Origin of the sequence: Synechococcus sp. BMK-MC-1 (assembly GCF_014279955.1) — a bacterium.
GTDB lineage: Bacteria > Cyanobacteriota > Cyanobacteriia > PCC-6307 > Cyanobiaceae > Synechococcus_C.
Map to the genome: position 1 here is coordinate 1,178,886 of NZ_CP047939.1, position 54,283 is coordinate 1,233,168.

Annotated in this window: 61 protein-coding genes and 1 other RNA gene (1 of these 62 running past the window's edge); 19 read left to right on the forward strand and 43 right to left on the reverse strand. The window is 55.5% G+C overall.

Going from position 1 to position 54,283, the window contains the following annotated elements; genetic code table 11:
- Window positions 1-26: 26 nt before the first annotated feature.
- Together SynBMKMC1_RS06695 and SynBMKMC1_RS06700 are read left to right on the forward strand one after the other, a co-directional pair.
- Complete coding sequence (locus SynBMKMC1_RS06695) at window positions 27-623, forward strand: PCC domain-containing protein (RefSeq protein WP_186473162.1); 597 nt, start codon at window positions 27-29, stop codon at window positions 621-623.
- Complete coding sequence (locus tag SynBMKMC1_RS06700; RefSeq protein ID WP_011933084.1) at window positions 620-832, forward strand: DUF6737 family protein; 213 nt, start codon at window positions 620-622, stop codon at window positions 830-832. Before SynBMKMC1_RS06695 ends, SynBMKMC1_RS06700 begins: the two co-directional genes overlap by 4 nt.
- Here the strand turns inward: SynBMKMC1_RS06700 and SynBMKMC1_RS06705 are convergent.
- Genes SynBMKMC1_RS06705 through SynBMKMC1_RS06715 form a run of 3 tightly spaced genes read right to left on the reverse strand, consistent with a single transcriptional unit; the run spans window position 820 to window position 3,383 of the window.
- Complete coding sequence (locus tag SynBMKMC1_RS06705; RefSeq protein ID WP_041428482.1) at window positions 820-1,017, reverse strand: hypothetical protein; 198 nt, start codon at window positions 1,015-1,017, stop codon at window positions 820-822. The genes SynBMKMC1_RS06700 and SynBMKMC1_RS06705 overlap by 13 nt on opposite strands.
- Before the next feature lie 48 nt (window positions 1,018-1,065).
- A complete protein-coding gene (locus SynBMKMC1_RS06710; RefSeq protein WP_186473163.1) occupies window positions 1,066-2,535 on the reverse strand; it encodes an iron uptake porin in 1,470 nt (489 codons plus the stop codon).
- Between the two features lie 38 nt (window positions 2,536-2,573).
- Entirely contained in the window at window positions 2,574-3,383 is an 810-nt protein-coding gene (locus SynBMKMC1_RS06715; protein ID WP_186473164.1) for an ABC transporter ATP-binding protein, read from the reverse strand.
- 35 nt (window positions 3,384-3,418) lie between these two features.
- Here SynBMKMC1_RS06715 and SynBMKMC1_RS06720 point away from each other — a divergent pair, with 35 nt between their 5' ends.
- Window positions 3,419-3,634 carry a transcriptional regulator gene (locus tag SynBMKMC1_RS06720; RefSeq protein ID WP_186473165.1) on the forward strand — a complete coding sequence of 72 codons (216 nt, stop codon included), beginning with the start codon at window positions 3,419-3,421 and terminating at the stop codon, window positions 3,632-3,634.
- On the opposite strand, the gene SynBMKMC1_RS06725 is transcribed toward SynBMKMC1_RS06720, so the two are convergent.
- The 4 genes from SynBMKMC1_RS06725 to SynBMKMC1_RS06740 all read right to left on the reverse strand — a co-directional run bounded on the left by SynBMKMC1_RS06725 (window position 3,631) and on the right by SynBMKMC1_RS06740 (window position 5,650).
- Entirely contained in the window at window positions 3,631-4,050 is a 420-nt protein-coding gene (locus tag SynBMKMC1_RS06725) for an NUDIX domain-containing protein (protein ID WP_186473166.1), read from the reverse strand. The genes SynBMKMC1_RS06720 and SynBMKMC1_RS06725 overlap by 4 nt on opposite strands.
- Window positions 4,051-4,057: 7 nt before the next feature.
- Window positions 4,058-4,309, reverse strand: coding sequence for a hypothetical protein (locus tag SynBMKMC1_RS06730; RefSeq protein WP_186473167.1), 252 nt, complete (start codon window positions 4,307-4,309; stop codon window positions 4,058-4,060).
- A gap of 344 nt (window positions 4,310-4,653) precedes the next feature.
- The gene (locus tag SynBMKMC1_RS06735) at window positions 4,654-5,175 is read right to left on the reverse strand and encodes a PAP/fibrillin family protein (RefSeq protein ID WP_186473168.1); all 522 of its coding nucleotides are present in this window, start codon (window positions 5,173-5,175) and stop codon (window positions 4,654-4,656) included.
- A gap of 4 nt (window positions 5,176-5,179) precedes the next feature.
- A complete protein-coding gene (locus SynBMKMC1_RS06740) occupies window positions 5,180-5,650 on the reverse strand; it encodes a DUF427 domain-containing protein (protein WP_186473169.1) in 471 nt (156 codons plus the stop codon).
- Between the two features lie 53 nt (window positions 5,651-5,703).
- Here SynBMKMC1_RS06740 and SynBMKMC1_RS06745 point away from each other — a divergent pair, with 53 nt between their 5' ends.
- Window positions 5,704-6,405 (forward strand): triacylglycerol lipase, encoded by a 702-nt coding sequence (locus SynBMKMC1_RS06745; RefSeq protein ID WP_186473170.1) that lies wholly within the window; start codon window positions 5,704-5,706, stop codon window positions 6,403-6,405.
- 7 nt (window positions 6,406-6,412) lie between these two features.
- Here the strand turns inward: SynBMKMC1_RS06745 and SynBMKMC1_RS06750 are convergent, their stop codons facing one another.
- The 7 genes from SynBMKMC1_RS06750 to nadA all read right to left on the reverse strand — a co-directional run bounded on the left by SynBMKMC1_RS06750 (window position 6,413) and on the right by nadA (window position 14,795).
- On the reverse strand, window positions 6,413-7,018 hold the full coding sequence (locus SynBMKMC1_RS06750; RefSeq protein ID WP_186473171.1) for a DUF1543 domain-containing protein: 606 nt from the start codon (window positions 7,016-7,018) through the stop codon (window positions 6,413-6,415).
- Window positions 7,015-8,202: a chromate efflux transporter gene (chrA, locus tag SynBMKMC1_RS06755; protein WP_186473172.1), complete on the reverse strand. Its 1,188-nt coding sequence runs from the start codon at window positions 8,200-8,202 to the stop codon at window positions 7,015-7,017. Before chrA ends, SynBMKMC1_RS06750 begins: the two co-directional genes overlap by 4 nt.
- A 27-nt stretch (window positions 8,203-8,229) precedes the next feature.
- A complete protein-coding gene (locus tag SynBMKMC1_RS06760) occupies window positions 8,230-10,677 on the reverse strand; it encodes a ligase-associated DNA damage response DEXH box helicase (RefSeq protein WP_186473361.1) in 2,448 nt (815 codons plus the stop codon).
- 91 nt (window positions 10,678-10,768) lie between these two features.
- Window positions 10,769-12,460: an ATP-dependent DNA ligase gene (locus SynBMKMC1_RS06765; protein WP_186473173.1), complete on the reverse strand. Its 1,692-nt coding sequence runs from the start codon at window positions 12,458-12,460 to the stop codon at window positions 10,769-10,771.
- 25 nt (window positions 12,461-12,485) lie between these two features.
- Entirely contained in the window at window positions 12,486-12,842 is a 357-nt protein-coding gene (locus tag SynBMKMC1_RS06770; RefSeq protein WP_011933103.1) for a hypothetical protein, read from the reverse strand.
- Window positions 12,843-12,870: 28 nt separating this feature from the next.
- Window positions 12,871-13,848: a ligase-associated DNA damage response exonuclease gene (locus SynBMKMC1_RS06775; RefSeq protein ID WP_186473174.1), complete on the reverse strand. Its 978-nt coding sequence runs from the start codon at window positions 13,846-13,848 to the stop codon at window positions 12,871-12,873.
- A 14-nt stretch (window positions 13,849-13,862) separates the two neighbouring features.
- A complete protein-coding gene (gene nadA, locus SynBMKMC1_RS06780) occupies window positions 13,863-14,795 on the reverse strand; it encodes a quinolinate synthase NadA (RefSeq protein ID WP_186473175.1) in 933 nt (310 codons plus the stop codon).
- 109 nt (window positions 14,796-14,904) lie between these two features.
- On the opposite strand from nadA, the gene SynBMKMC1_RS06785 reads away from it, so the two are divergent.
- The 3 genes from SynBMKMC1_RS06785 (at window position 14,905) to SynBMKMC1_RS06795 (ending at window position 17,761) form a co-directional block, all read left to right on the forward strand.
- Complete coding sequence (locus SynBMKMC1_RS06785; protein WP_255486350.1) at window positions 14,905-15,699, forward strand: TIGR04168 family protein; 795 nt, start codon at window positions 14,905-14,907, stop codon at window positions 15,697-15,699.
- Complete coding sequence (locus SynBMKMC1_RS06790; RefSeq protein WP_186473176.1) at window positions 15,699-16,793, forward strand: hypothetical protein; 1,095 nt, start codon at window positions 15,699-15,701, stop codon at window positions 16,791-16,793. Before SynBMKMC1_RS06785 ends, SynBMKMC1_RS06790 begins: the two co-directional genes overlap by 1 nt.
- A 224-nt stretch (window positions 16,794-17,017) precedes the next feature.
- Complete coding sequence (locus SynBMKMC1_RS06795; protein ID WP_186473177.1) at window positions 17,018-17,761, forward strand: glycoside hydrolase family 104 protein; 744 nt, start codon at window positions 17,018-17,020, stop codon at window positions 17,759-17,761.
- Window positions 17,762-17,793: 32 nt separating this feature from the next.
- On the opposite strand, the gene SynBMKMC1_RS06800 is transcribed toward SynBMKMC1_RS06795, so the two are convergent.
- Entirely contained in the window at window positions 17,794-18,597 is an 804-nt protein-coding gene (locus tag SynBMKMC1_RS06800) for a TPM domain-containing protein (protein WP_186473178.1), read from the reverse strand.
- 35 nt (window positions 18,598-18,632) lie between these two features.
- Between SynBMKMC1_RS06800 and SynBMKMC1_RS06805 the strand changes: the two genes are divergently transcribed.
- A complete protein-coding gene (locus SynBMKMC1_RS06805) occupies window positions 18,633-19,865 on the forward strand; it encodes a class I SAM-dependent methyltransferase (RefSeq protein WP_186473179.1) in 1,233 nt (410 codons plus the stop codon).
- Here SynBMKMC1_RS06805 and aroB read toward each other — a convergent pair.
- Window positions 19,837-20,940 (reverse strand): 3-dehydroquinate synthase, encoded by a 1,104-nt coding sequence (gene aroB, locus SynBMKMC1_RS06810; RefSeq protein WP_186473180.1) that lies wholly within the window; start codon window positions 20,938-20,940, stop codon window positions 19,837-19,839. The two genes, SynBMKMC1_RS06805 and aroB, sit on opposite strands and share 29 nt — an antisense overlap.
- Window positions 20,941-21,011: 71 nt before the next feature.
- Between aroB and SynBMKMC1_RS06815 the strand changes: the two genes are divergently transcribed.
- The 3 genes from SynBMKMC1_RS06815 to ssrS all read left to right on the forward strand — a co-directional run bounded on the left by SynBMKMC1_RS06815 (window position 21,012) and on the right by ssrS (window position 23,340).
- A complete protein-coding gene (locus SynBMKMC1_RS06815) occupies window positions 21,012-21,902 on the forward strand; it encodes a carbohydrate ABC transporter permease (RefSeq protein WP_011933113.1) in 891 nt (296 codons plus the stop codon).
- A 73-nt stretch (window positions 21,903-21,975) separates the two neighbouring features.
- Window positions 21,976-23,154, forward strand: a complete 1,179-nt coding sequence (locus tag SynBMKMC1_RS06820) for a 5-(carboxyamino)imidazole ribonucleotide synthase (protein ID WP_186473364.1) — start codon at window positions 21,976-21,978, stop codon at window positions 23,152-23,154.
- Window positions 23,155-23,156: 2 nt separating this feature from the next.
- Window positions 23,157-23,340: non-coding RNA, 6S RNA (gene ssrS, locus SynBMKMC1_RS06825), on the forward strand.
- Between the two features lie 3 nt (window positions 23,341-23,343).
- On the opposite strand, the gene SynBMKMC1_RS06830 is transcribed toward ssrS, so the two are convergent.
- Window positions 23,344-23,619, reverse strand: a complete 276-nt coding sequence (locus tag SynBMKMC1_RS06830; protein ID WP_011933115.1) for a DUF2103 domain-containing protein — start codon at window positions 23,617-23,619, stop codon at window positions 23,344-23,346.
- Window positions 23,620-23,697: 78 nt separating this feature from the next.
- Between SynBMKMC1_RS06830 and SynBMKMC1_RS06835 the strand changes: the two genes are divergently transcribed.
- Window positions 23,698-23,925: a hypothetical protein gene (locus SynBMKMC1_RS06835; RefSeq protein WP_186473181.1), complete on the forward strand. Its 228-nt coding sequence runs from the start codon at window positions 23,698-23,700 to the stop codon at window positions 23,923-23,925.
- Window positions 23,926-23,931: 6 nt separating this feature from the next.
- Here the strand turns inward: SynBMKMC1_RS06835 and SynBMKMC1_RS06840 are convergent, their stop codons facing one another.
- Both SynBMKMC1_RS06840 and clpS read right to left on the reverse strand, forming a co-directional pair.
- Entirely contained in the window at window positions 23,932-25,314 is a 1,383-nt protein-coding gene (locus tag SynBMKMC1_RS06840) for a BCD family MFS transporter (RefSeq protein ID WP_186473182.1), read from the reverse strand.
- 35 nt (window positions 25,315-25,349) lie between these two features.
- Window positions 25,350-25,646 carry an ATP-dependent Clp protease adapter ClpS gene (gene clpS / locus SynBMKMC1_RS06845; RefSeq protein WP_011933118.1) on the reverse strand — a complete coding sequence of 99 codons (297 nt, stop codon included), beginning with the start codon at window positions 25,644-25,646 and terminating at the stop codon, window positions 25,350-25,352.
- 70 nt (window positions 25,647-25,716) lie between these two features.
- Here clpS and petN point away from each other — a divergent pair, with 70 nt between their 5' ends.
- The 3 genes from petN (at window position 25,717) to SynBMKMC1_RS06860 (ending at window position 27,368) form a co-directional block, all read left to right on the forward strand.
- Window positions 25,717-25,818, forward strand: a complete 102-nt coding sequence (petN, locus tag SynBMKMC1_RS06850; protein ID WP_006041398.1) for a cytochrome b6-f complex subunit PetN — start codon at window positions 25,717-25,719, stop codon at window positions 25,816-25,818.
- Window position 25,819: 1 nt separating this feature from the next.
- Complete coding sequence (locus SynBMKMC1_RS06855) at window positions 25,820-25,972, forward strand: hypothetical protein (RefSeq protein ID WP_186473183.1); 153 nt, start codon at window positions 25,820-25,822, stop codon at window positions 25,970-25,972.
- Between the two features lie 163 nt (window positions 25,973-26,135).
- Complete coding sequence (locus tag SynBMKMC1_RS06860; RefSeq protein WP_255486351.1) at window positions 26,136-27,368, forward strand: hypothetical protein; 1,233 nt, start codon at window positions 26,136-26,138, stop codon at window positions 27,366-27,368.
- Here SynBMKMC1_RS06860 and psb29 read toward each other — a convergent pair.
- A complete protein-coding gene (gene psb29 / locus SynBMKMC1_RS06865; RefSeq protein ID WP_186473185.1) occupies window positions 27,359-28,039 on the reverse strand; it encodes a photosystem II biogenesis protein Psp29 in 681 nt (226 codons plus the stop codon). The two genes, SynBMKMC1_RS06860 and psb29, sit on opposite strands and share 10 nt — an antisense overlap.
- A gap of 80 nt (window positions 28,040-28,119) precedes the next feature.
- Here psb29 and clpP point away from each other — a divergent pair, with 80 nt between their 5' ends.
- Window positions 28,120-28,710 (forward strand): ATP-dependent Clp endopeptidase proteolytic subunit ClpP, encoded by a 591-nt coding sequence (gene clpP / locus SynBMKMC1_RS06870; RefSeq protein WP_011933121.1) that lies wholly within the window; start codon window positions 28,120-28,122, stop codon window positions 28,708-28,710.
- Window positions 28,711-28,778: 68 nt separating this feature from the next.
- Here clpP and SynBMKMC1_RS14535 read toward each other — a convergent pair whose 3' ends face one another.
- From SynBMKMC1_RS14535 to pyk, 4 genes are all read right to left on the reverse strand, one after another.
- Window positions 28,779-29,012, reverse strand: coding sequence for a hypothetical protein (locus SynBMKMC1_RS14535; protein WP_011933122.1), 234 nt, complete (start codon window positions 29,010-29,012; stop codon window positions 28,779-28,781).
- A 42-nt stretch (window positions 29,013-29,054) separates the two neighbouring features.
- Window positions 29,055-30,968, reverse strand: coding sequence for an ATP-dependent zinc metalloprotease FtsH (gene ftsH, locus SynBMKMC1_RS06875; protein ID WP_186473186.1), 1,914 nt, complete (start codon window positions 30,966-30,968; stop codon window positions 29,055-29,057).
- Window positions 30,969-31,031: 63 nt separating this feature from the next.
- On the reverse strand, window positions 31,032-32,261 hold the full coding sequence (locus SynBMKMC1_RS06880) for an ABC transporter permease (protein ID WP_186473187.1): 1,230 nt from the start codon (window positions 32,259-32,261) through the stop codon (window positions 31,032-31,034).
- A 14-nt stretch (window positions 32,262-32,275) separates the two neighbouring features.
- Window positions 32,276-34,060, reverse strand: a complete 1,785-nt coding sequence (gene pyk, locus SynBMKMC1_RS06885) for a pyruvate kinase (protein ID WP_011933125.1) — start codon at window positions 34,058-34,060, stop codon at window positions 32,276-32,278.
- 56 nt (window positions 34,061-34,116) lie between these two features.
- On the opposite strand from pyk, the gene SynBMKMC1_RS06890 reads away from it, so the two are divergent.
- The gene (locus SynBMKMC1_RS06890; protein WP_011933126.1) at window positions 34,117-34,446 is read left to right on the forward strand and encodes a nucleoside triphosphate pyrophosphohydrolase family protein; all 330 of its coding nucleotides are present in this window, start codon (window positions 34,117-34,119) and stop codon (window positions 34,444-34,446) included.
- 3 nt (window positions 34,447-34,449) lie between these two features.
- On the opposite strand, the gene SynBMKMC1_RS06895 is transcribed toward SynBMKMC1_RS06890, so the two are convergent.
- From SynBMKMC1_RS06895 to ilvA, 3 genes are read right to left on the reverse strand one after another with little or no spacing between them, the layout of a single operon-like run.
- On the reverse strand, window positions 34,450-34,752 hold the full coding sequence (locus SynBMKMC1_RS06895) for a YggT family protein (protein WP_011933127.1): 303 nt from the start codon (window positions 34,750-34,752) through the stop codon (window positions 34,450-34,452).
- A 24-nt stretch (window positions 34,753-34,776) separates the two neighbouring features.
- A complete protein-coding gene (gene scpB, locus SynBMKMC1_RS06900) occupies window positions 34,777-35,322 on the reverse strand; it encodes an SMC-Scp complex subunit ScpB (protein ID WP_186473188.1) in 546 nt (181 codons plus the stop codon).
- Between the two features lie 54 nt (window positions 35,323-35,376).
- Entirely contained in the window at window positions 35,377-36,909 is a 1,533-nt protein-coding gene (gene ilvA / locus SynBMKMC1_RS06905; protein WP_186473189.1) for a threonine ammonia-lyase, biosynthetic, read from the reverse strand.
- Window positions 36,910-36,986: 77 nt separating this feature from the next.
- On the opposite strand from ilvA, the gene dxs reads away from it, so the two are divergent.
- Complete coding sequence (gene dxs / locus SynBMKMC1_RS06910; protein WP_186473190.1) at window positions 36,987-38,930, forward strand: 1-deoxy-D-xylulose-5-phosphate synthase; 1,944 nt, start codon at window positions 36,987-36,989, stop codon at window positions 38,928-38,930.
- A gap of 51 nt (window positions 38,931-38,981) precedes the next feature.
- On the opposite strand, the gene psaK is transcribed toward dxs, so the two are convergent.
- The 3 genes from psaK to SynBMKMC1_RS06925 all read right to left on the reverse strand — a co-directional run bounded on the left by psaK (window position 38,982) and on the right by SynBMKMC1_RS06925 (window position 39,920).
- The gene (psaK, locus tag SynBMKMC1_RS06915; protein WP_011933131.1) at window positions 38,982-39,239 is read right to left on the reverse strand and encodes a photosystem I reaction center subunit PsaK; all 258 of its coding nucleotides are present in this window, start codon (window positions 39,237-39,239) and stop codon (window positions 38,982-38,984) included.
- A gap of 67 nt (window positions 39,240-39,306) precedes the next feature.
- Window positions 39,307-39,597: a DUF3593 domain-containing protein gene (locus SynBMKMC1_RS06920; protein ID WP_011933132.1), complete on the reverse strand. Its 291-nt coding sequence runs from the start codon at window positions 39,595-39,597 to the stop codon at window positions 39,307-39,309.
- Window positions 39,597-39,920 carry a DUF2499 domain-containing protein gene (locus tag SynBMKMC1_RS06925; protein ID WP_186473191.1) on the reverse strand — a complete coding sequence of 108 codons (324 nt, stop codon included), beginning with the start codon at window positions 39,918-39,920 and terminating at the stop codon, window positions 39,597-39,599. The genes SynBMKMC1_RS06920 and SynBMKMC1_RS06925 overlap by 1 nt, the downstream gene beginning before the upstream one ends.
- 46 nt (window positions 39,921-39,966) lie before the next feature.
- On the opposite strand from SynBMKMC1_RS06925, the gene csaB reads away from it, so the two are divergent.
- A complete protein-coding gene (gene csaB / locus SynBMKMC1_RS06930; RefSeq protein WP_186473192.1) occupies window positions 39,967-41,073 on the forward strand; it encodes a polysaccharide pyruvyl transferase CsaB in 1,107 nt (368 codons plus the stop codon).
- Window positions 41,074-41,101: 28 nt separating this feature from the next.
- On the opposite strand, the gene SynBMKMC1_RS06935 is transcribed toward csaB, so the two are convergent.
- From SynBMKMC1_RS06935 to SynBMKMC1_RS06995, 13 genes are all read right to left on the reverse strand, one after another.
- Entirely contained in the window at window positions 41,102-42,121 is a 1,020-nt protein-coding gene (locus tag SynBMKMC1_RS06935) for a PstS family phosphate ABC transporter substrate-binding protein (RefSeq protein ID WP_186473193.1), read from the reverse strand.
- Between the two features lie 60 nt (window positions 42,122-42,181).
- Complete coding sequence (corA, locus tag SynBMKMC1_RS06940) at window positions 42,182-43,336, reverse strand: magnesium/cobalt transporter CorA (protein WP_186473194.1); 1,155 nt, start codon at window positions 43,334-43,336, stop codon at window positions 42,182-42,184.
- A gap of 78 nt (window positions 43,337-43,414) precedes the next feature.
- The gene (locus tag SynBMKMC1_RS06945; RefSeq protein WP_186473195.1) at window positions 43,415-45,286 is read right to left on the reverse strand and encodes an NAD-binding protein; all 1,872 of its coding nucleotides are present in this window, start codon (window positions 45,284-45,286) and stop codon (window positions 43,415-43,417) included.
- Window positions 45,287-45,309: 23 nt separating this feature from the next.
- Entirely contained in the window at window positions 45,310-46,281 is a 972-nt protein-coding gene (locus tag SynBMKMC1_RS06950) for an ABC transporter ATP-binding protein (RefSeq protein ID WP_186473196.1), read from the reverse strand.
- On the reverse strand, window positions 46,278-47,093 hold the full coding sequence (locus SynBMKMC1_RS06955; protein ID WP_186473197.1) for a carbohydrate ABC transporter permease: 816 nt from the start codon (window positions 47,091-47,093) through the stop codon (window positions 46,278-46,280). Before SynBMKMC1_RS06955 ends, SynBMKMC1_RS06950 begins: the two co-directional genes overlap by 4 nt.
- The gene (locus SynBMKMC1_RS06960) at window positions 47,090-47,962 is read right to left on the reverse strand and encodes a carbohydrate ABC transporter permease (protein WP_186473198.1); all 873 of its coding nucleotides are present in this window, start codon (window positions 47,960-47,962) and stop codon (window positions 47,090-47,092) included. Before SynBMKMC1_RS06960 ends, SynBMKMC1_RS06955 begins: the two co-directional genes overlap by 4 nt.
- Window positions 47,959-49,239: an ABC transporter substrate-binding protein gene (locus SynBMKMC1_RS06965; RefSeq protein ID WP_186473199.1), complete on the reverse strand. Its 1,281-nt coding sequence runs from the start codon at window positions 49,237-49,239 to the stop codon at window positions 47,959-47,961. The genes SynBMKMC1_RS06960 and SynBMKMC1_RS06965 overlap by 4 nt, the downstream gene beginning before the upstream one ends.
- Before the next feature lie 5 nt (window positions 49,240-49,244).
- Window positions 49,245-50,735 carry a glucosylglycerol-phosphate synthase gene (ggpS, locus tag SynBMKMC1_RS06970; RefSeq protein ID WP_186473200.1) on the reverse strand — a complete coding sequence of 497 codons (1,491 nt, stop codon included), beginning with the start codon at window positions 50,733-50,735 and terminating at the stop codon, window positions 49,245-49,247.
- Between the two features lie 60 nt (window positions 50,736-50,795).
- Window positions 50,796-51,347, reverse strand: a complete 552-nt coding sequence (locus tag SynBMKMC1_RS06975; protein ID WP_186473201.1) for a peroxiredoxin — start codon at window positions 51,345-51,347, stop codon at window positions 50,796-50,798.
- Between the two features lie 16 nt (window positions 51,348-51,363).
- Window positions 51,364-51,600 (reverse strand): 50S ribosomal protein L28, encoded by a 237-nt coding sequence (rpmB, locus tag SynBMKMC1_RS06980; protein ID WP_006041373.1) that lies wholly within the window; start codon window positions 51,598-51,600, stop codon window positions 51,364-51,366.
- A 57-nt stretch (window positions 51,601-51,657) separates the two neighbouring features.
- Window positions 51,658-53,559 (reverse strand): molecular chaperone HtpG, encoded by a 1,902-nt coding sequence (gene htpG, locus SynBMKMC1_RS06985; protein WP_186473202.1) that lies wholly within the window; start codon window positions 53,557-53,559, stop codon window positions 51,658-51,660.
- A gap of 110 nt (window positions 53,560-53,669) precedes the next feature.
- Window positions 53,670-53,894, reverse strand: coding sequence for a ferredoxin family protein (locus SynBMKMC1_RS06990; protein WP_186473203.1), 225 nt, complete (start codon window positions 53,892-53,894; stop codon window positions 53,670-53,672).
- Window positions 53,895-53,918: 24 nt separating this feature from the next.
- On the reverse strand, window positions 53,919-54,283 hold the 3' end of the coding sequence (locus SynBMKMC1_RS06995) for an ATP phosphoribosyltransferase regulatory subunit (protein ID WP_186473204.1). The gene runs 814 nt beyond the window's last position; only the last 365 of its 1,179 coding nucleotides appear in the window; its start codon lies off the right edge, out of view — the gene reads right to left on this strand; the stop codon is at window positions 53,919-53,921.

The window sequence follows — 54,283 nt, forward strand, 5'->3', positions numbered from 1 at the left end:
TCTGTTGCCGCTCTCTCGGGACCTGTATGGACACCCTGACCCTCAATCTGGAACCCGGTCAGGATCTTCACCAATCCCTCCATCTACTCGCCTCCGATCAGCAGCTCAGCGGATTTGTTCTCGGTGTGGTCGGCGATCTTTCTCAGGCCTGCTTTCAGTGCCCTGGTCAGCCCCAACCAACGAGGATGCAAGGCGTTCTTGAAGTGATCACGCTGAATGGCACGGTGTCACCCCAAGGTGTGCACCTCCATCTCAGCCTTTCCGATGGTGCCTGTCAGGTTTGGGGCGGGCATCTCGAAGCAGGAACCACCGTTCATAAGGGTGTACAGCTGCTGCTCGGGCTGGATGCAGCAACAGCACAAACCGCTCCAACCTCCCAGGAACGGGTTGAGCTCGCGGTTCTTCCGGGCTGTCCCTTTTGCCACCGTGCACGCCAGCTGCTTGAGCGGCAGGGAATTCCCCACACCATCATCTCTGTCGAGTCCGACAGCGTTTTTGAAGCCTGCCAGAAGCGCAGCGGCCTCCGGGTGTTCCCCCAGATATTCGTTGATGGGGACTACTTCGGCGATTACACCGCTCTCAATCAGCTGGATCAGAGTGGCCAGATTGAGTCTCTGCGATGACTGAGACGACTGACACCGATCTGTGGTCGCACAAGCCATGGTGGTGTCAGCCATGGACAATTGTTCTCACCGGCCTGCTCGTGGTGGCTGGTAGTTGGTTGGTGCTTCACCGGCTCTGGATTACAGGCCCAGTGGCGTTGGCCGTGGCGTGCTGGTGGTGGTTGTTTCTCGTGATTGCACCTTCCGCCTATCGCAATCAGTCGCGCTGAGCGGCGCGAAAGCGTTGCTTCTCCTCGAGTAATTCAGTTTCCAACTGTTCAATCAGTTGGGTCACGAGGGCCTGAAATTCAGGCTGGCATCCGCGGAATGCCGCCTTGTGCCGGATCGGTTCATTGCGCGTGCGCAGATCGGTCAGCATCAGCTGAAGAGCATCGATTCTGGCGTTGCTGTTCAAGACGTCACGTCGTGCGCGAGGCGAGGTTATGACATCGGGTGCCGCAGATCAGAATCGCAGGGTTGTTTTCATGAACACACCAAGCTGGCTTAGGGATGTGCCCTGGGGGGTATCCGCTCCCAAGGGTCGGCTGAGGTAAAACAGCGCGGGCGTCACGCTGATCGCATCAGAAATCTGCACCGATATCCAGCCCTCCATGGCGTAACCGGCGTCGTCAGGTGTGGCTCCTCCCTTCAATGCGGTCGCAAAGATCGGCTGGCCCACAGCCATCCCCATGGACGTGTCCTCCCACAGCCAATCGCTCCACTGCAAAGCCACCGTCCATGACTGGGAGATCGACACCAGTCCGTCGCTGTTCACGCTCTGGCGGTAGCGCGTGCTGTTCCACCCCCACCCGGCACTGATCGAAGGGACCCATCCGTTCCCATCCGGTTGCCAGTACCCGCTCAGTGCCGTGCCTGTGGTGATGCCGGGTTGGTTGAAGCTGCGCAAGGTAAAAGGGCTTGCGTAATCAATGATGTTGAACCCGTTTTGGATGGTCGCCAGCGCTGCGGCGATTCCCCACGTCTCGGCGGCGTAGCCCACCTGTGCGGTAGCGCTGCTGCCTGCATCCACCCCGATCATTCCCGATCCGGAAAACCCGTTCTCACCGTTCCCGGCGATGTAATTCAGGCTGACGCTCAGCGGTCCTCGCTCCCACATCACACCACCACCGGCGCCGAGATTGCTGCTGTAGGCCCCTGAAGCACCGGCCTGAGTGAACAGATCCAGCACGGTGTCGTCGGGGTAGACACTGGGCCACATCGCCAACATCACGCTTTGGTTCACCCGGCTACCGACGGTGAAGGTCCAGTTCTCACCCACTGGGAACTGATACCAGGCGCGATTGACGCCGAGGCGGTTTGGGAAGGGTCCTTGCTGAAACGCCACCTCCAATTCCGAGAGTTGGCTTGGTCCGCCGCCACCGAATGCATTTCGGTCTGAATCGAGATCGCCAGCTCTCAAGCGGAGATTGAGCAGATCCTTGCCCGTGAAGCTCGTGCGCAGGATCAGCTTCTCGTCGTAGCCAACGATCGATCCACCGAAGCGGCTGCGAAGGTCGTTGTTCAGCGTGTCGGAGGAGCCGGAGAAGGCATTACCTCCGATGATGAATGTGGTGACGCCCTTCAAACGCGTTGTTGGAGAGAACGCTGTTGCCTCCAGGCTCTCGACGGACGCACTGAGCTGATTCACCCGGTCGCGACGCAGCTGAATCAGTTCATGGCTGAGTTCACTGAGCAATCTCCTTACTGCTTCGTGTGCCGATTCCTGAAGTTGCCAACAGTCCTCCAGCAGCGCGGCTGCCTGGAAGCGATCGAGTGTTTGCTCAGGAGCGATCTCCGTTCTGCAGCCGGCGTCCTTGAGCAGCTGCTCGAGAGAGGGGGGCACAGGTACAGATGCACGTGCCGCACTGAAACGTTCCGAGCGAGCCGCGCTGGTGTGCAACACACTGAGAAGGCCAAGGAGCGCCAGCGGCATCAAGGGTTTCATGACCGCTTGGCTCTGAATCGCAAGGATTATGCCGGCAAGACCTGACGGTAACCACCGGATTCCAAAACCCTCAAAGGCGTTTGGAACAGCTCCGACAGCACGCGATCGTTGAGAACCTCTGTGGGTGCGCCATCCACAACGACACCTCCTTGGCGCATCCCCACCACACGGGAGATCTCAGGAATGATCGCGTCGATCTGGTGGGTGATCAGAATCACCGTGGTGCCCGCCCTGCAGAGCTGTCTGAGCTGCGCCAGCAACCCGTGCTTCGCGCGCAGGTCGAGGGCATTGGTCGGTTCATCAAGCACCAACACCTGTGGTTGATGCACCATGGCCCTTGCAATCAGCACGCTGCGTTTCTGTCCATCGGAAAGACGGCCGAATCGGCAGGTGGCCAGGTCTGAGAGGTTGAATTGCTCCAGAGCGTCAGAGGATTGCTGAATGTGCTCGGCGCTGGGATCGAGCCCGCGTCTGAGTCCGATGGCGCCGTAGAAAGCGGAGAGCAGCAGCTCGCGGCAAGGGATTCCGTCGGGGATGCGCTGCTGCAGTTCCGTATCCACCACACCCAAACGCTCACGTAACGACCAGAGATTGATGCGTTCCTCTCCGAAGAGCCGCAGGTGGGACTGCGGTTGCACCACCGGATGAAGGCAGCGGCTGATGAGCTTGACGAGCGTGCTTTTACCGGCTCCGTTGGGTCCAAGAATGGCTGTGGATTCGCCTACCCAGAGCCGCAGGGACAAGTCTTCGACTATGCGTTGACCTCCGGCCCAAGCCTCGATGGCTTGAAGGTCCAGCCAAGGTGGGTCGTGCCGGCTTGCGTGCTGAAGGGCCATGGGGTGATTGTGGCTGCTGAGCCGATGGGATCTCGATGACCAGCCGTTGCAGCCGATGCGGATCCACCAGTTTCCGCGCCGATCGTTCCCTCGGCGGTCGTCTCGTTTGCTCCCATTGCGGGACGCCCGTCGATCAACGCGGGGGAAGGGTGCGCAGAGCTGCGGTGACCTCGGGCAAGAAGGGTCTGGCTTTCTGGTTGGTGGTTGCAGCGATCGCCTTGCTGCTGGTGATTGTGATTCAGTCGCTCTAAGCGATCACGTCGAGTTCGGCCGTGATGCGTGTCAACGTCGGCGCCAGCGGACGGGTTTGCTTCAGTTTTGGGCTGAGGATTCGGCCAGACCGCAGTTCCGCTGCCGTAGCCAGAACCATGTCCTGGCCTTCATTCAGTACAAGCTGGTCAAGATCACGCTGAAGCTCGCCAACGAACACGTGGGCTGTGTGCACGGCGGTGATGTGGCTGAGCCACGGCCTGAGCTTGTCAGGGCACCAGCCGATTTCTTCCTCGAGCTCCCGGCGCAGTGCTTCCTCAGGGGACTCTCCGGGTTCGAGATGACCGCCGAAGAGTCCCCAGCATCCCGGTGCTGCGATGCCATCGATGTCATCGCGAAGTTGCAGCAACCAGCGATCACGCCTCCGCAACATGGCCAGCGCAACAGCGAATGGCATCGAACGCTCAGAAGATCCCCAGGGTCTTCTTCTTGCAGTAGCCAGCACCGATGTTCATCCAGCCAGAGCGGCAGGCATTGCCATTGGTGGGAGCAACCTCGTAGTAAATGGGTGATACGCAGGTGCTGCCCAGGGTGTTCACGTAACCCAGAGGGCATTGGTCGTGACCAGGAGCCTTGGGAATTTCCTTCTGAGCCAAGGCAGAAGGGGTGAGCATGAAGGGGGTGACCATCGCGGTCAGCCAGAGCAACCGTCGCATGACGCAATAGGCTTCATTCAGACTTGTAAGTTAACAGAGAATTTGCACTTCAATCGTTCCTCTAGAAACTCAATTGATGCCGCCTCGCGTGCAGGTGCCCGCCGCGGCTGTCAAGAAGGGACTCACGCTCGCGGTAGCGATCCATTACGGTGAATCCTTTGATCCTTAGGAACAATGATTCCAGACCCCTACGAACTGTTCGATATCGACAGGGGTTCAGACAAGTTTTTTCTGATCGGAACAACATGGATTGTTCTTTTCTTGTTTCTTCTTTGAGCGATGCTTTTTCGATAGTTTGAGTGAAAATTTTTAAAATTATAGCCAATCTCTCGAAACTCACCTGATTATGTGAAGAACGATTCAAGGCTGAGATCGTGGCGTCGCAATAACGCAAAGGTTGTTCCTGCATTCCCTCTGCAAATGCGCAGCGTTTCATTCAGGGCTGTGATGTCAAGCCAGGCTGGAAACGCCTGATTCACTGTTTTCATCAAGGCCAGGCGGCCTCCTCCTGGCAATCCAGGACCGACCCAGCCCCCTTTGCGGAAACAAACCGAAACGCGGGTGGCACTGGCGATCGAGAGGTCTGCTTCCACTGTGATCGCCGCCAGACGTGCAAGCGGACCGTTGAACCTCAGCACGTTCATGCCTCGGCTGCGTTGTGGGTCGAGGATCTGCAGATTGTCCAACCATGGTGCTTGCTTCAGCCAGGGTTGGCTGGCGCTGCTCCAGCGCAAATCCCAGACTCCGCTGAGTTGTGCGCTCTGCTGATTGAGGTTCACCTCAGAAGCAGCTTCTGCTCCCTTGATCAACTCCGGGATGGACGGGTCATTGGGATGGTCTTGAAGCAACCGGATCAGTGTCTCCATCGGTTCAGATCAGCTCCGGGTGCTTGGGATCCCCTTTGAATGGCCCTTCAACAGCTGATGTGATCCACCCACCGTAAAAACCTCCTGGCTGTGGAATCACCGGTTCAGCATTCACCCAGCATCCCTGCATCAAACCCGGATACAGCGCGAACCATCCAGCGATGGCCTGAAACGATGGTGTGGGCGATGGATACCGCCACACTGCGCGATGAATTCTGCCCTTGGCTGTCACCACATCGAAGTACTCCGCCACCCCTTTCCATTCGCAGAAACTTCGTCCTGCTGCGGGGGACAACAAGGCCCTGGCGATCCCCGTCGGCGGCAAGTAGTAAGTGGGAGGGTGAAAGGTCTCGAGCACGCGTTGGCATCCCTTGCCATCGAAGAGCACCTCACCGCCAACGTTGATCAGAACGTGATCGTCGCTGGGCTCCAGTCGTGGTGGCCTGGGGTAGTCGGCGACCCTTTCCGGTGCCATGGCGCGCTGATCGTCTGCTCTGATGATGGCGTTGAAACCCCTGCACTGCAGTGATGCAACCCGTCGACCCCCATCAGCCGGTGGTGATCCTTGGTGGATTTCTGATCACTGAGGAGGCGTATCAGCCGATGGCTGACGCCATCAGGCAATCCGGCGTGGCGGATGTGGTGGTCGTTCCGGTGAGTCGCCTCGACTGGCTCCTGACCAGCTGGGGATTTGGCTGGCGGCGCGTGCTCGACCGTGTGGCAGCAGCGGTTGAGCAGCAACAGACCCTGTCCACAAGTGGGCGGGTCACGTTGGTCGGCCACAGCTCCGGGGGTGTCATGTTGCGCCTCTATCTCAGTGATGACGCCTTCCAGGGTCGCCGTTATGGCGGCTCTGATCGCTGCAACCGCCTGGTCACGCTCGGTAGTCCCCATCAGGCCATCCGCGCCACCTCCCTGCGCGCCATGGTGGATCGCCGCTACCCGGGTTGCCATCAAGCCGGAGTGGACTACGTGGCTGTTGCCGGCGAGCTGGATCTCAGTGCTGCCATGGCCTCAGCGTTCAGTCGGCGCAGTGCCGGCGGCAGCTACAAGAGCATCGTCGGGGATGCTGCAGTGACAGGAGATGGCCTCGTGCCGGTCTGTTCGGCTCTGTTGAAGGATGCGCGTCATCTCGTGCTGAACGCCACCGCCCATGGTGGGCTGTTCGGTGCGCCCTGGTACGGAAGCCCTGAGCGCGTTCAGTCCTGGTGGCGGTTCGCTCAGGGTTGACGTTGCATCAGATCACCGCTTCCGGCCTTGGCTTCGGCAATCGGCCATCAATGCGCCAGTAGCCGAACCAGTCAGGCGTCAGATCCGTCTCCGCTGCATTGGGCACGAACTCCAAGCTGATCCGCCATCCGCTGATGCCGTCGATCGGCAAACAATCATCGACGTCGCCAACTGAGTCGATCCCATGCAGATCATCCTTGTGAACTTGCAGGGATGCCTTCAACCATCGGGCTTTGGCCCGGGCCTTGGCGGCCTGCTGAGATCTGGCCACCACCAGGCCGAATTGATGCTGTTCTTGAAGCGAGTTCCGCGCATAACCGCCGAGATTCACGAACCACAAGCGATCCACTGGGCCGGACTGATCACGCTTTGAGGGCTCTACCTGGGCCATGGCTGACGGAACCATGTGAATTGCAAAGCCATCCACATGGGTGATGGCCTTGTAGCTATCCACATGCAGTCCCTTCTGCAAGCCGAACCATTCGCGTTTCAGCGCTGGAATGGTGTCTTCAATGCAGGTCCCCACCACCCAGCGCACATCGTGGAGTTCCACGTGGCATGTCGCCGTGCGTCCTCCGAGGACGACAAGAAACAGGGTCGGTTGATGGCTCATGACGAGAGGGCAAAGCCTCCCACCAGGCCGCAAATCAGAACGACCCGCCAGGCCGGTTGCTTCCAACCCACCAGAAGCACGAAGGCCACCAACGCCAGACTGAAATCGGCACTGGTCTTGATGCCGGCGAGCCAAACCGGTTGAAACAGAGCTGCCAGCAGCACGCCTACCACTGCAGCGTTGATGCCCTTCAGGGCGCGTCGCATCGCTTGCAGTGTGCCGAGGTCGCTCCAGAACGGCAAAACGCCTCCGATCAATAAAAAAGCCGGAAGAAACAGGGCCAGAAGCGCGATCAGCGCGCCGCCGATGCCCTGCAACCCGCCGCGCAGATCAAAGCCGAGAAAGGCGGCAAAGCTAAACATGGGCCCGGGGACAGCCTGAGCTGCTCCATAGCCGGCCAGAAACTGATCAAGGCTGATCCACCCAGGAGGAACCAGGGACTGCTCCAGCAGGGGCAATACGACATGCCCTCCACCGAACACCAGAGAGCCGGCTTGAAGAAACCCTGCCACTTGCTGGATCGCCACCGGTCGTGCCTCCGCTGTGAGCCAGGGCAGGGCGATCAGCAAACCCACCAGCACCAGCAGCAGAAGAATCGACACGCTTCGGCGTACGGGGACAGTGAGTCGTTCGTGGCCCAAGGCGCGATCGTCGGGTGGAGACAGCAAGGTCAGCCCTGCGACCGCGCCGATCAGCAAGGCGAGAAGCTGAACCCAGGCCAGAGGCACCAGCAACACCAACACAGCTGCAAAAGCCATCAGGCTGGCGCGGCCCCGATCCGGTGCCAGCTTTCGCTGCATGCCGAGCACGGCCTGCGCCACCACGGCAACGGCGGCCACTTTCAAGCCCTGAATCCAACCTCCTGCCAGCCACTCCGGATTGGCTGACAGCACAGCCGACGCCAGCAGCAGCAGGATCGCCGATGGAAACGTGAATCCGATCCAGGCTGCCAAGGCGCCCGGCCACCCTGCGCGCAGTAAGCCAATGCCCATCCCAACCTGGGAGCTGGCGGGGCCAGGCAGAAACTGGCAGAGGGCCACAAGGTCTGCGTAGGCCGCGTCGGTGAGCCACTGCTCCCGTTGCACGAAATGCTCTCGGAAATAGCCGAGGTGGGCCACTGGACCCCCGAACGAGGTGCATCCGAGCAGCAGAAACTGGCGGAACACTTCAAGCACGCGCGCCATGGCCAGGATCAGCTGGATAAGCGGAACCTAGTCAGCTTCCACGCGCAATGCCTCCCGCATCATCCGTTGCACGCGTTCCTGCACGGATTCGTTGGTCATCCGATTGTTCAAGCGTTCCACCAGCAGGGGGAAGGCGAGTGGTCCCGGTCGGGGTGTTGGGCAGTGCAGGGTGTCCCCTCGGCGGATTCGCCTCAGAGCAGAGCGCAGTCGGGGCAGCTCGAGCTGCTCCTGCAACACCTCGTCTCTGGCTTGCCGAAGCAGAAGGTTGTTGGGTTCGTGTTTGCTGAACACTTCCCACAGCAGCGAACCGCTGATCTGAAGTTGGCCCGTGGATTTGTTCTTGCCGGGGTATCCCTGCACCAGCAGCCCCGCCACCTGGGCAATGCTGCGAAACCGGCGTCGGCACAATTCCGAAAGGTTCAGGGCCTGCTCCAGATCCTCTTCCAGTGATGCGTCATCGAGGAGCGTGTCGAGATGGTCCTCCAGCAGCTGATCGATGGGATAGCCCCTCGGTGCCAGCAGTTCAAATCCGTAATCGTTCACCGACACGGTGATCGTTCCCCTCTGCACGCGCGTGAGGCGCGTCGCCCACAGGAAGCCGAGTCCCTCATGCACGAAGCGGCCTTCAAAGGGGTAGGCGTAGAGGTGAACCCCCTCTCGAGTCCGGCAGGTTTCGATCAGCATCTGATCGCTTGCGGGCAGGGTGGAGAGATCCATCTGCCGCTCAAACAACGGTTCCAGGGCCTTGAGTTCCGGTGTGTCGAGCTCCCCGCGCCCGGCCCGAGCGACTTCCTCGCGCAGATGGTGGGTGAGCAGATCAGACAGCGACATCTGCCCGCCAGCCCAGGCTGGAACCGCCGTGCTTTTTTTGGTGGTGCTTTTTACATAAGCCGTCATTTCGCGCAGACGCACGAACTCCAACTGGCGTCCGGCAAAAAAGAACACATCCTTGGGCTTGAGCTGGCTGATGAAACCTTCTTCCACGTGACCGAGCACCGAGCCGCGCACGAAGCGCACGCGAATGGACGGAGCGGAGGTGATTGTGCCGATGTTGAAGCGGTGCAGCCTGGCGATGGCCGTCTCGCGGATCACGAAGCGTCCGTCGTCTGTGGCTTCCAATTTCCGGTAGCGGGGATACGCCCCGAGGCAATCGCCCCCCTGCTCGAGAAAGCGCAGGCACCAGTCCCAGTCGCTTTGCGTCAGTTGCCCGTAGCTGGCGGTGGCACGAATGGCCTCCAGGGTTGATGTCGGACAGAAACCCGGTCCGCAGGCGAGGGTGGTGAGGTGCTGCAACAGCACATCCAAGGGGGCATGGGGTGGGCGTCGTTCCTCCACCAAGCCGTTCTCCAGTCCGCGGCGCACGGCACTGAGCTCCAGCAGTTCAAGAGCGTTGGTTGGCATGAACAACACCTGGGAGGTTCCCCCAGGCAGGTGGGCCGAACGCCCGGCTCTCTGCAGCAGGCGGGCCAGATTCTTGGGAGATCCGATCTGCACCACCTGTTCCACCGGCTGGAAATCAACCCCCAAATCCAGGGAGCTGGTGCAGACCACCCAAAGCATGGTCCCTGCTTTCACCGAGGCTTCAATGGCCTCGCGCTCGCTGCGATCCAAAGCGCTGTGATGGAGAGCCAGCAGTCCCTCCATCTCAGGGCAGGCGTAGCGCAGGCATTGAAACCAGCGTTCCGCCTGGTTGCGGGTGTTGGTGAAGAGCAGCGTGCTGGTGGTGGGAACCAGGGATCCCACCAGGTCTTCGTAGCGTCTGAGGCCGAGATGCCCTCCCCAGGGAAAGCCATCAATGCTGTCCGGGAGAATGCTGCTCACGCTCAGTCCCCGCTTGGGGGCTCCGGTGATCAGACAGGGTTCACATCGGTCTCCGAGGGCATGCCGTGCCGATTCCTCCAGATTGCCGATGGTGGCGCTGATGGCCCAGGTCTGCAGCCCGGGGCGTTGTTGCCGCAACCAACTGAGCGCCAGCTCTGCCTGAATCCCCCGCTTGCTGCCGATCAGTTCATGCCATTCATCGAGGATGACGGTGTCGAGGGTCTGAAACAGGCGCTCGCAGTGTCGACCAGCCAGAAGCACGCAGAGCGACTCAGGCGTGGTGATCAGAATCTCTGGTGGCGATTTGATCTGGCGTGAGCGTTCGGCCGTTGGCGTGTCTCCATTGCGGATGGCGACCCTCAAGGGCCATTGCATGGCGTCGATCGGATCTTGAATCGCCAGGGCGAGGTCGCGGCTCAGGGCCCGCAGGGGCGTGATGTAGAGGAGTCGAACGCCCTTTGCTTCGGAGGGTGACGCGAGCATGTGGGCGATGGGCCCCATCACGGCCGCATAGGTTTTCCCCGAACCAGTGGGCACCTGAATCACCCCGCTGCGACCCTCGAGATGGGCCGCCCAGGTGGACCGTTGGAAGGGCATCGGGGTCCAGCCCTGACGCCCAAACCAGCGCTCAATCGGGATCAGAGGATGGGTCAGATCAGCAGAATCCTCGAAACGGCGACGCAATCAATCACTCTTGAACCCACCGGAACCCATCTTGATCAGTCATTGGCTCTGGTTGGATCCATCAATGGTCGCTCGCACAAAGTTGGATGGCTTCGGTAAGGGAGTCGGCACTGTCCGCGGTGCGGTCATGGCGCCAGCGCAGAATTCTTGGGAAGCGAACAGCCAGTCCGCATTTGTGGCGTTTGGATGGCTGAATGCCCTCAAACCCGATTTCAAACACCAGATCGGGAGTCACCGATCGCGTTGGTCCGAATCGTTCCACTGTGTTGGATCGAATCCAACGATCGAGCTCGAGAATTTCACGATCGTTCAGGCCGGAATAGGCCTTGGCAAAGGTCACAAGCTGATGCTGATCAGGATCAGCTGCGTGGCGATCCCAGAGGGCAAAGGTGTAGTCGGTGAACAGATTGGCGCGGCGTCCACGTCCTGCCTGGGCGTAGATCAGCACGGCGTCCAGGGTCATGGGATCGCGTTTGTGTTTCCACCAATGGCCGCGTTTGCGTCCACTCAGGTAGGGGGATTGCCTCTGCTTCAGCATCAGCCCCTCCGCTCCTTCACGCACGGCCTGCTGGCGCAGGGTGTCGAGCTCATCCCAGGAGCTGAGTGCTTCTCCAGCGCTGATGCGCAGCTGTCCCGTGGATCGAGCCTCCTGCATGGAGTCCAGCAGCAGGTTCATTGCCGCGAGGCGCTCGTCCAGGGGGCTGTTGCGACGATCCTCTCCACCGGATTCGAGCAGGTCGTAGGCCACGAAACAGGCCGGGCAGTCCTCACGAAGTTTCCGGCCCACGCTCTTGCGACCCAGGCGGCGTTGCAGGTCGCTGAAGGGTCGCGGTCGGTCGTCTTCGGCAGCCCAGCAGATCACCTCACCGTCAAGCACGGTGTCATCGGCCAGGGACGCGGCCATCGCAATCAGCTCCGGAAACTGTTCATTGATCAGTTCCTCCCCACGACTCCAGAGATAGGTGCCGCTGTTGCGTTGGATCAGCTGCCCGCGGATCCCGTCCCATTTGTGCTCCACCCACCACTGTTGTGCCGGCGTCTCCCGCAGGGAGTCCAGTTGCAGGGGACTGGCAAGAAAAAACGGATAGGGCACCGGTCCCCGATTGGTGCGTTCCGTTGTGGGTGTTGTGGTGAGCGCTTCAAACCAGCTCCGTGACGGTTCGCTCGGGGCCATCAGCCGCTCCAGCACCAGGGCCTCCTCCAGGGCAAACCCCTTGGCGATCGCCTTCACCACAAGCCCCCTGGCAACGCCGATCCGAAACCCTCCTGTGAGCAGCTTGTTGAATAAAAAATGCCGCTCATCCGGCACAGAGCTCCAGATTGTGAGCAGGGCTGCACTCTGAGTGGTCGGCTCGAGCAGCGCCAGTTCCGGCAACAGCTCTTCCATCCACCAGTGCAGGGGCGGGTTGGTTGCGATGGTTTCGATCCAGGCGTTCAACCTGTCGTTATCAGCCTGAACCGGAATGGACCCTTTGAGCTGCGGCCACAGCAGCGCGAGGGTCTCTGCAGAATCACCAACATGGCTCTGACAATCGTCGAAGAGCCAGTCGGGAATGGCGTCGCACGCCTGCAAAATCTCGCGAAGCCGGCGACCGGTGATCAGGCGTCGCCGCTTTTCACCCATCAGAAGCAACACGCTCCAGGCGCTGTCGTGGGACTCGCCAGCACGGAGATGGTCGGCAATCAGCGCGACCTTGCGCGCCGTGCCCGTGGATTGATCCAGGGCATCGATCAGCGTTGCGAAATCATTCATTCCAAGGGAAGGACGGTGCTCCCCGTCAGTAGCTCCAGCGGTTGAGATTGCTGTTGGCAGGGCCTGTGACCTGAACGTTGCAACCGGGAACCTTGGCGGCAGCACTGTTGAAAGCGCTCACGTAGGCCTTCACATAACCGCCATCGGCATAGCGATTTAGCGCTGCCTGCAGCTGTGCCAGGGAGGTCCCGACCTGATCTCTGCTGAGCACGCCGGCCTCGAGGCCAGCGCAGATGTCAGCTGCTGCGCTGCTGCCGTCAGCCGGAAACACCACCGTGTTGATCTGCTCAATCCTGACCGTGACGTCCTGTGCTGCGGCAGGCGTGGGCGCGACAGCGACGAGGAGCCCCAAGCCCATCAGCGCAAAACGGGGGTTCAGCATGGGTCTCGATCCGGGGCCTGACCCTAGTTCAGCTGAGCTGTTCGAGGGGGCGGGCATCGAGTCCGTGCCGCTCTCTGAGGTAACGGGAGAGCACATCGTTCTGGCCGTGCGTGACGTAGATCGTTTTGGCCCCCGACTCGAGCACGGTTCGGATCAAGCCCTGCCAATCGGCATGATCGCTGAGCACGAAACCCCGTTCGTAACCGCGACGCCGGCGTGCACCACGAACGGTCATCCAGCCGGAGGCGAAGGCGGTCTGCGGAGAACGGAAGCGGCGCATCCAGGCCGAACGGTGGGCCGATGGGGGAGCAAGGATTAACCGTCCGGCAAGCGTGTCTTTGCGCTGCAGGGCACTCACCGGTTGGCTTGGCGTCATGGCAATTCCAGCCATTCGGTAGCTGCGGGTCACGGTTTCGACTGCCCCATGCAGAAGGACTTCGTCTTCAACGCCGATGGCATGCAGTTCGGCCATCAAGCGTTGAGCCTTGCCGAAGGCGTAGCAAAACAGCAGCGAAGGGCGCTCCCGATCACCCTGCCACCAATCGCGGATCTGCTCAGCGATGCGCTGCCCCGGTTCCCACGCGTAGATCGGCAGTCCGAAGGTGGCCTCGGTGATCAACACATCACAGGGCACCACCTCGAAGGGGTCACAGCTGGGATCGCTGCAGCGCTTGTAGTCACCAGTCACCACCCACACTTCATCGTTCACACACAGGCGAATCTGAGCCGACCCGAGCACATGCCCGGCACTGTGAAACGACACGCAGGCCTGATTGAGCCAGAACTCGCGGCCGTAAGGCATGGCATGGAGTGTGATGTCTTGCCCGAGTCGCTGTCTGAGGACGCCTTCGGAGGACGCAACGGCCCAGTATTCGTCACAGCCAGGCCTGGCGTGATCAGCATGGGCATGGGTGATCAGCGCGCGCCTGACTGGCCTGGACGGATCAATCCAGGCATCCGCTGCTCGGCAATAGAGACCGCTATCGGTGTGTTCGAGAAGCGCCATCCCCCCCATGCCGTTCAGCGGCTCATCTCAAGCATGCGCCGGATCGGAGCCTCAGCCTTCGAACGCAGGGATTCGTCCATCGCGATCTGCGGTGAGAGGGTTTCCAGACAATCGCGGAGCTTCTCCAGGGTGTTCAGGCGCATGTAGGGGCAGGCATTGCAGCTGCAGCCATCGAGGCCTGGCACATCGATCAGGGTTTTGTCAGGAACCCGCTGCTTCATCTGGTGGAGAATTCCAGGCTCCGTCAACACAATGAATGTGTCTGAAGGGCTTGATTGCGTGTAGTTGAGAAGCTTGCTGGTGGAGCCGATGAAATCGGCCAGATCCAGGAGATTCTCCAAACATTCCGGGTGGGCGATCACTTCAGCCTGGGGATTTTCAAGCTTCAGGCGTAACACCGCCTCCTCACTGAAGGTTTCATGCACAATGCATCGCCCAGGCCAAAGGGTGAGCTCCCGGCCGCTCTGGCGTTGCACCCAACGACCAAGATTCTGATCTGGAGCAAACAGGATCGGCCGATCGGCCGGCAGCTGATTGACCAGGTCCACTGCATTGCTGCTGGTGCAGATCAGATCGCTCTGTGCTTTCACCGCCGCAGTGCAATTGATGTAGCTCACCACCAGGTGATCCGGATGCTCAGCGCGGAATCGGGCGAATTCATCGGCTGCACAATCATCCGCCAGGGAACATCCCGCGTCGAGGTCAGGCAGCACCACTGTTTTCTCTGGGCTGAGGATCTTTGCGGTTTCAGCCATGAAATGAACGCCGCAGAACACGATCACATCCGCAGCGGTGCTGGCCGCTTTGCGTGAGAGCTCGAGGGAGTCGCCGATGAAATCAGCGATGTCCTGAATGGCAGGCTCCTGGTAGTAATGCGAAAGGATCACAGCGTTGCGTTCCTTGCGGAGTCGGTTGATCGCCGCGACGAGGGCGGGGTCAGCGCTCATCTGAGCCTTCTGGGGCAGGATGGTCCCAGCCTAGGCAGTTGCTCTGACGTCGCTCCGTCTTGCCATTGCCGGGGATCTGCACGGTGACTGGGGAGACCGGGATGCTGGATTGGCGCAGCAGCTTGGTGCTGATGCCCTGCTGTTTGTCGGCGATCTCAGCGATGGCGATCTGCGTCTTGTCAAACGGATCACCCAGCTGACCTGTCCGGTGGCTGTGATTCTTGGTAACCACGACCGGGGCAAGGACCGCAGTGGTGCCCGGCTTCAGCAGCAATTGACGCTGCTGGGCGATCGCGATTGCGCCTGGGCACTCCGCGCCTGGCATTCTCCAGCCGTGGGCATTGTCGGCGCCCGTCCCTGCAGCGCTGGGGGTGGGTTTCACCTCTCTCAAGCGGTGCAGGCCGTGTACGGCCCGGTGACGGAAGAGGAATCAGCCCGTCGAATTGTTGAGGCCGCCCGCCGTGTTCCCAACGACTGGCCGCTGGTGGTGCTGGCCCATTGCGGTCCTACCGGTTTGGGGTCTGAGGCGTCCAGTCCCTGCGGACGCGACTGGAAAAACCCTGCGATTGATTGGGGTGATCGTGATCTCGCGTTGGCCTTGGAGCGCATGAAGGAGCGGCGGCGCGCTGATCTCGTGGTGTTTGGGCACATGCATCACCATCTGCGTGGGGGGCAAGGGGAACGCAGCACCTTTCACCGTGACCGCGCGGGCACGCTGTATGTGAACGCTGCCTGCGTTCCACGTACGGGTCTTGATGCATCTGGGGAGCCACTGCATCACTTCACGTGGGTTGAATTCGAGGGCACCGTGCCCACTCTTGTGAGTCACCGCTGGTACCGGCCGCAGGGTGATCTCGCTTACGAGCAGACGCTCCACCGCGCGGGCGTGCAGGGGGGCACCTGATGCTGATCTACGTCTGCATCAGCAGCCATGGTTTCGGTCATGCCGCCCGTCAGGCCGCGATGCTGAGGGAGCTGCACGCCCTTCGCCCCGACTGGACTTTGGTGATCAGCACGATGGTGGATCGCCACTTCCTCGAGCTCGTGTTTCGGGATCTTCCCGTGGTGTTTCGCCCCGTGCAGTGGGATGTGGGGATGCTCCAGGCCGATGCTCTCGGTGCCGACCCGGCCGCCACCCTGGAGGCATTGCAGGATCTGGAGGACGCCCTTCCCCAGCGGCTGGATCAGGAAGTGGCCTGGATTCGCAGGCAGGAGGCGCCAGTGCTTGTTGTCGGCGACATCCCACCGGTGGCAGCCGAACTCGCCGAGCGGTTGCAAGCTCCCTTGGTTTGGATGGGTAATTTCGGCTGGGACGACATCTACGAGCCCCTGGGGTCCGCCTTCGAGGGATGGGTGCGCCGCACGCGCGCGTGTTATCAACGCGGGTCCTTGCTCCTGCGCTGTCCGTTCTCCTTGGCGATGCGCTGGAGCGTGCAGGAGATTGCGTTGACGTTGGTCGCCGCTCAACCCAGGCCGATCCCTGGAGCGTTGGTGGCCGAGTTGCAGGAGCCCCCATCACCGGCTGTGCTGGTGGGCTTCGGTGGGCTGGGTTTGGGGCTTGACCCTGCGTTGTTCCAGCGTTGGCCCGATCACCGCTTCTTGCTCAACAGGCCGCGCAATCCCGATCTCAGAGACCATCTCGCGTTGATCAAGAACGTGACCTTGCTCCCCGACGACGTTCGCCCCCTGGATGTGATGCCCTACTGCAGGCGACATCTCGGAAAACCGGGTTTCAGTAGTTTTTGCGAGGCCATGGCAGCAAATCTGGGACTGCATGTGGTGCAGCGTGACGGCTTCGCCGAAGCCGCCGCCTTGATGGATGGTCTTCGCCAGCATGCGTTCCATCGCATTCTTCGGCGCGAGGACCTTGAATCGGGCCGCTGGGGTTTGGATCAGCCGTTGCAGCCGCCCAGCCACAACAGGCTTGCTGCCACGGGTGCGCTTGAGGCAGCCCAGGCTGTGCAGAGGGTCGCTATTGATACTGTTCAGCGGATCTGATCGCCTCCATAGGCCTGGCTTATTGCTGCTCTGATCCCTGCGCTGGTCTGGCCCTGCTCGCGGTTGGGGCTGATGGTCGGGGCTTGGACGATTGTCCGTGTGTCACAGGGCGCCTTGGTGCTGGCCCCTCTGTTCGACACAGTCGGGCGGTGTTGATTTCAACATTGGAGTTCTGAATTCCGCTTTTAAAGCATTCATAACTTCTTGTTCTTCGGCTTCATTGCATGACTTTCCTTGCTCGTTCCATCTGTCGTGTTCTTCCGGCAGTGTCAGCAAGTGTCCTGCCCCTCCTCTCTCTCTCTGCTCCTGCCGGGGCCGTTCTACCTCCGGTTGGTAATGATCGTTCCCGCCTGGTGATGCTTCCTGAGGAAGCTGAGATTTCTGCCCTTCCTTACATCATCACGCCAGAGCGTCGGGCGATGCTCAACACCATCCGTTTTGCGGAAGGAACCTGGAAGGGCGGTTTGGATCTCGGCTACAGGGTGATGTTCGGTGGAGGATTGATGCCCTCCATGGACCGTCATCCCAACCGAGTGATTTATTCCTCCCGTTACGCCAGTGCAGCAGCGGGTGCGTATCAGTTCATGCCCTTCACCTGGGATTTGGTGAAGCGCAGCCTCGGCGTGCGTGGATTCGGGCCGGAGGTTCAGGATCAGGGTGCCCTCTTCCTGATTCAGCGCCGCAAAGCTTTGAGCCTCACTGATACCGGAGTCATGACTCCGCTTCTCGCGGCCAAGCTGGCTCCTGAATGGGCGTCCTTTCCCACTCTGCGCGGACGCAGCTACTACGGCCAGCCTGTGAAGCGCTTTACGAATCTGAAGGGCTTCTACAACTTGAACCTGGCGCAGTTGCGCCAGATCCGTGACGCGAAGCGCGATGCTTTGGCGGATAAGGCTTCCGAAACTGAGACCGGCATGCCGAAAGCCCCTGTCTGCACAGGCCCCACCATTCTCTGTGGGATGCCCTGAGACCCAACCTCAGCGCTCCCACGTGGGATCACTTACTCCTTCGACTCGCTTAAGCGCCTCCCCACGGTCGCTTGCGCAATCAAGTAAGCGCCAACGGCACCCCCGATGAATCCCATGCCGTTGCGAATCAACGGCAGCAGCTCGCTGGTGCGTGTCACGACAGGAGCGATCCCGAACACCCCAAACAACATGATCCAAAGAGGAGAGAGGAGTAGCAGCCAGGCCCAGGCCACGCGCTCCCCTTCTTTGCGGGGATAGGCCGCAAAGCCGGCGATCAAGCCTCCGAGCACTGAAGTACTGAGCGTCCAGAGCCATTGCTCGGTGGGCAGGCCCGGAACCACCTGGCAACCACCGCGATCGAGACAGAGTTCCACCGCATCAATCGCAGCGAGCAGCGCGCCATCCTCGCCATGGTCGCGCACGTAGTACTGATTGCCGTAGCGGGTTTGCAATTCCACCCACCAGGTGCGAGGCATCAGCGCGAAGAACGCATCGCCCACGTTGAAATTGAGCAGGTTGCCGCCCCGTGGGTCGCCCACCATCAGCAAGCTGCGCTCATCGAGCCCCCAGAACTCCTTCACGGCCAGACCTGGGGTGCGTTCGTACTGGGTCAGTACCCTGATCTTCCAGCCACTGCGTTGCTCGAAGGCATCCAACGAGCCTTCAAGCGATTGCAGTTCCTTCGTACTGAACACTCTGGCCAGATCAATCACGGGGGTCGGGTGATCTGGAAGCAGTTCGGGGTTGTCGCTGGCTTGAACGGGGGAGGCCAGCAGGAGCAACAGGGAAAGGCTTAGGAGTGCCGCCCAGCGACAGAGTGTTCGGCGGAAGCCCATGATCGTCAACGTCTGCCCGCCATTCTCACCAACTGATGGTCTCGGATGTGTGCTGCCCAGCCTGGTTACTGGATCGACTTCGGCAATCCGGAGGAGAGATTCCCTTTTCAATGTTCATGGATTGGGCCCTTCATGACCCTGTCCATGGAGCGTATGGGGCGGGCCATCTGACGGTGGGGCCTGATGGTGATTTCGCGACATCGCCTTCTCTGGGTGAGGACTTCGCTGATCTGCTTGTGGATCAGCTCGTGGATTGGCTTGGGGACCTCGGGGAGCGCCACCCCGATGACCGCCTCTCCGTTGTGGATGTTGGCCCAGGTGAAGGCACGCTCACGGCGCAACTCATCCCCCTCCTTCGCCGCAAAGCACAGGCTTTGGCTGATCGTCTGGACTGTGTTCTTGTGGAGTGCAATCCAGGAATGGAATCGCGGCAGAAGCAGCGTCTCGGTGCGTCTCCTGCCATTCCCTGCCGCTGGACGTCCCTCGAAGACCTACGGCGCAATCCCTTGATTGGCGTTGTGGTGGCCCATGAGCTGCTGGATGCGCTCCCCGTTGAGCGTTTGGTGCTCAGGGCAGGCACTCTGCATCGTCAGATGGTTCGTCTTAGGGACGAGGGGACCTCAGCACAGATTCATCTGGCAGAAGGCTCCTTCGAAGGAGAGCTCAGGGCACAGTTTCAGGAGGACTGTGCCCGCTCAGGGATGGTGATCCCACCCGCTGGGGCAGAGGCTGGCTGGACCACGGAATGGCACGCCTCTGTGTCTCCCTGGATGCGGGACGCCGCTGCGGCTGTGCGCCAAGGGGTGCTGTTGGTGGTGGACTATGCCTACGAAGCTGACCGCTATTACACCCGGCATCGCAGCGATGGAACCTTGCTTGCTTATCGAGAGCAGGTGGCGACCCATGATGTTCTTCGCAATGCCGGCACTCAGGACATCACAGCCCATCTCTGTGTGGAAGCAGTGGTTGCAGCAGCTGAACGCAATGGCTGGATGTATGAGGGGCAACGCCGCCAAGGAGAAGCTTTGCTTGCCCTTGGTTTGGCCGAACGTTTCACTGCCCTGCAGTCGCTTCCCGCTGCGCAACTGGGCGAAGCACTGCAGCGCCGAGAAACCCTTTTGCGGTTGGTAGACCCAGCCTGTCTTGGTGATCTGCGTTGGATGGTGTTCCACCGGCAGAGCGAACGACACGAAGATGAGCCTTGGACACGCAGCCGTTTGCTCCGCGATCCTCCAGCGCTCAGTGCTGGCTCGTCAGACACTGCCTGACGTCGTCATCACGGATCTGATCGCTGATCAGCACGGATCCAATGGCATCCGGCAGCACAAACCGCAATTGGCCGTGGCGGACCTTTTTGTCGGAGCGGAGGGTGTCAAGGACTTTGTCGATATTCAGTGAAGGCCACGCCGTGGGAAGCCCTGCCTTCTGGATCAGGGTCAATTGACGTTGCTGATCGCTGTCCGTCCAGAGGCCTTTGTTGACGGCCAGTTGCCCCACAGTTGCCATGCCGATGGCAACAGCTTCACCATGCAGCCACGTGCCGTAGCCGGTGAGTGTTTCCACAACATGACCGAAGGTATGGCCGTAATTGAGAATGGCCCGGCGTCCGCCTTCGCGTTCGTCGGCGGCAACCACGGCGGCTTTGGCTTGGGCGGATCGCTCGAGAATGGTCTGGAGCAGCTCCGGCGTCATGCGGCCAGGATCGCTGAGATCCTCAGCCTGCTCGAGACGTTCAAACAGCTCGGGATCGCCGATCACTCCGTATTTGATCACTTCCGCCATTCCGGCACGGAACTCTCTGGCTGGGAGTGTTCGCAAGGTGAGCGGATCGATCATCACCAGTGATGGTTGATGAAAGGCCCCAATCAAGTTTTTCCCACAGGGATGGTTCACGCCGGTTTTGCCTCCGATCGAGGCATCCACCATGGCCAGAAGAGTGGTGGGAACTTGAATCACTCGGATGCCACGGAGCCAGCAGGCAGCGGCGAATCCAGTCATGTCTCCCACCACTCCGCCACCAAGAGCGAGCATCAGCGAAGTGCGTTCCAGGCCGTTGTGTTGGGCGGCGTCAAGAATGAACCTGAGGGTGTCGAGTGTTTTCTGTTCTTCGCCCGCATCGATCGTTAAGAGCACAGGTTTCAAACCTGCCGTTTCGAGACTGCTAAGGCATTGGGCGGCGTAGTGATCGGCCACGTCCGGGTTGCTCACCACGAGAATCCGAGTTCCAGCGCGCACTTGCAGAGCCGAGATTGCGTCACCAACACGGGCCAGCTGGCCCGAACCGATGATCACGTCATAGGGGTTGCGTTCGAGGGCAACACGGATCCTGGATTCTGGTTCCATTGCCGTCGTGGTCTTTGAGGTCGTGGTCACTGACCCTATCCTCGGCTCGAAACGTTTCGGGTTGGATCGTGATGAAATCCGAAGGTGATCGCCGCCGAACCCTCACGGCCTGGAGCTTTTTGAGTCCTGCGCTCATCCTGCTGGCTCTCTCGGTTCTGATTCCAGCTGCCATGGCGCTGGTGATGAGTTTCACGCAAACAGGCCTTGATGTTTCCGAGCCCCTGCGTTTCATCGGATTCGCCAATTTGCGACGGTTGGCCGCTGATCCGATGTTTTACAAAGTGCTGGGAACGACCCTGCTGTATCTCATCGGAGTGGTTCCACCCATTGTTCTCGGTGCCCTCAGCTTGGCTGTGCTTGTGAACCGGGCGATCCCTGGAATTCACGTCATCCGGGCAGCGCTTTACACCCCTGTGCTTGTTTCGATTGTTGTTGCAGCGATCGCCTTTCGCTGGCTTTATGCCGAAAACGGTTTGATCAATGGTTGGCTCGGCGCTCTGATTGGCTCCGGCTTTCTTCCGATCGACTTTCTCTCCAATCCAGTCTTGGCGCTTCCTTCGGTGATGTTGGTCACGCTTTGGAAAGGACTCGGTTACTACATGGTGATCTTCCTGGGCGGACTGCAAGGCATCCCAGGTGAGCTTTATGAAGCTGCTGAACTCGATGGCAGTGAGGGCTGGAGAAAGCATCTCGACATCACGCTTCCTCTGCTGCGTCCCTATCTCACTTTGGTGGCCGTGATCTCTGCGATCGCTGCCACCAAAGTGTTTGAAGAGGTGTTTTTGATGACCCAGGGGGGACCTGCTGATTCCACACGCACGCTTGTTTATTACGTCTACGACCAGGCCTTTGCCGAGTTGGAAATCAGTTACGCCTGCACAGTGGGACTGGCTCTGTTTCTGATCGTTCTGTTGCTAACAGCTGTGCGCTTGGCCTTCAGCGATGAGCGTTCTCTGATTTAGTTCAGTCCCTGGCTCGATGCTGCTGTCTGATCTCCGCTCGGATGGCAAGCTTCAGGTTGAGGACGAGGCTGACATGGGGAGCGCTGACGGCGCAATCGGTGTGATCGGTGGCGGGCAGTTGGCTCGGATGCTGTCGGAGGCGGCTGCTCTCCGCGGCATTGATGTGTTGGTTCAAACCTCATCCGAAGCGGATTGCGCTGTGCCTGTATCCACCCGATGGGTGCAGGCCTTACCCACCGATCAGGACGCGACGCGAGACCTTGCCCGTGATTGCGGCGGCATCACTTTCGAGAACGAGTGGGTGACGGTGGACGCGCTGATGCCTTTGGAACGCCAGGGCGTGACCTTCGTGCCCTCCCTGGCCAGCCTGGTTCCCCTCGTCAACAAACTGTCCCAGCGACGCCTGCTCGACGATCTTTCCATTCCCAGTCCCCGCTGGATCTGTCTGGCCGAGATCAATCCAGGATCACCAGCGCTGCCTCCTGGTTGGACCTTCCCGGTGATGGCCAAAGCCGCATCCGGTGGGTACGACGGGAAGGGCACGTGCATCCTTAAAAATCTCAATGATCTGGCCCATCACCTGCGCAATGTGCGTGCTCAGGATTGGTTGCTGGAGAGTTGGGTGAACTTTGAGCGGGAGCTCGCTCTTGTGGTGAGTCGTGATCGACAGGGGCGAATCCGCCATTTACCGCTGGTGGAAACCCATCAGAGTCATCAAATCTGCGACTGGGTTCTTGCCCCTGCGGAAGCGGAGCCCTTGCTCGAGGCAACCGCTTACAACATTGCAGCCTCTTTGCTCACTCGCCTTGGATACGTGGGTGTGATGGCTCTGGAGTTCTTCTACGGCCAGGAGGGGTTGTTCGTGAACGAAATCGCTCCACGCACCCATAACTCGGGTCACTTTTCCATCGAAGCCTGCTCCAGCAGTCAGTTCGACCAGCAGCTGTGCATCACGGCAGGGTTGCCGGTGCCCTCCACAGAACTCGTGGTGGACGGTGCCTTGATGGTGAACCTTCTGGGGTTGCAGGACGCTGCTGCCGATGGCCATGACCACAATCTCCAGGATCGGCTTGCCCGGCTTCGGTCGATTGCCAATGCCCACGTGCACTGGTATGGCAAGCAGGAACTTCCCGGTCGCAAAGTGGGCCACGTCACGGTTGTGTTGCGCGAAGAGCACGCCGAGACCCGTCGACAGATGGCGATGACAGCGCTGAATCAAATTCGTGAGGTGTGGCCGAATCCCCTAAATTGATTGTTGAACTACCCCGTTGGTGACAGCCTTCTTCTAGTGCTCTGATCTGACTCTCTTTCGACTTGGGGCAACTGTCGTGATGGTGCCGTAGACCGGCCTCGTAGCCGGAAACGAAGCCTCACTTTGTCGCCCCTTCTGGTAACTCCAGGTCGATCACTGGGGCTTGCACGGCTGGGTGGTTCACCCCCTTCAAGGGCATGAGGCGGTGATCCGCTCCCGCAATTCCTCTTTGCTCAGTGGTGTCACCACAAACACCTCCTGGGCGCTGGTGCCTCGGCGCGCCACCACCTTGAATCCCCCAGACACCGGGGTGGAAATTCGCAGTTGCAAGCCAATGCAGCGACCCCTGACCCGACTGAACACTCCGGGAGTAATGGTTTGAATCGCTGGGTCCCTGGCCAGCTTCTTCAGCCAAGGAATCAGTCCCTCGACGTAGGTGCTGTGCGTGATCACGAGGCGTCCCACAACCAGATCAACAACGTCGTATGAGCTGGCCGAAGCTAAAGGATCTGGCTACAGAGAAGACAACGATGCTGTCTAGCCATGCTTCGATCCGTTGACAGCCTGCGCCTTGAAGTGACCGCTCCACTCAAGGACCGCTGCGGTCCCCAGGCTCGCGTCCTAACAGCGGAACTGCATGGTGACGAAGTCAGGGGTCTGGCTTTTTGTCCCGGGAAAGTGATGCGCTACGTGCTGGTTGCCCAGAACCGGACATTGAAAACCACAGAACTGCTCAAGCTCACCCGCACGAGCCGACAGCCGGCGGCCTGACGTTGGTTAGTCAAGTTCGCTGCTGAGAACGGACGTTAGTGCCTGCTCAACCTTGCGTTGAAACAGGTTGGTATCGACGCGAAGGAGCATCACGCCAGCGATGAGTAACCCGATGGCTTGCACGATGAAGACGCCTGCATAAGCACTGAAACTGTTCTGAGATCCGCTGAATTGACCAAAGAAGCTGAGGAGAGCACCACCTCCGATGGTGGCGAGTCCTCGGGCGTAGGCCTGCGCCAGCCCCCACACACCGATGAAGGTGCCAGCCATTAATGGAGAGGTGAGGCCCAGCATCAGGGTGAGGCTTGCATTGGTGCTGATCCCGGCTGCAGCACCAAAGAGAAAGAGTGCTCCCTTGAACAGAGGTTCGGAGTTCATGCCACCGGCGACCACGATCAGAAGCACGAAAACAGCCGATAGAAGACCTCCCAACAGGGCGGTGCGTTGGGCTCCAAGCCTGGGGACAAAGAGAAAGCCTGTTGTGGCGATGCCAAGCAATGTTCCGATTCCCCAGATGGCATTCAACCTGGTGGTGGCGCACACATCCATCGCGAAGATTGCTCCTCCATAGGGCTCGAGAACGGCTTCTTGCAGGAAGAGAGAAAAGGTGAACAGCGATAACACCGCAAAGAAATATCCCACCTGTGGAGAGGCTCTCAGAATCGTCCAGGACGCCCCCAGAGAGATTTCCTGATCGTTGCTCTGGGCTTGTCCGACCTTGCTGTTGGTGAGTCGTGGTTCGACACCCGCGATCGCGATCAGCACGAGAGCGAAAATCACCATGGGGGCAATGGCGATCAGGCGCTTTACCCCAGCGATCACGTCCGTGAGCTCCGAGCTTGCGCAGGAGGAGCCGAGAAAGGAACTCAGAAGGATGGCGCCGACGACAATTCCCAGCATCAACATCGACCAAACGATCGAAACCAGAACAGGACGTTGCTTCTCCGTGCTTACATCCACCAACAGGGCTGCAAACGGCGTTGAACTCGCTGAAATCGCAATGCCGTACAGCAGAAAAACGACGGCCAGCAGCAACCCTCGTGTGATCACAGCTGACGTGTCATCCAGCATGGATGCAGCAGCGATCCAAAGCACCATCCGACCGGCAATCCAGGTGAGTGCGCAGAATGCAGCGGCTCCTCCGATGATGAACGGGGTTCGGCGCAGCCCCCTCCAGCGGCAGCGATCCGATCGTTGACCAAACCACACCCGGGTGAAGGCAACGAGCTGCTGGCAGCCGAGGGCGAGGGCTGTTAGCGCGGCGGGAACAGCGAATTCTTCAATCAGAAGCCTGTTGAAGATCCCCAGGGTGAGCACCGACAGCGCGCCCAAACAGGCCTGAAAAAGACCGAGGCGGATGGCGAGCAAGACAAACTTGGCCGAACCCATGGGGGTTGATCACATGCCCGTGAACCCTACGCTCACTAACAGCGTTCAATTGGAGCCATCGTTAGGCCTTCAGCTCCAAGTTGCTGGTGGTAGAGCTCTGCTTGCTCGAGAGGACCACACCAAACCTCCGCTGCACCCTCACCATCGATGCGATGGGCCAAGGACCAGGCTTTCTCGGTGTTCATGCCAGGAATGATCCTGCACAGACTCTCCACCACATGCTCAAAGGTGTTGAAGTCGTCGTTGAGAACAATCACACGCGCTTGGGGATAGCGCTGCGCTTGCCGATCCCTTTCAAGAACGGTGGAAACGCCCGGTGATGACGAAGTCATGAGAGCTCGTGAACAACTGGCCTAAACCGGCTAACACCTTAGGTAAAATTCCCGCAACCACGTTTAAGACATGCTGTTCACCCTGGCCTGGGCTTCTCTTGCAGCTGTGTTCAGCTTTTCGATCGCCATGGTGGTGTGGGGGCGCAACGGTGACGGCACGCTGAATTTCTGAGGTGCTCGCAACAGTTGAATCCCAGTTGCTGAATCAAGGCTTGGCGGTCACGGCCACAGCTCTGCTCGTGTTCGTGAGTGGTGCTGTGATTTATCTGTCTACCATTGAGTGGAGAGACCGTCGTCGCCGGCGTTCACCCAGTGGTCGCAGTTGAGTCCAGTTCATTCGGCCGTCGGTTCATTGCTTCAGGGCTCAAGTCTTGTCCTGCCACTGCGCTCGGACTTTCTCTGGTCATCCTTGGGTCGATCATCGGCCTGGGGTCGACGGCGAGTCGCAAACTCTCTCAGCGTGATGCAACCGCGCGTTCCCTCGCTCGGTTGGCCGAAGGGTTCACCCTGATCCAGAGCTTTCAGGGGGATCCACGTCGACCTGTTCCCGCGCTTTGGAATGCTCGCCTTGGTGTCAAGCCGGCGCGTGATCTTTGGAAGCGTCAGGGAGGCATGCTCTGGTGGCAGGCTTGGTCATTGGACGGAGAAGCCTATTTGCTCCTCCCCGCAACATTGGCCCCGTCTCAAGCGCAGCGGTCCATCGGTAAGCGCTACGGCTCTCTGGTGGTGATTGGCACCGATCAGTTGCACCGTGAGCAGTTAACGCAGCGCATCAAGGCGGTGACGCCTCAAAGGCCAGCCTTGCGTGAAGGTGGGCTGTTTCAGTCTTGTCTCGACTCTCTCTCGACACGACCCAGTGTGTACTGGACCGCTGATGCCTTGGCCTCCTTGAGCGGTGCTCTCGCCCCCTTGCTGCAGCAAGGACGGGAGGGATGCATGCAACTGCGCCTTCAGGGACGGGCTTTGCAGTGGAGTGGTGTGATTGCACAACGCCCACTGCGCACCAGCGCGGTGAAAGCGCCATTGGTTCGCTGGCCCAGCGACAACGATGAGGCAGTGGCCGCTGAGCCTTCAACCTTGCTGCGTGTCGACGGGTCTGCGTTGCAGTTGATTTTTGGAACCCTGATGAGTCGGCAGATCATTCAGGTTCCTTTGGAACAGAACTACGGCATTAACGAGGCGTTGCGATCTCGGATCAGTGCGTCACCCTTTTCGCTACGACTCGTGGCCCGGCCTACAGGCCTGTATCGGGCAGGGCTGCAACTACAGATTCCCGTTCCCAAGGACCAGGCTTCGTGGTTCAAGGTGCTCACTGCCGTCAGTGAGAAGCTGAAACGTCGTGGATTCTCTCCACTGCAACGAGCCGATGATTCGGGGCCACAGGGAGAGCAGCTGTGGTCCAAAACCGATGATCCCCAAGCCACCATCGTCGGTGGCTGGCGTTGGCTTGGAGACAACGACCAACGGCTGCTGAGCGTGGGCTTTGGCATTGAACCTGAAGGAACGCCGTTCATTCGCAATCTCGCCGTGCCCGATGCGGCGTCCCTGGTTGTTCAAGCTGATCCACTGACGCTGGCCGGCATGGATCTCCTCAGTGGACGTTGGCCCAAGCCGATGACCAAGGCATCAACGCTGACCTTTGAGGTCAAACCCTTAGAGACCCGCCAACCGGCCAAAGGGCTTTGGCGGTTGGTGGGTCAACTGACATTGCCTCAATCTTGAGGCTGCTTGTTTTCAGAGGCCTGGCGTTCCCGCTTGCGGCGCTCGGACGCGAGGGTCTCCTCCATCAATTCGACCGCTTGGGCCATTTTTTCAAGGTTGTTTCTGTACAGGCTGAGATCCTTCTCCAGACGAGGCCTCGACAGTCCGATCTGCTCACCGATGGTGTGAGCTGTCTTGCAGAGCTCCTCGGGATCTTGCGAATCGCCCTGGGCAGAGGACAAGAGCGAAAACAGACCGACAGCCATCAGTCTCGAATAATGGAATTGCTCGCCAGCGATGTCGGCAAGACAGGTGGCAAGGGGGGCGGGAGCTCCATCACCTTTCGCTTGCAGCCAGGTCTGAACCTCGTCGACGCTGTGACCGGACACAGCTTGCTCCGAGCCTTCGGCGAGGGATTTCAGCTCTTCGGCGTTGAAGCCATTGCAACTGCAAAGGGCATCGAACAGCTGGGGGAGGTGATCAGCAGGTCGGTATCCCTTGGTAAAAGCCGTGAACACCTGCCGCAGGCCAACAGCAAAGAGTGCATTGGTCTTGAACTGCGTCTGGTGACTGAGCAGATGCAGTTCCACAAGCAACTCATCGGCAGTGCGTCGATAGAGAGATGGAATCACGTAGGGAAAGGCTGCGTGAAACGCTCTCTTGCTGTCTGCGATCGTCCGAAGCCCTGTCAAGGTTTTCTGCAGCTGATTCAAGGCACGACCATAGCGCTGACGATGCCGCCGTTAGGATTGAGTCAGTGTGCAAGTTCAGCATGATCCCCATCGTGATCGAGGAATCCGGGCGCGGGGAAAGAGCGTTTGACATCTATTCCCGTTTGCTGCGGGAGCGCATCATTTTCTTGGGAGAGGCTGTCACGAGTGAATCAGCCAACCGTATCGTTGCCCAGCTGCTTTTTTTGGAGGCAGAAGATCCGGAAAAAGATATCTTCTTGTACATCAATTCACCTGGTGGATCCGTTTACGACGGACTGGGTATATTTGACACGATGCAGCACATCAAACCCGATGTGCAGACCGTCTGTGTTGGTCTTGCGGCAAGCATGGGAGCATTCCTGCTTTGCGCAGGAGCGAAAGGAAAAAGAAGCAGCCTCCGTCATTCTCGGATCATGATTCACCAGCCCTTGGGCGGTGCCCGTGGTCAGGCGAGCGACATCAGAATACAGGCTGATGAAATTCTGTTCCTCAAGAACCGTCTGAACCAAGAGCTGTCGGAGCGCACATCTCAGCCATTGGAGAAGATTCAGGAAGACACGGACCGTGACTTCTTTATGTCACCCAATGAGGCTGTGGATTATGGGCTGATCGACAGTGTGATCGACAAACGTCCTGTGCACTCCGTTTAATCGACTGCGATAAAAAAATCCACTCAGATCAGTTCGGTGACTTGAGTGGATTTTTATATGGTTGATTGTTAGATAGACAAATCTTTTTTACTAGTTCGCAATTCGTTCCAAAGCGATTTGATCTCAGCATAGGCCTCGCTTTGCTCAATTTTTCCGTTGGCTTGTAAGCCAACGATCAAGCCCACACGCTCAGCGAATTGCTCAAGATTCTGATGGAAAGCTAAGCGTTCCGGAGACCAATCATCTCCCCGATAACTGCTGAAACTCTCAAGTGGAGAATGGATTCCTTCTCCGGGCTCCATAGACCAACCGAAAAATCAATCATGGAACCCGGAGGTTAAATCTCAGCTAAGAACGGGAGAGAAGCGTTCTTTTTCGGGGATGTTGGTAACTTTGGCTACCATGTTTCTGAATTCATCTCCGTCGAGCGTTTCTTTCTCGATCAGTAGCTCAACGAGATCGTCCATGAGCTCTCTTTGGGCGCCAACAAGCTCCAGTGTTTCCTGGTAGCACTGCATCACAATGTTGCGAACTTGGTCATCGACTTGTTTTGAAATGGCTTCCGAAACATCACTCCGGGTCATCAGGTCGCGTCCAAGGAACACTTCCTGACTGCCACCTTCCAGAGACATGGGACCAAGGTTGCTCATGCCGAAGCGGGTCACCATCTGACGGGCCATCGAAGCGACCTGTTGAATGTCTCCACCCGCTCCGGTGGTGACTTCAGAGCGTCCGAACACCACGTCTTCGGCGGCGCGCCCACCAAGGGCTCCCATAATGCGCGCCTTCAGCTGGGAACGTGAGACCAGCATCTGCTCTTCATCCGGCGAGAACCAGGTCAAACCCTGCGCCTGGCCCCTTGGAATCAGGGTGACTTTCTGAACAGGGTCGTGGTCTTTCACCAGAGTGCCCACAAGGGCATGCCCAACTTCGTGATAAGCGATCAATCGCTTGCTCCGACCGTCGGTGAGCGGTTGACCTTCCATGCCAGCGATGATTCTGTCGACGGCATCGTCGATCTCCGAGAGGCTGATCGTTTCCTTACGACGGCGGGCGGTGAGGATTGCTGCTTCGTTGAGAAGATTGGCCAGGTCGGCTCCGGTGAACCCGGGGGTGCGTCTGGCGATGCTGTCGAGTGAAAGCTCGGGATCGAGTTTTTTATTTCTGGAATGCACCTCCAGAATGGACAGACGGCCTTTAATGTCCGGAGCGTCAACAGTGACCTGGCGATCGAAGCGACCGGGACGCATCAGTGCAGAGTCGAGAACGTCGGGACGATTGGTTGCGGCAATGATGATGATTCCGCTATTGCCTTCAAAGCCGTCCATTTCTGTGAGCAACTGGTTCAGGGTTTGCTCACGTTCGTCGTTGCCACCACCAATTCCAGCGCCTCGTTGACGGCCAACAGCATCAATTTCATCAATGAAAATCAGGCAAGGGCTGTTCTCTTTGGCACGCTTGAAGAGATCGCGAACGCGGCTGGCACCAACGCCAACAAACATCTCCACGAACTCCGAACCGGAGAGGGAGAAAAAGGGAACACCAGCTTCACCAGCAATTGCTTTGGCAAGCAGGGTCTTGCCCGTGCCCGGAGGGCCAACCAGGAGCACACCTTTGGGGATCTGTGCACCAACTGAGGTGAATTTTTCGGGCTGCTTCAGGAAGGTGACAACTTCTTGAAGGTCTTGCTTGGCCTCGTTCACGCCGGCAACGTCGTCAAACATCACGCCGGTTTCGGCCTCCATCGCAAACCTGGCCTTCGTCTTGCCGAATTGCATGGCTTGACCCGGTCCCCCAGGCATGTTGTTGGAACGCCGCGCCAGGAAAATCAAGGAACCGATCAGGAGCAGAGGGAACAACAGGTTCCCGAGCAGACCCAGGGCCGGTGGTGCTGTTTTTGGAGGGTGGATGTCGAAGCTGATTCCCTCCGCCTTCAGGGTGTTGATCAGCTCGGGGGCAAGCCCAGGAAGATCAACTCTCAGACGTTGCACTCGGTTGTCGAGGTCGGGGTCGACGGCTTCCACGACGGCGTCCCGTCCTCCGTCATAGATATCGACAGAGGTGACCCGCCCTGCTTGGACGTAATCGAGGAAGCGTCCGTAGCTCATGCGGGCAACCGCAGTGTTTCGCGGAGCCACGGTGGGACCACCAGGCTTGAGACCGTTCAATCCACCGCTCCCCAGCACCTGCCAGGCCAGCACCAGAGCAATCGTGATCGGGAGACCCCAAAGAAGGATCTGGCGCCAGCGTTGGTTCATGGATCTCGTTTTGATTGGGTGATCGTAAGAGCTGTAGGTGTTGAACTGCAGACGCAGAGCGTTTTAAAGACTGCGCAATGCCGTGATCGGATCAAGTTGAGCTGCTCGTCGAGCCGGGACAACTCCGAAAAACAGGCCAATGGAGCCTGATAAGCCCACGGTGACCAGAACTGTGGAGACTCCAATCGCTGCTGGCAGGGGAGTGAACGCTGAGACCAAGGCGATGGCTCCGTAACCAGCTGCGGTGCCGATCACTCCGCCAAGGCTGGCCAGAACGAGGGACTCAACAAGAAACTGACGCAGAACATCGGAACTTCTTGCGCCAAGGGCCTTGCGCAGACCGATTTCCTCGGTGCGCTCGCTGACCGACACCAACATGATGTTCATGATCCCGATACCACCCACCAGCAGCGAAACGCCTCCGATCGCTCCCAACATCAGTGTGAGTCCACCGGTGATTGTGCCAACGATGGTGAGGGCGTCCTGCTGGGAACGCACTGCGAAATCGTCGTTGCGCAGGATCTTGTGCCGTTGCCGAAGAAGATTGGAGATTTGAAATTTCGCAGCCCCGGTGCTTTGTTCCGAGAGCGCTTCAGCACTGATGAAACTCAGACTGACGCCATAGGTGGGATCGCGTCCCGTGAGTCGGCTCACCATGGTGGTGAGTGGGATGTAAGCATTTTCATCCTGATTGGAGCCGAACACGGCTCCCTTGGGCGCCACCACACCAATGACCGTGAAACTTTGATCACGGATCCGCAGGTTTTGGCCAATGGCACTACCGCTGGGGAACAGTTTGTCTCGCAAATCAGGGCCAATCACCACAACAGTGCGCGCGGCTTTGACATCTTGTTCGGTGATGAACCGCCCCCTGGAGATCTCGAAACTTCTCACAGGGAGAAATTCAGGTGTGATTCCAAAGATCGCTGCGGTGCTGCTTCTTGCGCCCGCCTGCACAACCTCATTGGCATTGATCTGTGGTGCCACCCGCTTCACGCTCGGCACCTGCTCCGCAATTGCTTCAGCGTCTTCCAAAACGAGTGTCTTTGGAAACGCCACGCCTTGCCTGCGGGTGTCGTTGCTTCCGGGCACCACGAACAGCACATTGGCGCCGAGGGTGCTGAGCTGACTTTCCGCGAGATTCTGTGCGCCCCGGCCCACGCCAACAAGGGTGATCACGGAGGCATTGCCGATCACGATCCCCAGCATGGTGAGAAGGCTTCTCAGTCGATTGGCTCTCAGTGTGGTGAGAGCCATCCCGACGGTTTCGGCGATGGGCAGGTTGCTCGCCATGGGTTCGGTCGTGCTTAGAGCATCGTGTCGAGTTTCATCAGCGTGTTGCTGCCGGTGCCACGGTGAACTGCGCCTTCCTTGATGTGGAGGGTGACCACCTCACCTTCCCGTAAATCCCTGGTGGCATTGGCGACACCGGTGATCACTGACAAACCGAGCCGACGGGCAATGACTGCTGCATGCGAATCATCGCCACCGCATTCGGTGATGATTGCGGCAGCTTCACGGAAGGCGTCAAGGTAGTCAGCGTTGGTGTCGCTGGCTACAAGGATTTCGCCGGGTTCCAGACGGGCACAGTCGCTGGCGTTGAGGGCGATGCGCACCTTTCCACTGATCGAACCGTTGCCGATTCCAGTTCCCCGTCCCAGCACAGCGCTCACAATGCCCACTTTGATCAGATCGGTGGAGCCGCTCACCCCTGCGAGGGTTCCTGCCGTCTGAACGCAGAGATCACCATCTTTGAGAACGCCCATCTCCTGGGCGACTCCCATCGCAAGGGTGAAGGTGGCTGTTGTGCTCTTCTGCGTTTCAATCAGCAAGGGGGTGACTCCCCACACCAGCTGCAGTTTGCGTGCCACCGAAACTTCTGAAGTGATCGCCAGAATCGGCGTGGAGGGCCTGAACTTGCTCACGTTGTGGGCTGTGGCACCACTCTTGGTGAGGGGAAGAATGGCTGCTGCGTTGAGTTGTCGAGCAATACTGCTCACCGCTCCACTGATGGCGTTGGGGATGGTGCTGGGCAGGTGGGTGTCAATGGGTCGCTGGGGGTAGTCCCGTTCAATACGCCGCGCAATCGTGGCCATGGTTTCGACCGCTTCAACGGGGAAATCTCCAACGGCGGTTTCATTGGAAAGCATGACCGCGTCGGTTCCATCCAGGATTGCGTTGGCCACGTCACTCACCTCTGCTCGGGTGGGTCTGGGGCTTGAAGCCATTGAGTCGAGCATCTGGGTTGCCGTGATGATCGGGATGCCCAGGCTGTTGGCTTTGTGAATGAGATCCTTCTGCAGCAGGGGAACCTCTTCAGCAGGCATTTCAACGCCGAGATCTCCGCGGGCCACCATGACCCCGTCGCAGAGCGGCAAGATCGCGTCGATCTGGTCGATCGCTTCAAATTTCTCGATCTTCGCCACCACAGGAGTGGTGAAGCCATGTTTGCGAATGAGTTCCCGGATCTCCTGCATGTCCGAGGGATTGCGCACGAAACTGAGGGCGACCCAGTCGACACCCTGCTGAAGTCCGAAGGCGAGATCCTGGCGGTCTTTCTGGGTTAGTGCACGCACAGAAAGTTGCACATCAGGGAAATTCACCCCTTTGTTATTGGAGAGAACACCGCCAACGGTGACGACGCAATGGAGGGTCTGATCCGCCAGATCAACCCTGTCCACACGCATTTCGACGCGGCCATCGTCGAGAAGGATGCGACTGCCTGCGGTGACCTCATCAGCAAGCTTGTCGTAGGTGACCGTGGCAACCGTTTGGTTGCAGCGCACCTGTTTTGAGGTGAGCGAGAAGTGATCACCTTTGCCAACGGTGATCGGACCTTCCTCAAAACGGCCGAGCCTGATCTTGGGTCCCTGAAGGTCCTGGAGGATGCCGATATGAACGCCCAGCTCATGCGCCACCTGGCGGATTGTGGCCATCCGAGCGGCATGCTCGCTGTGATCCCCGTGGGAAAAATTCAAACGGAAGGTGGTGGCACCGGCCTGAATCAGCTCACGGATTCGCTCAGGACTCTCGGTGGCTGGGCCGATCGTTGCAACGATCTTGGTTCTACGGTTCAGATCGAGCACCGCCATGTTTGCCGCCATCAACCTGCGGAATCTACCGTCAAGCCCGTTGGCGCCTCTCCACCGTGCAGCTCAATGATTACCAGCGGGACTCCAGAACAACGGCCCGCTACCCCGATCTTGGAAGCAATCTGATTTATCCAACGCTGGGACTTGCCGGAGAAGCTGGAGAGGTGGCTGAGAAGGTGAAGAAACTGATCCGGGATCGGAACGGGGTGGTTGATGAACGCTTCAAGCAAGACCTCGCTCTCGAACTGGGCGACGTTCTCTGGTACGTCGCCCAGCTCTCCGCTGAACTGGGACTGACCCTCGACGACGTGGGCAGGATGAACCTCGAAAAGCTCAAGAGCCGTTCGACACGAGGCACGTTGCACGGCGAAGGCGACCATCGCTGAAGGTCAGCCGAAGCTGCCAAAACCACCTGCGAAGGAAAAGCTCGCGGAGATCAGCAGGCGCTGCATGAGGCTGAGAGCGAAGAACGCAAGAATCGCTGAGAGGTCGAGCCCACCGAGTGGGGGAATCAGGCCTCGAAACGCGTTGAGGTAAGGATCAGTGATGGAACTCACGGTGCTCAGCACCGGGTTGCTCCAATCGATGTTGGGGAACCAGCTCAGCAGCACGCGCACAATCAAAACGAGCGAATAGATCTGCAGGGTCTGCGCCAGCACTTGGAGCGTGGTGGAGACCAACTCGAAAGCCATGGAAGCGGGATGACTGAACGAACTCTATGCAGCCTGGGGCGGTTCGGTGCCACCGATTTCAGGGAGCACAGAAAAGGTTCGATGAAACTTTTCTGTCAACGTGATCCAGTACGAGCGACCATCACTCTGGCGCTTGCGTTCAATGAAATTTTGGCTGATCAGTTCTTTGATGTGGTCGTAGGCCCCAGAGCCGCGCAAATCCACCAGATCCGACTGCAGGATGCGCTTTTTCAAGGCGATCGTGGCCAACGTTCTCAGGGCCGCTGTTGAGAGATCGACGGGAAGGAGATCCCTCACCAGATCTCCCAACCCTGGTCGGAGCTGGAGACCGTAACGGCCGTTGGCGTGGTTGATTTCCAGGGCCGTGTCTCGCTGGGCGTACCCGGCAATCAACACCAATAAACCCTGTTCCGCTGCGGACGCTGAGACGCCAGAGAGTGCGGCCAGCTCCTCGAGCGAGAGGGGACGACCCTTTAAGTAGAGAATCGCCTCCAAACGCGCTGGTAGGGATAGGGCCGGATCCAGGGGATGCTCACGAGTCCTCACCGCGGCCAACGTGTCGTCACTCAAATCCCCACCTCTCAACCCGACAGTTCAAGGTAACGTCCCCACCCCAAAGGGCCATCAGGCCCCCAGAAAGAGGCGATAAGCCGGATTCGACGTTTCCTCCCAGCTCGCATAGCCAAGTTCTCTGAGCACCACCTGCCAGTCCTGGAGCTCATCGGGTTTCACCAGGACCCCCACCACAATGCGACCCACGTCCGCCCCATGGTTTCGATAGTGAAAAATGCTGATGGACCAGTCCGCATGCAAGGCGCTGACAAAGCGCATGAGCGCTCCGGGACGTTCCGGGAACTCGAAGCGATAGAGCAATTCCTGGGGTTGCTGGCTGGCTGAATCAACGCGCATGGGCAGCCGCCCTCCCACCATGTGGCGAAGGTGAACTTTCGCCAGTTCGTCATCACTGAGATCGAGGCACTGATAGCCATGACTGCGCAGGTAAGCGAGCAGATCAGAGCGGTCCTGGAGGTCAGCCACCTGGATGCCCATAAAGATCTGGGCGGTCTCGCCGGCAGCCATGCGGTAGCTGAATTCAGTGAGGCTCCGTTTGTGAAGTAGTTCGCAGAGTCGTCTCAGGCTCCCCGGTTGTTCGGGAATCTCCACAGCCAGCATGGCTTCCCGCTCCTCGCCCAATTCAGCCCGTTCGGCAACGAAACGCAACCGGTCAAAATTCATGTTGGCTCCGCAAGCGACAGCCACCAGGTGCTGGTCTTTCAGGCCGCGTCGAGCCACATCCGCTTTCAAACCTGCCACCGCCAAAGCCCCAGCCGGCTCGAGAATCGAGCGGGTGTCTTCGAAGACATCCTTGATCGCTGCACAGATCTCGTCGGTGCTGACCATGACGATGGAATCCACGTAACGCTTCACGAGGCGGAAGGTGTGCTCACCGACCTCGCGCACGGCCACACCATCAGCAAACAATCCGACTTGCGGAAGTCGAATGCGTTCACCGGCCTCCAGCGAGAGGGTCATGGCGGCAGCGTCGTGAGGTTCAACGCCAATGATTTGCACATCGGGCCACAGGCTTTTCACGTAGGCCGCAATGCCCCCGATCAGGCCACCTCCACCAATCGCGATGTAGATGGCATCGGGCGGACGGGGACTCTGACGCAGAATTTCCATGCCCACGGTTCCCTGACCGGCGATGACATCCGGGTCATCGAACGGGTGGATGAAGCAGAGATGTTCGTTCTCGCTGCGACGGCAGGCTTCGGCATAGGCCTCGTCGTAGGTCTCTCCGTGGAGAACCACTTCACCACCGAGTTGCTTCACGGCCTCAACCTTCACGCTTGGTGTGGTGACCGGCATCACAATCACGGCCCGGCAGTGGAGATGGGACGCACTGAGTGCGACACCCTGCGCATGGTTCCCCGCACTGGAGGCGATCACACCCCGGCTCAGCTCCTCCTGGGACAGCTGGGCCATCCGGTTGTACGCCCCGCGAAGCTTGAACGAAAAAACGGGTTGCAGATCCTCCCGTTTGAGACGGACGGTGTTGGCGAGACGGCGACTGAGATTGCTCGCTACATCAAGGGGGGTTTCACGGGCGACGTCGTAGACCCGCGCACGAAGAATTCTTTGGAGATAGTCGTCCATGGTTCCAGTGTGACAACCGAGCGGCTGTCGCGGCCGGTAAGGAGGGCCCGTAGATTGCCTGAATCAGAAGCGGGCCCATGCACCTGAGCGACCTAGCCCATCCCAATGAGCTGCATGGACTCTCCGTGGCAGAGCTCCAAGACGTTGCCAAACAGATCCGAGAACGCCATCTCGAGGTTGTGTCCAACAGCGGAGGACACCTCGGACCAGGCCTCGGCGTTGTCGAGTTGACCCTGGCGCTTTATCAAACCCTGGATCTCGACAAGGATCGTGTGGTTTGGGATGTGGGCCATCAGGCCTATCCCCATAAATTGATCACAGGCCGTTATGCAGATTTCGACTCACTCCGCCAACAGGGGGGTGTAGCGGGATATCTCAAGCGCTGTGAGAGTGAGTTCGACCATTTCGGTGCAGGCCACGCCAGCACATCCATTTCCGCTGCACTCGGGATGGCGATGGCCCGTGACCGCCAAGGTTTGGACTACAAGTGCGTCGCTGTGATCGGTGATGGCGCGTTGACCGGTGGAATGGCCCTCGAGGCCATTAACCATGCCGGTCACATGCCCAACACCCCACTTCTGGTGGTGCTGAATGACAACGACATGTCGATATCTCCCCCTGTCGGGGCGTTGTCAAGCCATCTCAACCGGATGCGCCTCAGTCCGCCGATGCAGTTCCTCTCTGGAAGTGTTGAAGAAAGCATGCGCCATCTCCCTTTCATGGGCGGCGATTTGCCTCCAGAACTCAATCGGCTGAAGGAAAGCATGCGCCGACTCGCGGTGCCGAAGGTTGGTGCTGTGTTCGAAGAACTTGGTTTCACCTACATGGGGCCCATTGATGGCCATGACATGGGGGAAATGATCCGTACTTTCCAAGCAGCGCATCGCATCGGCGGACCTGCTCTCGTTCACGTGATCACCAAGAAAGGGAAGGGCTATCCCTACGCGGAAGCTGATCAGGTTGGTTACCACGCCCAGTCAGCTTTTGATCTGGGAACCGGCAAGGCCAGACCCAGCAAAACTCCCAAACCACCGAGTTACAGCAAAGTGTTTGGGCAAACACTGGTGAAAATCTGCGAGCAGAACTCCAAAGTGGTTGGCATCACTGCAGCGATGGCAACGGGCACTGGCCTGGACCTGCTCCAAAAAGCGCTCCCCGATCAATACGTCGACGTGGGAATTGCTGAACAGCACGCGGTCACCCTGGCCGCTGGCATGGCTTGCGATGGCTTGCGGCCGGTCGTGGCGATCTACAGCACCTTTCTGCAGAGAGCGTTTGATCAGATGATCCACGATGTGGGCATTCAGAATCTGCCTGTCACGTTCGTGCTTGATCGTGCAGGAATCGTCGGTGCCGACGGCCCCACACATCAAGGTCAGTACGACATCAGCTATCTGCGGGCGATTCCGAATTTCACCGTGATGGCCCCGAAAGATGAGGCCGAATTGCAACGAATGCTGGTCAGCAGCCTCCAGCATTCCGGACCCTGTGCCATCAGAATTCCTCGGGGACCCGGTGAGGGTGTTCCGCTGATGGAGGAGGGCTGGGAACCCCTGCCGATCGGTCGTGGCGAAGTGCTTCGTGACGGTGACGATCTCCTGATCGTGGCCTATGGGGCCATGAATTCAAAAGCGCTTGCGACCGCAGACCTGCTCGCGTCCTGTGGTGTCCAGAGCACGGTTGTGAATGCCAGATTCCTCAGACCACTGGATGATGAGTTGTTGCATCCGCTCGCGCGTCGAATCGGCAAGGTTGTCACCATTGAGGAAGGGACCTTGGCGGGAGGGTTCGGGTCTGCGCTGACTGAGTCGCTGCTGGACGCAGACATCAAGCCTTCAATTTTGCGATTGGGTATCCCAGACGTTCTTGTGGATCACGCAACGCCCCAACAAAGCTTCGAGAAATTGGGACTGACCCCTGCTCAGATGGCAGAGACAATTCAGGGCTTCCTTCAGCGTTCCAAGCTCACAACGGCCACTTCAGTGGTGCAGCAGCCGAGTGTGAGTGTGTTGGAGAGCTGAGGTGAGCTCAGGAGGGTCGATCCCCTGTCCTGGGCTCACCCTTTAGCTGCATCAAAAGACGCCGCGGGTTGAGAGTCCGAGAATGGCGCCCATGCCGAGCAGGTGACCGAAACTGGTGCAACCGAGCATGGCGCCGTGACTCATGCCACCGAAGAAGGATGCGCTGGGCATTTTTGCGCCTTCATTGGGGTACTTGATCGTGGCCTTGCCGATTGCAATGGCGATCACATTGCAGATGATCATCACCAGGGCAACCTTGGGCGTCCAAGACACGGATGCGGGGGTGATGGCCAGAAGGGACAGGAACATGCTGGTTGGAGGCGACGCTTTATCTTCAGCGTTCAAGGTGACTTCGCTCGTGTCTCGTAAGAGATATTCATCGCCCTGGTTCGTCGATGCGGAGGAGACCAGCAACGATCAGCGCGTTGCTGAGTGTGAGGAAAGCTTCAGCACCGCCATGCAGTGGGTCGATGGCAACAAGTTCGGCATCGAAACGTACTTGAGCCACTACTGCAGCAACGATGGTGACGCCAACGAACAGGAGTGTGAGTTGAAAGCCCAATCGCGTGAGTCGGTTGAACCAACCGTTGGTGCCGAGCTTGAACAAGAAGAAGAGATAGGGGAACAGCGAAAGCGCAAAAAGGGGGGCCGGGTCAATGCTGCCCATCAGTGCTCCTCCACCGAGGATTCTGTGGAAACCGATGGTGTTCCCCGCCAGCTTGCTGCTACGAAGGCAAGACAACCATTCCCGATCAAGGTTGTGAAGGCTTGAAGTGTGACCAACCAGCGCAACGATTCCGCATTGTCGTAGAGGTGCCAGGTGCAGGCTGCCATTGCACTGATCAAGGCTGGGACCATGGCAAGGCTGAAGAGGCTCACACCGGCGAAGCGGAGACCCGGAGCACGGCGTTGAATCAGAACGATGGCTGCGAGCCACTCCACAACAGAAGCCCAGTGGATCCACCAGGTTCCCAGCGACAATTCATGCATGACAGGTGACCTCGTGACACCACCGTAACGGCGCTGCCATTCGATAATGGCTTACAGCGCATCGATCACTGTGGCGAACTCCAGCAAAAGCGCTCGTTCCAGGATCCTGATTTGTGGATACTACGGAGAACACAACCTGGGAGATGACGCTTTACTCTCTGTTCTCTTGAATCAGCTGCAAGGTCGATGGACCCCAGTGATCACCGCCAGAGACCGGCGCGCTGTGCACTCAATGGCGCCAAGTGTTGAGACTGTTGACAGGCGATCCTTGATCGCGGTGCTGAAAGAGGTGAGACACGTTGATGCAGTGATTCTTGGTGGTGGAAGCCTGCTGCAAGATTCAACAAGTACGCGGAGTTTGATTTATTACGTCCTGCTCATCTGGCGAGCCAAGATTCTTCAGAAACCTGTTTTTTTATGGGCTCAAGGTTTAGGGCCTTTGAAACGACGAACCAGCAGGCTTCTCGTTGAACGAACGCTGAAAACGGTCACTTCAGCGTCTTGGAGAGATCCGGGTTCATTGCAACAAGCCGAGAACTGGTCGCTGGATATTCCAATGGCGATCGGTCCAGATCCCGTTTGGTCTCACACCGCACCGGATTGGAAATCTGGACATTCGTTGATTTTGTGTTGGAGACCAACACCACTGTTAAGCAACAAGGGCTGGGAGAAGCTGGTCAATGCCTTGTCTCAATTCAGTGAGAAGCACGATTTCAATGTTGTTTGGCTTGCTTTTCATGGTCAGCAAGATGCCGAATTGTTCACGCATCTTTGTGAAGACGCACTCGTTCCCGAAGAACTTGAGAGGCGATCAACTGTTGTTTGCGCAAATTCAATTGCTCAAGTTCAGAAGCTCTTCAGTGAATCAACGATGGTGATTGCAATGAGGCTTCATGCCCTTATTTTAGCCGCTGTTGGTGGTGTGCCAACGAGTGCACTAAGTTATGACCCAAAAGTGAGTGCTGCAGCTGAGCTCGCAGGACTCACTTGCTGCGAGCTCAGTGATCAGCTTTCAGAACAATTACTAATTGATCGATGGACTGGAGCAATGAAGAGTCCTTTACAGAAGCAAGCGATCGACTCTTTGGCGCTTGATGCAACAATACACAGCAAGAATCTCAACCAACAACTTCAATCGTTGCTTGCTGATTGAATCTTAATTCAATGAGAGGCAAAGAAACTCAACGAAATTGGGGTTTTTTGTGAACATCAAAACTCATTTGCAAGATCTGTCCAATCGTCATGCCAACGGGAATATTGCCGCCAAATGATGAGCCGAGAATGTGACGGTAAAGCTTGGAATCAACAAGACGATAGGTTGCACTCTGCAAAGGGATATAATTTGACTGCTTAACAAGCTGTTCAACGTTACGCAGGTAAAACGTGATGAAGTTTCTGAGAGAGGTCTTTTTGCGTAGAGAAAGGTCGTTGATATAGAGGAAGAGAGGTCTAGAAAGTGGCTGATAGATTTCCTTTTGTACTGCAGAAACGGAGGGAAGGATGGCATTTCCCTTTGGGTTGACGATACGAATTGCTTTTAAGAGCGAACGATTGTTTTGATAATAGGAAAAACCAAAATAACCAAGCGCATTCGCATTCTTAGCAACACAATTTACGATGATGTCATCGTCTTCGCTAGACTTATAGTCTGTCCTTGAATTGGTTTTGGATTGATTGATGGCTTTATTGAAAATATCAAATGTACCCGAATCCTTACCTGGACCGCACAACTTGATGGGTTGTTCGGGAAAATCAAGATTGACTTGATTCCAAGTCGACACTTTTCCCTGGGACGACTTTGACCATAAGCGAGAGAGTTCTGATGGCGTTAGGGTATTAAGCCAACTGTTGGACTGATTGGCAACAACAGTGATGGCGTCAAAGGCTATGGGTAACTCAATAAAGTTGACCCCATTTTGTTTGCATTGCTTGATTTCCTGTGCACTGATCGGTCGCGAGGCATTCGTCAACGGGATTTTGTTGCTACAAAACTCCCTGAATCCTGCAGACGATCCAGTCGAACGGAGTGATATCTTGACGTTCTGACCCTGCCCCGTTTCGTTGAATTTTTTGATCGCCAGTGAAGTAACGGGATAAACCGTACTGGAACCCGCAATTGAAAGACTCGCTGCTGATGCAGTTGAGATAAAGGGTGCAATCAACGCGAGTGAAGCCAGGAAAAAAGAACGACTTAATCCCATTGCGCAAATATCAACAAGTCCATTTTGAACAGAAAAAAACGTGTTTGGGTTAACAAAGCATTAGGAACCGAATTTACGGCTTCGCCCGGAAAGATCCTGGAACCATCCGCGCTTCCATAGAAAATAGGCCTGAAATATAGCGATTAGAATCATCAATATTAAAGAATATAAGTAACCAAACTTCAACTTTAATTCGGGCATATTTTCGAAGTTCATCCCATAAATGCCGGCGATAAACGTTAACGGTGCGAAGATAGTACTCACAATGGTAAGCGTTTTAATGATTTGGTTCATCACATTTCCAGTGCTGGCCATATACGCATCATTGATACTATTCAGTTGTGTACGTATGCTATCGCCTATTTCAAGCAATGTATTCACATGTTCAGCCATATCATGGAGACCTTCGCGAGCAACTGGACCAAGCAGCCGCTGACCTTGCCTGAGGAGGATGATGAGCTCATTGCGTAGAGGCCAAAGCTGTCGGCGGGCAACTCGGTGATTAAATCTCACTTGATAAGCTCGGTTGAGAATTGAAGGAGAAGGTTTCAATAAAGCAAGCTCCTCCAAATCATCGAGAAAAACACTCATCGATTCAAGCATTGGCAAATGGCTATCTAAAATATCGTCGACAACAAAATGAAATAGGTTATCCAAGTCGATCGCTTTGACATTATTGGATTTAGCATTCAACCAAGCTTCAAGGTCACCAAATGAACGTTGCGGATTCTCCTGAATTGTAATAAGCATGCGATTGGTAAGTGCTAAATTATATTGTGAACTGATTAAGTGGGTTGGATCAGTAGCAAGAGAAAACTCATGCAGTACTGCCAATACACTATTGTTCGTGGAATGAATCCGTGACTTCTGAGGAAAAGTTAGGAGAATTTCAATTACGCATGGCTCCAATGACAGTAATGACAGGTATTGACGTAACTGATCTATATTGCCGAGGCCACGGAACTGCAACCACATCAACGATGGGGAATTTAAAATAGATTGCAATTCATAACATGTTTGCACATGAGAAGTGCGCACTTCTTTCGCATCAAACTGAAGAATTTTGCAAGACAATGGTGCTCGACCACCATGCAAAAACAAGTGTGCCGGTAAATCGCCTGGACGATCGTGTAAGGGTAATGGCTCGAGAATGCTGTCGGGGGCTAGGCGATCACCAGATTTAAATAGAGACTGATCGCTTGATGAATCGGACATATTGAAAGATCATCAATTCCATTATGAGTGATTTTTCTAATTGCGATCAAGAGTGCGGATTCGTTTAAGAATGACAATCTACTGCATACGGGATACTTCAGCACGAATTGCATATTTTTTTAGCGATTCTTGCAATTGCATGGCAATTGAATAGTCAATGCAATCAATCGTATGCTTAGCACCATCCATTAAAGAAAGAAACTCACCTGGTGCTTTGCTAAGTAAACGAGCAAAGCATTGTTGAATCTCATAGGTATGAAATAATTGATTATGTATAGAGAATGAAATCGCCCAATTTGGGGGCATTAACTCATGACCGTCAATTCTTTGTATTCCCTCAAGGTCAGCAACAATGAACAGATCATCCCCAGGTTCAATGATTGTGAACCGTGATGGGAATATCTTCAAACTGGTGCGTGGTGATGAACGTCGGCCGATGACCGTGATTCCATAGCCTTCTTCGAGACGTGATATGGATAAACCGTTAAGCGTATCGGTTTGCTCAATTGAATATTTAACAATCAATAAATTTCGTCCATGAAAACGAATGACTTGTTCAACGGATTCGCCAAAGGCAGTGGCGATAATCGCGTCAGCTGCAATATCAGTGGTTGAAATAAGAGATATACCACCTAATAACTGACTCATCGAATCAGAGGAGGACAAATGCTTTGTAACGATCGAGAGATTTAACTTGGGATCAATTTTCTGGAGTTCTAAGGCCCAACGTAAATTACTGATTAAATCTTTGCAGAGCAAAGCTGCACCAGTTAGTTTACCTTTTTTTGCCAACTTCATTGCCTTCGCCATTGATAAACCTGTTTCTGACTGAGTATCAACACGGAGAACTCCGAGGCCCTGCGAACGTAATAATCTAGAGACAAGTTGATTGAGTTCCATTCCATCGACTAAGAGCATGGATTCAACACCTCGTTTGATGCGTTCATGCCTCCGCAATCCCAAACGTCGACTCAATATTTGGTCTAATATTAGGGCTACGAATAATGATGTTAAAACCGTACCAATAATGGCGTAGACAAGTGTTATGAATAAGACAAATAAGGGGAATTGCATGACTGATTGCTTGCTTTCGTCAATCAAGACATTGACTGGATCAACAAATTCACCTTTTAAGAGTGCAACGGTCACGAAAACGCCTGTTTGCAGATTGATTTTGTCGAAACTGAATGTCAGTGTTCCCAATACAAGTAAGAAAATCAATAAGAGTACAAGATAGTCATAGATTTGCAAGTTTCGCAGACGGTTGCTGATGTTACTCTTTAGTTCTTCTAGTTTGTAAAGCAAGCGATTAATAATTGACTGTAATTCAATTTTATGATGAGACCGTTTGAATCGATAGTTGCGCAAGAATGACTCTGATAGGATAAATTGCTTATGCTTAGGTATTAATTCTTGCTGAAGTCGTAATTCTCGTTGATGAATTGAGGAGTAATCAAATAGATCTGGATCTGCTTTGGTGAACCGATAGCCATGGCCTTCCATCTGAAAACAGAGATCGTCGTCCGCATTTATAAGTGATTGTGTTGTTGCATTGGCTGTCAGCAATAATGGATCAACAATCACTAACTTAGGAATTCTGCTTTCAATTAATGAGTTGATATCGCCTTGCTGCTTAGACGACCGCACGACAATAACAGCGTTAGGATTTAATACACGAGCTTGCAAGGCTGCTTCAAGATTATTTGTTGAATTGGAACTCAGGAAAAGGATGCTTCGCGCACTGCCAACATCTGCCTGAGAAAGTATGGATGGTTCTCTCATATCACCCAGAACCATCGAATGGCACATCTTAGTTTTAAGAAATTTTGATAGCCACTTGGGTTCATTTTCATTGATGCACTTAATGCTGATGTTTGTCGGCATCAAGCGCTCAATACATGTCTGCGCTAATGTTCCAACCCCACAGATTAGCACCAACGAGCGATTCATAAAACTCAGAATCTTCTAGAAATTTAGCTTGTACGCAATCCTGTCTTTGCATCGAACCTAAAAACTTTTGATTGTTGCCATGTCACAAAGAGACGTTCTGGACACTGAAATGACGGCTCCACGACCATCCTTAGGCCGCCTTCGGCGGATTCAAGATAAAGAAGTTGCGTGTTGCCGAGCCATTCCCGTGAGACAAGCCGACAAGGGAGCCCTGATTCACTGAATTTCAGGTCTTCGGGACGTATGGCTTGGATCTGATGATCACGAGGCTTCAAACAATTAATTTGAGGTCGACCTAAAAATTGGGCGACAAACAGTGAGTTCGGATTGTTATAGAGATGTATGGGTGTATCCAACTGGAGGATCTCTCCGTTGTTGATAATTGCAATTTTATTTGCCATTGCCAGTGCCTCATTTTGATCATGTGTGACATACACAGTTGGCTTTCCTTGATCGAAGATTAGGCGTCGTAATTCAGGTCGAATTTGCTCACGTAATTGTGCATCTAAATTACTCATTGGTTCATCAAGCAAATACACCATTGCATCTCTAAGTAGTGCACGGGCAAGTGCAACCCTCTGTCTTTGACCACCAGACAGAGCTGAGGGCCGGTGATTTGCACGATCTGTCAACTGGACAAGATCAAGAATGTGTCGAATTCTTCGCGATTTTTCCTCGATGCGCACACCACGAATTCGCAATCCGAGCTCGAGATTTTCGTAAACAGTTAAATGAGGAAGCAGAGCATAACTCTGAAAAACCATACCCACGGCCCGTTCTGAGGGAGGTAGGTGTGTGACATCACGATTGCCAAACTTGATAGTGCCCTGCTGGCAACGATCTAAGCCCGCAATCAAACGAAGCGTAGAGCTTTTCCCACAGCCACTGGGACCCACCAGAACAAGGCACTCATCCTGTTTAACAGAAAAACTCAAATCATGAACAATCCATTTTGCATTGATTTTCCGTCCAACAGATTGAAGTTCGAGGGTCATCCTTTTACTGCTCCACTGGTGAGTCCTGAAACAATCGGCTTTTGAAAGACGATCACTAAAAGTATGAGTGGGATGGCGCCAAGTACCGTTGCGGCAGCGTAGGCACCGTAGGGGACCGAATGAATTGATGAACCAGCAATACGCGCCATTGCAACTGGAAGGGTTAGCTTCGATGTTTCACTGATCCATGTTAGAGCAATCGGATATTCATTCCATGAAAACAAGAAAACGAGGATTCCTGTGCTAGCAATTGCTGGAGCTAGTAACGGGATATAGATCCAGCGAAAACGATTGATCAACGTCAGTCCTTCAACACGCGCTGCATCATCCAGTTCCGGCGAGATGGATGTGAATGCGCTGCCTAATAATAATATCGCAAGCGGTTGTGACAAGGCTGTGTACGGCAAAGCCAGAGCAAAAAGATTATTTCCTAAGGAGAGAGCTCTTGCAATTTCGAGTAATGCGAGAAATAGCAATACATACGGAAAGAGTGCACAACCAACAAGTATTATGCGGATGATATTTGAATTTGTTGTTGATAATTTGCTGAGTGAATATGCAGCTGGAAGTGCGATAATCAGCGTGAGCAGTGTGGCAAGGATGCCAACAAACAAGCTGTTAACCAGATACAGAAAAAATGGAGGATTGGCTGAGATAACACTGCGATAGTGTTCCAGCGTCCAACGGTTCGCCATTGTCTCGAATGGAGTGACTAAGGCTTGATCCGTTGAAAATGACGTATAAAGTTGCCAAAGGAGCGGTGCCAATGACCATGCAAGAAGGAGAACAATCGAAGCTGATTTAAGTTTCATTCTGTCACTGCCATTGATCCGCGTTGATTCAAAAGAATCATTAACCACCAGCCAAAAGCCACGATTGTGCTCAACAGAACAAAGCTGGCAATCATGATGGTAGCGCTATATCCAAAATCGAGGAATCGCAGAGCATTCCAATAGGCATAGAGCGCAAGACTTTCAGTGCTGCTGGCTGGTCCTCCTCCTGTCATCACTTGTACGAGGTCAAACACACCAAAAGCCTGTGCCAGCCTGAATGTCATCGCGAGCCCCAGATAGGGTTTCAATAATGGCAATGTAATCTTGCGAAAGCAAGTGAACGATGAAGCTCCTTCGAGAGTACAAGCTTCATAAAGATCGTTTGGAATGCTTTGTAGTCCTGCAAGCAAAATCAGAGCAACGAATGGCGTTGTTTTCCAAACATCGGCGTACACTAATGCAATCCATGCAAAGGATGGATTCCCCAGTATGTTCAGCGAAATTCCTGATAAAGATGTGAATTGATCGATAGGTCCGTATGGCGTATTAAAGATCCATCGCCAACCAAGTGCCATCACAGTTGTTGGTAATGCCCATGGGATTAATGATGCCGAGCGAATCAGGCCCCTTTTTCTCATTGGTTGATGAAGAAGTAGTGCAATCGCTAGGCCCAGGAGAAGCTCGAGGCCAACGGACGCAAATGCAAAGCGGAGTGTTTGTATGAGGTCTTGCCAATAGCGTTGATCATGCATGAGTCGCAACCAATTGGCTCCATCATTTGCGATTGGCTGGAGCCCTGTTAACACTGAATCCGCATGAAAACTCAGCCATGCGTATCGGAGTAAGGGCAGTCCAAAGACACTTGCTAATAAAAGAAATGCAGGAATCAGTAGATAGACAACAGTCATTTCATCAGTCCTCCTGCCGCAAGCATGATTTGTTCTGAGGTACTTGTTGCATTCCTCATTGATATTTTTGCATTCAATTCCTGTGTAAGAGATTCACTAAGGTTGCGCTGAAGGACGTCACTAAGTTGGGCATAGACTGGCGTCTCAGGCCGCATTCTGCCAACCTCAAGAGCCTTATAGAGATCAATAATATAGGGATATTTTTCGAGCATTATTGGATCTTCGTAGATAGATTTAAGCGTTGGTGTATATCCATACTCTTCGAACATTTTCAGTTGCGACTCCTTCGACGTTAAAAATTTGAAAGCCTCGATCACTGCTTCTTTGTGTTTAGATCCTTTGAGCAAACTAAAACCCCAACTCCCGACTGTTGATGCGGGTGAAGCTCCTGGAGCTGCGACCATCGTCGATATTCCAACCTTTCCTCGTACGCGACTGTCTTCTTTTTGAAGTTCGGCCCATGCATAGGGCCAGTTGCGCATGAATGCAGTATCACCGGACTTGAAGCTCTGCAAGGTTTCAGATTCAGCATAGTTGGTTACTGCTTCTGGGCTGATGCCCTCTTGAATCAAATCAGTAAGCCATTGTGCTGCTTTCACCCCTGGTTTTTGATCTAAACCAAAAGTGCCACGATCTGGATTAAACCAATTACCGCCATAACCATCAATCATTTCGAGATAGACACAACTTAATCCTTCATATTGGCGTCCCTGCCATACGTATCCCCAGGGTACTTTTTTGCTGTTTTGAAGATTGCGACTCACAGCCACCAATTCATCAGGTGTTGATGGTGGTTTGTCCATGAGATCTGTTCGCCAGAACAACAGGCCAATATCAGCGACCAAAGGCCATCGGTATAAAACACCTTGATAGTTATTCCCTAGCTGGGCACCATTGGTTAAATCGTCGATGTCTGATTCGTCAAATCCGTTGTCTAGTGCTTCAAGCCACCCTGCACGCGCATACTTCGGTAGCCACGTGATATCCATCAACAGGGCGTCAAAGGGGGTGTCTCCTAACAACAAGCTACTGATTGCCAGATCGGATATTGCTTCTGTTTCAAGGGGACCACGAATGACATCGAGGTGAATTGACTTCTCATACTTTTGATTAAAATCCTTCACCAGATCTCTTGTCGAGTCAGCAAAAGGAGCAGGCATCAAAATTGTGACCGGTTCAATTTCCTGAGCTATCAATGTTGGAATCAAGACAAGGGAAAGAACGAGTGACAACCCGATTGTCAGCCCGATCGATAGTTTCTTGCGCCAACGAAACATCACCTTCAATCCACGGTTTCTAGTGACTGCAATTGTTCATCAGCCCAGTCTGTAACCGTAAACTCGTCAACCGCATCAACCATTTTTTTCATTCTGGAGACTTGTTCTTCTTGCGGTAAAGCCAAGGCAGTTTCAATTGCATCATCCATTTGTTTATGTGAGTATGGATTTGTTAAAAGAGCTCCATCAAGCACAACTGAAGCCCCTGTAAATTCTGACAGAACAAGAACCCCGTCTCTGCCTTTACGTGCAGCCACATATTCCTTGGCCACGAGATTGAGACCATCCCTTAAGGGTGTAATCCAGCAAATATCAGACTTTGAAAACCACGCAATCATTTCCTCATAGGGGATACGATTGGTTGAAAAGCGAATTGGCACCCAATCAATCAAACTGAAACGTCCATTGATTCGCCCTGCCGTTTCTTCAATCAGTCGTTGAGTTTCTTCATAGATTTTCATCCCTGAAGCAGCTGCAACGCAAGCCAACATCAACACCACCTTTCCATGCAGATCCGGCCGCCTCTCCAGTAATCGCTCGAATGCGAGTAGAAGTTCTTCATTCCCCTTTGTGTAGTCGACGCGGCTTGCTGAGAGAATGAGCTTCCGCCCCTTTTTTGTGTCTTCATCAATTTTCTTGCTTAACTCAGCAACATCGTTGCGTACGGCGAGGGTCTGGATCACGTCTGGTGAGGTACCGACAGGTGAAGAGACGAGTTTAACTTTACGATTCTTGTATTTAAGCCATGGTGTTTCAGTTGGTTCAGTTAAAGCAGAACCAAATTTTAGGAATTTCGTTGCAACACTCTCTTTCGGCCCCTTTTCAACGCCAAGCAGACAGCTTGCAGCACGGGCAAAATTTTCTGTGTAGCGCGGTATGTGGAATCCAACCACATCGCAAGCTAGTAAACTCTCGATGATTTGTTTTCTCCACGGCAGTATGGCAAAGACGTCATTGCCTGGAAATGGCGTGTGATGAAAAAATGCTATTTTTAAATCAGGACGTTTCTCACGGATAAAACCTGAAACGAGCCATAAGTTGTAGTCATGAATCCAAACTGTGGCACCTTCTGCTGCTTCAGCGCAGGCAGCATTAGCAAATCGTTGATTAACCTCTTCAAATATTTGCCAATTTGCATTGTTTACATCAAAATACGTTGGAAATGTATGAAGAATTGGCCAAAATGATTCTTTTGATGTTACGTGGTAAAAACTTGAAATTTGTTCTTGCTCAAGCGGGATCCTTCTCAACGAAAAAGTTGCGGGATTGTTCATTACAATCCTTTCGTCGTGTTCGTTTTTTACATCATCAACTCGACGCCATGCAATCCATGTGCCATTCTCTCTACTGCGAAATAAGTTTCTTAGCGTTGGTATGATGCCGTTAGGGCTTTTTTGGTCTCTCCAAATTCGATTTCCGAGTTCGTCCGTTGACTCATCAAATGGAGTTCGATGATAGAGAATAATAAAGTCACTTTTGCCTTCATCTATCAGCATTTCTCGAAAAACAGTTAACCCACTTCTACCATTATGCAAAATCGGTGATTTGTCAATCGTTTATGAGGTTTGTAATCCCTTCAGTGTCTCCAAAACCTCCTGGGCGTGGCCCACGGGCCTCACACCTGTCCATCGCGCTTGAACGACTCCAGAAGGATCAATCAAAAAGGTGTGGCGTAGTGAATATGGCGCCATCCAGGAGCCGTAGCTGCGACTGACGACACCATCATGGTCGGAAAGAAGGGTGAAGCCGAGGTCTTCGCTGTTGCAGAACGATTCGTGGTCATCCACAGAATCAGCGCTGATGGCTGTGATTTCACAGTTCAGCTTTTGAAACTCAGTCAGAGTATCTTGAAAGCCATGGGCTTCGATTGTGCACCCTGAAGTGAAATCTCTGGGATAGAAGTAGAGAACCAGCCACCGTCCACTCCAATCAGAGAGCGTCCAACGATTTTTTTCTGGATCGTTGAGGTTGGTTCCCGCAAGCTCAAAATCTGGAGCTGATGCACCTATTTCCGGTGCGACACCACCAAGCGCCCAGGTTTTGCCCGGACGCAATGTGATCGCAGCGGCTGCCACTACACCTGTTTGCAGCAGTTGGCGCCGGTTCATCAACACAGTGATTGGATCAAAGACGGGCCAAATCAATTCCCAGGGACTTGGCGTAAGCACCGAGACCCTTTTTCTGAATCGTTTTCAAAGCGCGGGTTGTGATCCGCAGGTTGACCCAACGCTTGCCTTCAGCCCACCACAGGCGGCGCTGTTGCAGGTTGGCCTGTTGCAGCTTCTTGGTACGAATGTGGGAATGGCTGACAGCCATGCCGTTATTGGCTTTCGTACCCGTGAGCTGACACACCCTCGACATGATCCCGATCCCTTGAAAACGTGGCACTTGCCAAGGGACAATCTTAGCAAAGGGGCCTCAACCCCTCTGTTGCAGCAGCCTGGACATCAAGCTTGTGGCCTTGGACTGAAATTCTCCGATCTCTTCGGGTTCAAGCCCACCCACTGCTAAGCGCGCCAGATCGTAGAGATGGTGCGCAAGGTCGACCGCCAGTTGATGGCTGGGCGACGTTGCCCCATCCGCGATCACAACAGAACCCGATTCGAGCTTCAGCAGCTCTTCAACCAGTGGATGCTGTTGATTCACCAGCAGCACATGGTGGTCTGGGAGGCCAGGCAGTCTCTGTTCCATCAGCGCACCAATATCGTTCATTCTGCGCATCTGTTCAGGCAGCAAGATCAAAGCTGCAGGCGCATCCGCCCCTCCCTTCAACGCTTGGACTTGCACGGTGACTTTGTCGTTGCTGAGCGACTCCTTCACCAGTGTCCTAAGGGACTCGCCTTTGGTTTCACCTTCACGGTCGCTTAATTCCGGCTGGTCGTCTTGAAGACTTCGATCCAGCTCAGAATCAACGCGCTGGAATGTGAGCTCATTTTCTTGCGATTCCAGCCAGGGAATGAATTGACTATCGAGGACTGTTTCGGCAAAGATTACTTCCGCGCCCTGACTTTTCCACAGTGAAAGTGCCGCTGCTTGAGCGATTTCATCCGTACAGTACAAAACGCGATTTTGATTTTCACTGGCTTGGCGATTTTTGTAATTGGTGATTGTTGTATACGATTTAGCGTTGGCAGATAATACGTCTGGATTGTCGTCTGTGGATGCTGTCGTTTGGAATAAAATCAAGTCCGATACTTGCTCTGCAAATTTTTCGTCTTCCATCGCACCGATCTTCACGAAAGGTGCCAATGAATCCCAGGCTTCTGCGTATTGATCGGGACTTTCATCTTTCAGAACACGGAGTTTGTCAGCAACCTTCTTTGAGACAAACTGCCCGATCGATCGAACCCGACGATCGGTCTGCAGAGCACTTCGGCTTACGTTGAGTGGAATGTCAGGAGAGTCGAGGACGCCCCGCAGTGGCAAGAGATACCGAGGAACAACTTCCTTGATCGAGTCGCTGACAAACACCTGGTTGCAGTACAGCTTGATTTCTCCTTTTTCCCAGTCAGCTCGACCTGTTTGTTTGGGGAAAAACAGAATCCCTTGAAGGCTGTATGGGTAATCAGTGTTCAGATGGACCCAAAGGAGTGGGTCACCTTGAAACGGATAGAGATAACGGTAGAGGTCAATGTAGTCCTGATCGTCGAGCTCCCTTGCGCTGCGTCGCCAGGGGGCGTTCATCTTGTTGATTGTTTCTCCCTCTAGTTGAACAGGTACTGCCATAAAGTCGCAGTAGGTGTTGATCAGCGTCTTGATTCGAGTTGGTTCCAGGTATTCGAGTTCGTCCTCAAGCAGGTGGAGAATGATATCTGTTCCCGCTTCAGTTCGTTGTCCCTCTGATAACGAGTAATTGGGAGATCCATCACAACTCCAATGCACTGCAGAGCTGTCTGGCCGGGCAGAAAACGTGGATATTTCAACGCGTTCGGCCACCATAAAGCTGGAGTAAAAGCCCAAACCAAAATGACCGATTATTGCTTCGCTATTTTGCTTGTATTTTTCCAGGAAATCTTCTGCACTGGAAAATGCAACTTGATTGATGTATCGCTTCACTTCGTCGGCTGTCATGCCGATGCCGTTATCGCTGATTGTGAGCGTTTTTTTCTCTCGATCAATCCTGACCTGAATTTTACCGTCTTCTCCTTCCAGGCAATCGCCAGCCATCGAAGCCATGCGTCTTTTGCTGATGGCATCCACGCCATTGCTCACCAGCTCTCTTAAGAAAACCTCGTGGCCTGAATAGACAGCCTTTTTAATAATTGGAAAGATGTTTTCAGTATGAATCTGAATTTGACCGTTCTCTTCTTGCACAGCCATTGCAACCGTAAAATTTTATTTTACGTGCACACTCCTTCCCTCCCAATATCCCCGTGGGTGGGGGTTTCCGAACCCTCTCCTGTGATCGCGCATCGTGTTGATGCCGTTTGCTACTTGATTTTTTGAAGATCGCTTCGTTCTTCAGCTAAAATGGCTCCATCAACTGGACAAACTTGTAAACAGATACCGCAGTCAATGCAAGTGTCAAAGTCAATCCAATAAAAATCAGTCCCTTTTTTGTTTTTGCCTTTTCCTGGTTGAATGCACGCCACCGGGCAGGCGTCAACGCAATCTGCAACTCCTTCGCAGACATCAGTGACGATGGTATGTGCCATGGATTTTTAAGGGCGAATCCGATCTTAGTCGTCGACCCATTCCAATGAGTTGCAACCTGCTTCCCTCAAGCGTTCTTCCGCCTCGGCTTTGGTTTCACAGGGATGATGGTCAACCTGACAGCTCAGTCCTCTGCGGTGAAGACTGGCCTGTGCCTGCAGCGCCTGCTCCATGGACGAGTTTTGGGAGTAACACAGGAGAAATCGATCGGTTCGGCTCGTCGTCATCGCGAAGGCTCCTGGCAGATCCCTGAGGTCGTCCACACAAAAGCTGAATCCAAGGCCAGTGGCATCCTTGCCCCTGGCTCCCAGGCGCTGCACAACTGTGTCGTACCGGCCACCACGAGCCACAACCACAGGCGACGACGTCCCTCGACACACGAGTTGGAACA

Coding starts and splice junctions, on each gene's coding strand:
- SynBMKMC1_RS06790 (WP_186473176.1), top strand. CDS start 15,699: ATGCTGATCTACGTCTGCATCAGCAGCCATGGTTTCGGTCATGCCGCC.
- SynBMKMC1_RS06720 (WP_186473165.1), top strand. CDS start 3,419: ATGACCAGCCGTTGCAGCCGATGCGGATCCACCAGTTTCCGCGCCGAT.
- SynBMKMC1_RS06975 (WP_186473201.1), bottom strand. CDS start 51,347: ATGAACCGGCGCCAACTGCTGCAAACAGGTGTAGTGGCAGCCGCTGCG.
- chrA (WP_186473172.1), bottom strand. CDS start 8,202: ATGGCGCGCGTGCTTGAAGTGTTCCGCCAGTTTCTGCTGCTCGGATGC.
- SynBMKMC1_RS06920 (WP_011933132.1), bottom strand. CDS start 39,597: ATGGGCAGCATTGACCCGGCCCCCCTTTTTGCGCTTTCGCTGTTCCCC.
- SynBMKMC1_RS06880 (WP_186473187.1), bottom strand. CDS start 32,261: ATGGCGAGCAACCTGCCCATCGCCGAAACCGTCGGGATGGCTCTCACC.
- aroB (WP_186473180.1), bottom strand. CDS start 20,940: ATGGAACCAGAATCCAGGATCCGTGTTGCCCTCGAACGCAACCCCTAT.
- ilvA (WP_186473189.1), bottom strand. CDS start 36,909: ATGGACGACTATCTCCAAAGAATTCTTCGTGCGCGGGTCTACGACGTC.
- SynBMKMC1_RS06935 (WP_186473193.1), bottom strand. CDS start 42,121: ATGGGATTAAGTCGTTCTTTTTTCCTGGCTTCACTCGCGTTGATTGCA.
- SynBMKMC1_RS06765 (WP_186473173.1), bottom strand. CDS start 12,460: ATGAATGATTTCGCAACGCTGATCGATGCCCTGGATCAATCCACGGGC.
- SynBMKMC1_RS06795 (WP_186473177.1), top strand. CDS start 17,018: ATGACTTTCCTTGCTCGTTCCATCTGTCGTGTTCTTCCGGCAGTGTCA.
- nadA (WP_186473175.1), bottom strand. CDS start 14,795: ATGAGCGCTGACCCCGCCCTCGTCGCGGCGATCAACCGACTCCGCAAG.
- SynBMKMC1_RS06700 (WP_011933084.1), top strand. CDS start 620: ATGACTGAGACGACTGACACCGATCTGTGGTCGCACAAGCCATGGTGG.
- SynBMKMC1_RS06955 (WP_186473197.1), bottom strand. CDS start 47,093: ATGAAACTTAAATCAGCTTCGATTGTTCTCCTTCTTGCATGGTCATTG.
- SynBMKMC1_RS06725 (WP_186473166.1), bottom strand. CDS start 4,050: ATGCCATTCGCTGTTGCGCTGGCCATGTTGCGGAGGCGTGATCGCTGG.
- SynBMKMC1_RS06730 (WP_186473167.1), bottom strand. CDS start 4,309: ATGCGACGGTTGCTCTGGCTGACCGCGATGGTCACCCCCTTCATGCTC.
- csaB (WP_186473192.1), top strand. CDS start 39,967: ATGGCTTACAGCGCATCGATCACTGTGGCGAACTCCAGCAAAAGCGCT.
- SynBMKMC1_RS06965 (WP_186473199.1), bottom strand. CDS start 49,239: ATGTTTCGTTGGCGCAAGAAACTATCGATCGGGCTGACAATCGGGTTG.
- petN (WP_006041398.1), top strand. CDS start 25,717: ATGCTGTTCACCCTGGCCTGGGCTTCTCTTGCAGCTGTGTTCAGCTTT.
- rpmB (WP_006041373.1), bottom strand. CDS start 51,600: ATGTCGAGGGTGTGTCAGCTCACGGGTACGAAAGCCAATAACGGCATG.
- SynBMKMC1_RS06805 (WP_186473179.1), top strand. CDS start 18,633: ATGGTCTCGGATGTGTGCTGCCCAGCCTGGTTACTGGATCGACTTCGG.
- SynBMKMC1_RS06950 (WP_186473196.1), bottom strand. CDS start 46,281: ATGACCCTCGAACTTCAATCTGTTGGACGGAAAATCAATGCAAAATGG.
- SynBMKMC1_RS06770 (WP_011933103.1), bottom strand. CDS start 12,842: ATGCTGAACCCCCGTTTTGCGCTGATGGGCTTGGGGCTCCTCGTCGCT.
- pyk (WP_011933125.1), bottom strand. CDS start 34,060: ATGGCGGTGCTCGATCTGAACCGTAGAACCAAGATCGTTGCAACGATC.
- ggpS (WP_186473200.1), bottom strand. CDS start 50,735: ATGCTGATAGATGAAGGCAAAAGTGACTTTATTATTCTCTATCATCGA.
- psaK (WP_011933131.1), bottom strand. CDS start 39,239: ATGTTCCTGTCCCTTCTGGCCATCACCCCCGCATCCGTGTCTTGGACG.
- SynBMKMC1_RS06710 (WP_186473163.1), bottom strand. CDS start 2,535: ATGCCGCTGGCGCTCCTTGGCCTTCTCAGTGTGTTGCACACCAGCGCG.
- SynBMKMC1_RS06820 (WP_186473364.1), top strand. CDS start 21,976: ATGGGGAGCGCTGACGGCGCAATCGGTGTGATCGGTGGCGGGCAGTTG.
- SynBMKMC1_RS06815 (WP_011933113.1), top strand. CDS start 21,012: ATGAAATCCGAAGGTGATCGCCGCCGAACCCTCACGGCCTGGAGCTTT.
- SynBMKMC1_RS06775 (WP_186473174.1), bottom strand. CDS start 13,848: ATGGCGCTTCTCGAACACACCGATAGCGGTCTCTATTGCCGAGCAGCG.
- SynBMKMC1_RS06745 (WP_186473170.1), top strand. CDS start 5,704: ATGCAACCCGTCGACCCCCATCAGCCGGTGGTGATCCTTGGTGGATTT.
- SynBMKMC1_RS06840 (WP_186473182.1), bottom strand. CDS start 25,314: ATGGGTTCGGCCAAGTTTGTCTTGCTCGCCATCCGCCTCGGTCTTTTT.
- SynBMKMC1_RS06735 (WP_186473168.1), bottom strand. CDS start 5,175: ATGGAGACACTGATCCGGTTGCTTCAAGACCATCCCAATGACCCGTCC.
- SynBMKMC1_RS06695 (WP_186473162.1), top strand. CDS start 27: ATGGACACCCTGACCCTCAATCTGGAACCCGGTCAGGATCTTCACCAA.
- SynBMKMC1_RS06835 (WP_186473181.1), top strand. CDS start 23,698: ATGCTTCGATCCGTTGACAGCCTGCGCCTTGAAGTGACCGCTCCACTC.
- SynBMKMC1_RS06895 (WP_011933127.1), bottom strand. CDS start 34,752: ATGGCTTTCGAGTTGGTCTCCACCACGCTCCAAGTGCTGGCGCAGACC.
- ftsH (WP_186473186.1), bottom strand. CDS start 30,968: ATGAACCAACGCTGGCGCCAGATCCTTCTTTGGGGTCTCCCGATCACG.
- clpP (WP_011933121.1), top strand. CDS start 28,120: ATGATCCCCATCGTGATCGAGGAATCCGGGCGCGGGGAAAGAGCGTTT.
- dxs (WP_186473190.1), top strand. CDS start 36,987: ATGCACCTGAGCGACCTAGCCCATCCCAATGAGCTGCATGGACTCTCC.
- SynBMKMC1_RS06945 (WP_186473195.1), bottom strand. CDS start 45,286: ATGAATCGCTCGTTGGTGCTAATCTGTGGGGTTGGAACATTAGCGCAG.
- SynBMKMC1_RS06990 (WP_186473203.1), bottom strand. CDS start 53,894: ATGGCACATACCATCGTCACTGATGTCTGCGAAGGAGTTGCAGATTGC.
- SynBMKMC1_RS06960 (WP_186473198.1), bottom strand. CDS start 47,962: ATGACTGTTGTCTATCTACTGATTCCTGCATTTCTTTTATTAGCAAGT.
- SynBMKMC1_RS06925 (WP_186473191.1), bottom strand. CDS start 39,920: ATGCATGAATTGTCGCTGGGAACCTGGTGGATCCACTGGGCTTCTGTT.
- corA (WP_186473194.1), bottom strand. CDS start 43,336: ATGTCCGATTCATCAAGCGATCAGTCTCTATTTAAATCTGGTGATCGC.
- SynBMKMC1_RS06740 (WP_186473169.1), bottom strand. CDS start 5,650: ATGGCACCGGAAAGGGTCGCCGACTACCCCAGGCCACCACGACTGGAG.
- SynBMKMC1_RS06750 (WP_186473171.1), bottom strand. CDS start 7,018: ATGAGCCATCAACCGACCCTGTTTCTTGTCGTCCTCGGAGGACGCACG.
- SynBMKMC1_RS06800 (WP_186473178.1), bottom strand. CDS start 18,597: ATGGGCTTCCGCCGAACACTCTGTCGCTGGGCGGCACTCCTAAGCCTT.
- clpS (WP_011933118.1), bottom strand. CDS start 25,646: ATGACTTCGTCATCACCGGGCGTTTCCACCGTTCTTGAAAGGGATCGG.
- SynBMKMC1_RS14535 (WP_011933122.1), bottom strand. CDS start 29,012: ATGGAGCCCGGAGAAGGAATCCATTCTCCACTTGAGAGTTTCAGCAGT.
- SynBMKMC1_RS06715 (WP_186473164.1), bottom strand. CDS start 3,383: ATGGCCCTTCAGCACGCAAGCCGGCACGACCCACCTTGGCTGGACCTT.
- htpG (WP_186473202.1), bottom strand. CDS start 53,559: ATGGCTGTGCAAGAAGAGAACGGTCAAATTCAGATTCATACTGAAAAC.